Source organism: Oceanobacillus sp. B139/18, assembly GCF_055524595.1.
Window position 1 is genome coordinate 403,699 of sequence record NZ_JBVFXI010000003.1, and the last position, 57,671, is coordinate 461,369.

51 protein-coding genes (2 of these 51 only partly in view) are annotated in these 57,671 nt (G+C 41.2%); 14 read left to right on the plus strand and 37 right to left on the minus strand.

Annotation, left to right across the window (positions count from 1 at the left end):
* The 3 genes from yhbH to ACZSMY_RS12320 all read right to left on the minus strand — a co-directional run.
* On the minus strand, positions 1-136 hold the start of the coding sequence (gene yhbH / locus ACZSMY_RS12310; protein WP_139089015.1) for a sporulation protein YhbH. Its footprint begins 1,031 nt before the window's first position; only the first 136 of its 1,167 coding nucleotides appear in the window; the start codon lies at positions 134-136; its stop codon lies beyond the left edge, outside the window.
* A gap of 239 nt (positions 137-375) precedes the next feature.
* Positions 376-2,271 (minus strand): PrkA family serine protein kinase, encoded by a 1,896-nt coding sequence (locus ACZSMY_RS12315; RefSeq protein ID WP_256705028.1) that lies wholly within the window; start codon positions 2,269-2,271, stop codon positions 376-378.
* A 153-nt stretch (positions 2,272-2,424) separates the two neighbouring features.
* Positions 2,425-2,865, minus strand: coding sequence for a hypothetical protein (locus tag ACZSMY_RS12320; protein WP_042529985.1), 441 nt, complete (start codon positions 2,863-2,865; stop codon positions 2,425-2,427).
* Between the two features lie 556 nt (positions 2,866-3,421).
* Here ACZSMY_RS12320 and ACZSMY_RS12325 point away from each other — a divergent pair.
* Positions 3,422-4,222 carry a Cof-type HAD-IIB family hydrolase gene (locus ACZSMY_RS12325; protein WP_465147827.1) on the plus strand — a complete coding sequence of 267 codons (801 nt, stop codon included), beginning with the start codon at positions 3,422-3,424 and terminating at the stop codon, positions 4,220-4,222.
* Between the two features lie 420 nt (positions 4,223-4,642).
* The gene (locus tag ACZSMY_RS12330) at positions 4,643-6,694 is read left to right on the plus strand and encodes a catalase (protein ID WP_455725957.1); all 2,052 of its coding nucleotides are present in this window, start codon (positions 4,643-4,645) and stop codon (positions 6,692-6,694) included.
* A gap of 74 nt (positions 6,695-6,768) precedes the next feature.
* Here the strand turns inward: ACZSMY_RS12330 and ACZSMY_RS12335 are convergent, their stop codons facing one another.
* From ACZSMY_RS12335 to ACZSMY_RS12390, 12 genes are all read right to left on the minus strand, one after another.
* Positions 6,769-7,599 carry an aldo/keto reductase gene (locus ACZSMY_RS12335; protein ID WP_042529979.1) on the minus strand — a complete coding sequence of 277 codons (831 nt, stop codon included), beginning with the start codon at positions 7,597-7,599 and terminating at the stop codon, positions 6,769-6,771.
* Positions 7,600-7,715: 116 nt separating this feature from the next.
* Positions 7,716-8,660 (minus strand): MBL fold metallo-hydrolase, encoded by a 945-nt coding sequence (locus ACZSMY_RS12340; protein WP_193065284.1) that lies wholly within the window; start codon positions 8,658-8,660, stop codon positions 7,716-7,718.
* A 30-nt stretch (positions 8,661-8,690) separates the two neighbouring features.
* Positions 8,691-9,467, minus strand: a complete 777-nt coding sequence (locus ACZSMY_RS12345) for an enoyl-CoA hydratase/isomerase family protein (protein ID WP_042529975.1) — start codon at positions 9,465-9,467, stop codon at positions 8,691-8,693.
* Positions 9,468-9,488: 21 nt separating this feature from the next.
* The gene (locus tag ACZSMY_RS12350; RefSeq protein ID WP_368900917.1) at positions 9,489-10,445 is read right to left on the minus strand and encodes an NAD(P)H-dependent flavin oxidoreductase; all 957 of its coding nucleotides are present in this window, start codon (positions 10,443-10,445) and stop codon (positions 9,489-9,491) included.
* 70 nt (positions 10,446-10,515) lie between these two features.
* Positions 10,516-12,138: a long-chain fatty acid--CoA ligase gene (locus ACZSMY_RS12355; protein ID WP_341173236.1), complete on the minus strand. Its 1,623-nt coding sequence runs from the start codon at positions 12,136-12,138 to the stop codon at positions 10,516-10,518.
* Positions 12,139-12,152: 14 nt separating this feature from the next.
* Positions 12,153-13,310: a thiolase family protein gene (locus ACZSMY_RS12360; protein WP_341173237.1), complete on the minus strand. Its 1,158-nt coding sequence runs from the start codon at positions 13,308-13,310 to the stop codon at positions 12,153-12,155.
* Between the two features lie 241 nt (positions 13,311-13,551).
* A complete protein-coding gene (locus tag ACZSMY_RS12365) occupies positions 13,552-14,970 on the minus strand; it encodes a hypothetical protein (RefSeq protein WP_193065287.1) in 1,419 nt (472 codons plus the stop codon).
* A gap of 82 nt (positions 14,971-15,052) precedes the next feature.
* On the minus strand, positions 15,053-16,012 hold the full coding sequence (locus ACZSMY_RS12370; RefSeq protein ID WP_042529965.1) for a 5-oxoprolinase subunit C family protein: 960 nt from the start codon (positions 16,010-16,012) through the stop codon (positions 15,053-15,055).
* The gene (locus tag ACZSMY_RS12375) at positions 16,009-16,158 is read right to left on the minus strand and encodes a hypothetical protein (RefSeq protein ID WP_175297004.1); all 150 of its coding nucleotides are present in this window, start codon (positions 16,156-16,158) and stop codon (positions 16,009-16,011) included. The genes ACZSMY_RS12370 and ACZSMY_RS12375 overlap by 4 nt, the downstream gene beginning before the upstream one ends.
* Positions 16,155-16,886, minus strand: coding sequence for a 5-oxoprolinase subunit PxpB (gene pxpB, locus ACZSMY_RS12380; RefSeq protein ID WP_042529963.1), 732 nt, complete (start codon positions 16,884-16,886; stop codon positions 16,155-16,157). The genes ACZSMY_RS12375 and pxpB overlap by 4 nt, the downstream gene beginning before the upstream one ends.
* 166 nt (positions 16,887-17,052) lie before the next feature.
* The gene (locus ACZSMY_RS12385) at positions 17,053-18,495 is read right to left on the minus strand and encodes a glycoside hydrolase family 1 protein (protein WP_465147828.1); all 1,443 of its coding nucleotides are present in this window, start codon (positions 18,493-18,495) and stop codon (positions 17,053-17,055) included.
* A 36-nt stretch (positions 18,496-18,531) separates the two neighbouring features.
* Entirely contained in the window at positions 18,532-19,371 is an 840-nt protein-coding gene (locus ACZSMY_RS12390; RefSeq protein WP_193065289.1) for a histidine phosphatase family protein, read from the minus strand.
* An 849-nt stretch (positions 19,372-20,220) separates the two neighbouring features.
* Between ACZSMY_RS12390 and ACZSMY_RS12395 the strand changes: the two genes are divergently transcribed.
* Complete coding sequence (locus ACZSMY_RS12395; RefSeq protein ID WP_139089013.1) at positions 20,221-20,475, plus strand: hypothetical protein; 255 nt, start codon at positions 20,221-20,223, stop codon at positions 20,473-20,475.
* Positions 20,476-20,505: 30 nt separating this feature from the next.
* Here ACZSMY_RS12395 and ACZSMY_RS12400 read toward each other — a convergent pair whose 3' ends face one another.
* From ACZSMY_RS12400 to ACZSMY_RS12410, 3 genes are all read right to left on the minus strand, one after another.
* Entirely contained in the window at positions 20,506-21,324 is an 819-nt protein-coding gene (locus ACZSMY_RS12400) for a purine-nucleoside phosphorylase (RefSeq protein WP_042529956.1), read from the minus strand.
* A 295-nt stretch (positions 21,325-21,619) separates the two neighbouring features.
* Complete coding sequence (locus ACZSMY_RS12405) at positions 21,620-22,783, minus strand: toxic anion resistance protein (RefSeq protein WP_042529954.1); 1,164 nt, start codon at positions 22,781-22,783, stop codon at positions 21,620-21,622.
* A 12-nt stretch (positions 22,784-22,795) separates the two neighbouring features.
* Positions 22,796-23,419: a 5-bromo-4-chloroindolyl phosphate hydrolysis family protein gene (locus tag ACZSMY_RS12410; protein ID WP_193065495.1), complete on the minus strand. Its 624-nt coding sequence runs from the start codon at positions 23,417-23,419 to the stop codon at positions 22,796-22,798.
* A gap of 307 nt (positions 23,420-23,726) precedes the next feature.
* On the opposite strand from ACZSMY_RS12410, the gene coaW reads away from it, so the two are divergent.
* Genes coaW through ACZSMY_RS12425 form a run of 3 tightly spaced genes read left to right on the plus strand, consistent with a single transcriptional unit; the run spans position 23,727 to position 25,969 of the window.
* Positions 23,727-24,518, plus strand: a complete 792-nt coding sequence (coaW, locus tag ACZSMY_RS12415) for a type II pantothenate kinase (RefSeq protein ID WP_193065494.1) — start codon at positions 23,727-23,729, stop codon at positions 24,516-24,518.
* A gap of 30 nt (positions 24,519-24,548) precedes the next feature.
* Complete coding sequence (locus ACZSMY_RS12420; protein ID WP_226895260.1) at positions 24,549-25,688, plus strand: MBL fold metallo-hydrolase; 1,140 nt, start codon at positions 24,549-24,551, stop codon at positions 25,686-25,688.
* Positions 25,689-25,702: 14 nt separating this feature from the next.
* Positions 25,703-25,969 (plus strand): DUF3006 domain-containing protein, encoded by a 267-nt coding sequence (locus ACZSMY_RS12425; protein ID WP_042529946.1) that lies wholly within the window; start codon positions 25,703-25,705, stop codon positions 25,967-25,969.
* A gap of 208 nt (positions 25,970-26,177) precedes the next feature.
* Here the strand turns inward: ACZSMY_RS12425 and pdxT are convergent, their stop codons facing one another.
* Both pdxT and pdxS read right to left on the minus strand, forming a co-directional pair.
* Positions 26,178-26,780 (minus strand): pyridoxal 5'-phosphate synthase glutaminase subunit PdxT, encoded by a 603-nt coding sequence (gene pdxT / locus ACZSMY_RS12430; RefSeq protein ID WP_042529944.1) that lies wholly within the window; start codon positions 26,778-26,780, stop codon positions 26,178-26,180.
* A gap of 22 nt (positions 26,781-26,802) precedes the next feature.
* Positions 26,803-27,693 carry a pyridoxal 5'-phosphate synthase lyase subunit PdxS gene (gene pdxS, locus ACZSMY_RS12435; protein WP_193065493.1) on the minus strand — a complete coding sequence of 297 codons (891 nt, stop codon included), beginning with the start codon at positions 27,691-27,693 and terminating at the stop codon, positions 26,803-26,805.
* A gap of 116 nt (positions 27,694-27,809) precedes the next feature.
* Between pdxS and pdxR the strand changes: the two genes are divergently transcribed.
* Both pdxR and ACZSMY_RS12445 read left to right on the plus strand, forming a co-directional pair.
* On the plus strand, positions 27,810-29,207 hold the full coding sequence (pdxR, locus tag ACZSMY_RS12440) for a MocR-like pyridoxine biosynthesis transcription factor PdxR (protein WP_465147829.1): 1,398 nt from the start codon (positions 27,810-27,812) through the stop codon (positions 29,205-29,207).
* 385 nt (positions 29,208-29,592) lie between these two features.
* Positions 29,593-31,008, plus strand: a complete 1,416-nt coding sequence (locus ACZSMY_RS12445; protein WP_193065491.1) for an alanine/glycine:cation symporter family protein — start codon at positions 29,593-29,595, stop codon at positions 31,006-31,008.
* Positions 31,009-32,231: 1,223 nt separating this feature from the next.
* On the opposite strand, the gene purU is transcribed toward ACZSMY_RS12445, so the two are convergent.
* Together purU and ACZSMY_RS12455 are read right to left on the minus strand one after the other, a co-directional pair.
* Positions 32,232-33,131, minus strand: a complete 900-nt coding sequence (purU, locus tag ACZSMY_RS12450) for a formyltetrahydrofolate deformylase (protein WP_419880333.1) — start codon at positions 33,129-33,131, stop codon at positions 32,232-32,234.
* A 117-nt stretch (positions 33,132-33,248) separates the two neighbouring features.
* Complete coding sequence (locus tag ACZSMY_RS12455; protein WP_455725962.1) at positions 33,249-35,156, minus strand: zinc ribbon domain-containing protein; 1,908 nt, start codon at positions 35,154-35,156, stop codon at positions 33,249-33,251.
* Positions 35,157-35,441: 285 nt separating this feature from the next.
* On the opposite strand from ACZSMY_RS12455, the gene ACZSMY_RS12460 reads away from it, so the two are divergent.
* Positions 35,442-35,912 (plus strand): Hsp20/alpha crystallin family protein, encoded by a 471-nt coding sequence (locus tag ACZSMY_RS12460; RefSeq protein WP_193064841.1) that lies wholly within the window; start codon positions 35,442-35,444, stop codon positions 35,910-35,912.
* A gap of 170 nt (positions 35,913-36,082) precedes the next feature.
* Here ACZSMY_RS12460 and ACZSMY_RS12465 read toward each other — a convergent pair whose 3' ends face one another.
* The 11 genes from ACZSMY_RS12465 to ACZSMY_RS12515 form a co-directional block, all read right to left on the minus strand.
* Positions 36,083-37,045 carry a Gfo/Idh/MocA family protein gene (locus ACZSMY_RS12465; RefSeq protein WP_042529929.1) on the minus strand — a complete coding sequence of 321 codons (963 nt, stop codon included), beginning with the start codon at positions 37,043-37,045 and terminating at the stop codon, positions 36,083-36,085.
* Between the two features lie 196 nt (positions 37,046-37,241).
* Positions 37,242-37,856, minus strand: coding sequence for a 3-hexulose-6-phosphate synthase (gene hxlA, locus ACZSMY_RS12470; RefSeq protein ID WP_368900923.1), 615 nt, complete (start codon positions 37,854-37,856; stop codon positions 37,242-37,244).
* 12 nt (positions 37,857-37,868) lie between these two features.
* Positions 37,869-38,819 carry a sugar kinase gene (locus ACZSMY_RS12475; RefSeq protein WP_193064843.1) on the minus strand — a complete coding sequence of 317 codons (951 nt, stop codon included), beginning with the start codon at positions 38,817-38,819 and terminating at the stop codon, positions 37,869-37,871.
* A gap of 23 nt (positions 38,820-38,842) precedes the next feature.
* Positions 38,843-39,517, minus strand: coding sequence for a ribose 5-phosphate isomerase A (gene rpiA / locus ACZSMY_RS12480; RefSeq protein WP_368900924.1), 675 nt, complete (start codon positions 39,515-39,517; stop codon positions 38,843-38,845).
* A gap of 31 nt (positions 39,518-39,548) precedes the next feature.
* A complete protein-coding gene (locus tag ACZSMY_RS12485; protein ID WP_193064845.1) occupies positions 39,549-40,835 on the minus strand; it encodes a TRAP transporter large permease in 1,287 nt (428 codons plus the stop codon).
* Entirely contained in the window at positions 40,835-41,320 is a 486-nt protein-coding gene (locus ACZSMY_RS12490) for a TRAP transporter small permease (protein WP_193064846.1), read from the minus strand. The genes ACZSMY_RS12485 and ACZSMY_RS12490 overlap by 1 nt, the downstream gene beginning before the upstream one ends.
* A 12-nt stretch (positions 41,321-41,332) precedes the next feature.
* Complete coding sequence (locus tag ACZSMY_RS12495) at positions 41,333-42,367, minus strand: TRAP transporter substrate-binding protein (protein WP_439957398.1); 1,035 nt, start codon at positions 42,365-42,367, stop codon at positions 41,333-41,335.
* Between the two features lie 138 nt (positions 42,368-42,505).
* Entirely contained in the window at positions 42,506-43,141 is a 636-nt protein-coding gene (locus ACZSMY_RS12500; RefSeq protein WP_465147830.1) for a bifunctional 4-hydroxy-2-oxoglutarate aldolase/2-dehydro-3-deoxy-phosphogluconate aldolase, read from the minus strand.
* An 11-nt stretch (positions 43,142-43,152) separates the two neighbouring features.
* A complete protein-coding gene (gene hxlB / locus ACZSMY_RS12505) occupies positions 43,153-43,710 on the minus strand; it encodes a 6-phospho-3-hexuloisomerase (protein WP_193064849.1) in 558 nt (185 codons plus the stop codon).
* A 14-nt stretch (positions 43,711-43,724) separates the two neighbouring features.
* Positions 43,725-44,738: a LacI family DNA-binding transcriptional regulator gene (locus ACZSMY_RS12510; protein ID WP_319022573.1), complete on the minus strand. Its 1,014-nt coding sequence runs from the start codon at positions 44,736-44,738 to the stop codon at positions 43,725-43,727.
* Between the two features lie 154 nt (positions 44,739-44,892).
* Positions 44,893-45,153 carry a hypothetical protein gene (locus ACZSMY_RS12515; protein WP_465147831.1) on the minus strand — a complete coding sequence of 87 codons (261 nt, stop codon included), beginning with the start codon at positions 45,151-45,153 and terminating at the stop codon, positions 44,893-44,895.
* A gap of 174 nt (positions 45,154-45,327) precedes the next feature.
* Between ACZSMY_RS12515 and ppx the strand changes: the two genes are divergently transcribed.
* The 4 genes from ppx to ACZSMY_RS12535 all read left to right on the plus strand — a co-directional run bounded on the left by ppx (position 45,328) and on the right by ACZSMY_RS12535 (position 52,958).
* Positions 45,328-46,854, plus strand: coding sequence for an exopolyphosphatase (gene ppx, locus ACZSMY_RS12520; RefSeq protein WP_465147832.1), 1,527 nt, complete (start codon positions 45,328-45,330; stop codon positions 46,852-46,854).
* A 230-nt stretch (positions 46,855-47,084) separates the two neighbouring features.
* Positions 47,085-49,160, plus strand: a complete 2,076-nt coding sequence (locus ACZSMY_RS12525; protein ID WP_465147833.1) for an RNA degradosome polyphosphate kinase — start codon at positions 47,085-47,087, stop codon at positions 49,158-49,160.
* A 200-nt stretch (positions 49,161-49,360) separates the two neighbouring features.
* A complete protein-coding gene (menC, locus tag ACZSMY_RS12530; protein WP_193064852.1) occupies positions 49,361-50,467 on the plus strand; it encodes an o-succinylbenzoate synthase in 1,107 nt (368 codons plus the stop codon).
* A 1,096-nt stretch (positions 50,468-51,563) separates the two neighbouring features.
* Positions 51,564-52,958: an L-cystine transporter gene (locus tag ACZSMY_RS12535; RefSeq protein WP_465147834.1), complete on the plus strand. Its 1,395-nt coding sequence runs from the start codon at positions 51,564-51,566 to the stop codon at positions 52,956-52,958.
* A gap of 59 nt (positions 52,959-53,017) precedes the next feature.
* Here the strand turns inward: ACZSMY_RS12535 and ACZSMY_RS12540 are convergent, their stop codons facing one another.
* The 3 genes from ACZSMY_RS12540 to ACZSMY_RS12550 form a co-directional block, all read right to left on the minus strand.
* Positions 53,018-53,782 (minus strand): SDR family NAD(P)-dependent oxidoreductase, encoded by a 765-nt coding sequence (locus ACZSMY_RS12540; protein ID WP_042529916.1) that lies wholly within the window; start codon positions 53,780-53,782, stop codon positions 53,018-53,020.
* Between the two features lie 98 nt (positions 53,783-53,880).
* The gene (locus tag ACZSMY_RS12545; protein ID WP_042529914.1) at positions 53,881-54,243 is read right to left on the minus strand and encodes a fluoride efflux transporter FluC; all 363 of its coding nucleotides are present in this window, start codon (positions 54,241-54,243) and stop codon (positions 53,881-53,883) included.
* A 24-nt stretch (positions 54,244-54,267) separates the two neighbouring features.
* Positions 54,268-54,639 (minus strand): fluoride efflux transporter FluC, encoded by a 372-nt coding sequence (locus tag ACZSMY_RS12550; protein ID WP_193064854.1) that lies wholly within the window; start codon positions 54,637-54,639, stop codon positions 54,268-54,270.
* A 189-nt stretch (positions 54,640-54,828) separates the two neighbouring features.
* On the opposite strand from ACZSMY_RS12550, the gene ACZSMY_RS12555 reads away from it, so the two are divergent.
* Complete coding sequence (locus ACZSMY_RS12555) at positions 54,829-55,554, plus strand: DUF3784 domain-containing protein (protein WP_455725967.1); 726 nt, start codon at positions 54,829-54,831, stop codon at positions 55,552-55,554.
* Between the two features lie 221 nt (positions 55,555-55,775).
* Here ACZSMY_RS12555 and ACZSMY_RS12560 read toward each other — a convergent pair whose 3' ends face one another.
* Positions 55,776-57,671: the 3' portion of a cell envelope integrity protein TolA gene (locus ACZSMY_RS12560; RefSeq protein ID WP_465147835.1), read on the minus strand. Its footprint extends 1,602 nt past the window's final position; 1,896 of the gene's 3,498 nt are visible here — the last part of the coding sequence; its start codon lies off the right edge, out of view — the gene reads right to left on this strand; it ends in the stop codon at positions 55,776-55,778.

The window sequence follows — 57,671 nt, forward strand, 5'->3', positions numbered from 1 at the left end:
TGACCAGGTCAGGCAGGTTTTTCTTGATGGCATCTTTTATTTTCTCATTATGGCGCTGCTGATCCTGATAACCCTTTCGATGGAGAGACCAGTTTTCTTGGGAGACGACGAAATTATGCTCTTGCTCATTGGACACTCGAATCCTCTCCTTATATTTGAATTGTTTCCAATCATCAGTTTATGGTACAAACAGTTTTAGAAACATGCTTTATCTATTGTATGCAAGAGGGGATAAGTTATTGCAGACGGATTAAAAGAATTTGAGGTTTTTAGAAAAGCTTATTTCCTTTTATCAGGTAAGTTAAAAAGTGGCATCCATGTTCATCTGGATACCACTTTTCATTTTTCTAAGATGAAATAAATATAAACACTGCTTTATCGATTCAGTAAACTTCCTACATAACGCAGCAGTTCATTCGCAGACACCGAATTATACCCATGCTCATCAATCAGACGGGCAATCACTTCATTAATCTTTTTCAGCTGCGATTCATTCGGTGTTTTCGATGAGGTTGTAATTTTCACAACGTCTTTCAAATCAGCAAATAATTTCTTTTGAATCGCTTCACGCAAACGCTCATGCGATTGATAATCAAATCGCTTTCCTTTACGCGCATAAGCAGATAAACGGATTAAGATTTCTTCCCGGAAGCCTTTTTTTGCATTTTCCGAGATGCCAATCTGCTCCTCAATCGAACGCATCAGCTTTTCATCTGGATTCATTTCTTCTCCAGTGAGCGGATCACGTAATTTATTCTGGTTACAATACGCCTCAACATTATCCAGATAGTTATCCATTAAGGTCTTCGCTGATTCTTCATACGAATAAACGAATGCTTTCTGTACTTCTTTTTTCGCAATCTCATCATATTCTTTCCGGGCAATCGAAATATAGTTTAAATATTTATCCAGATCATCCTTGGAAATAGACGGATGCTGGTTTAATCCCTCCTTCAGCGAACGTAATACATCCAGTGCGTTGATAGAAGGGATTTCTTTACGGATAATCGTGGAGGAAATACGGTTGATGACATAGCGCGGATCGATCCCAGCCATTCCCTCATCCGTATACTCATTTGAAAGTTCCTCTATATCAATCTGATTATATCCTTCCACACTTTCCCCGTCATAGAGCCGCATCTTCTTCACAACATCGATTCCCTGTTTTTTCGATTCTTTCAATCGGGTCAAAATGGAGAATATCGCCGCAGCCCGTAAAGCATGGGGAGCTACATGAACATCCGCAATATCACTTTCCTGAATCATTTTCTTATAGATTCGTTCTTCTTCACTGACCTTTAAATTATATGGAATCGGCATCACAATCATTCTGGAATGAAGTGCCTCATTCTTTTTATTGGAAATAAATGATTTATATTCTGATTCGTTCGTATGCGCTATAATCAGCTCATCTGCGGATATCAAAGCAAATCTCCCGGCTTTAAAATTTCCTTCCTGCGTCAGTGAAAGCAAGTGCCACAAGAATTTTTCATCACTTTTTAAAATCTCCTGAAACTCCATCATTCCGCGGTTGGCTTTATTTAACTCTCCATCGAACCGGTAAGCACGCGGATCAGATTCAGATCCAAACTCAGCAATCGTGGAAAAATCAATGCTGCCGGTTAAATCGGCAATATCCTGTGATTTCGGATCAGACGGGCTGAATGTCCCGATTCCTACCCTTTTATCCTCTGAGAAAAAGATTCGCTGTACCTTAACATCTTCAATCCTGCCGCCGTATTCCTTTTCTAAACGCATGGTATTCAATGGAGATAGGCTGCCTTCCACTCGTATACCATATTCTTCATGGAAATCTTCCCGCAAATGCTGTGGGATTAAGTGAAGAGGATCTTCATGCATTGGACAGTTTTTAATGGCATATACAGCCCCTTCATCGGTACGTGAATACTGCTCCAAGCCACGCTTCAGCAAACTGACAATAGTCGATTTTCCACCGCTGACCGGTCCCATTAACAGCAAAATTCGTTTTCTGACGTCCAGCCTTCTTGCTGCCGGATGAAAATACTCTTCTACTAAGCTTTCAATTGCTGATTCCAGACCAAAAATAGCTGATCCAAAAAACTCATACATTTTATGGTTATCTCTCTCCGTGACCCCTGCACTCTTGATCATATTATACACCCGGGAATGTGCAGTCTGTGCGATTGTCGGGTTTTCTTTCACCAGCTCTAAGTATTCCGCAAACGTGCCTTCCCATACCAGCTGTTTTTCTGCTTCTCTATCGTTTTTTACTTTATTTAAAATATCCATCGCAGGCTCCCTCCATCTTACAACGATTTCTATATCCTATGCAGTGGAAGTGTAAAACATGCTCTATGGAAATATTTTAGAAAAACATTCAGAGTTCATTTTTAAACGGATGTTTAAAAGTCCAATAACAAAACACGGCGGGGTGCCGTGTTTTTACTCAAGAACATTTTCATTATATGTATCAAAGTCATACCTTTCCCCTTGAATTATCGTATACCGGGTACTCCCCCGCTCCACTGTCCAGACTACTACCTCCCGTTCATCTGTCTGTGCGGTAACCACTGATAAATCCGGATTATCAGCTAATCCGGTCGATTCGATGTAATCGTCCTGCAGCTCTTTCTCGCGGATAAGCGTAATATTCATCATATTGACCCCGTACATGGTCCGGGCATCTTCTGCTAATTCATTCGTTAATTCATCAATTGGATGCTCTTCTAAATACTCCTCTGAAAAGTAGGAAGCTACATTTTCTTCTTCCTCCATAATCGCAGCTTGATACATATCATTGACTACCCGGGCACTATTCGGACTTAAACAGCCTGCCAGGAACAAAGGAATACATATCATCATTAGTAATACCAGGCGTTTCATATGAATTAACTCCTTATTTTTGTCTCTAACAAAATTTTTTATAATTAAAACATTATAACAAGTTACTTTTTTTGATGGGACTTCTAATCGCAGCAACGGTTTTAATAGACCGAGTAATCGCAGGTCTCCATGTTATCAGGTTAATATAATGAATTAAAAATTAGTATGGGTGGTGATAACACTATCTAGCGAAGGAAAAACACGGAGACTCCTGGTCGGCTAAGAACGGTCACGTCCTGTGACCAACGACCGACACTAGGACGTCCTGTCCGTCGTGGGAAAGCGCAGTGGGAAGACCCCGCAGGGAAAAAGGGCTCTTCTTTTTACCGAGGAGGCTGAGCTCAAGCCCACGGAAAGCGGAGTGTTTTTCCGCAGCGACTGCTAGAAAGTAAAATATTGATTTCAACTCACTCACCTTGATTGTAAGCGATTCACATATATTTGTGAAGAATAATCTTAAGCGATAATTTTAATTATTATAATAGTCAACAGTTGAATCTATACAGCAGTTCCATCATAATAGAAAGCGTATAATGAAGGTGAAATGAGGGATAAAATGGTACCAGATAAAAGTATTCTGTTTTTTGATATTGATGGGACATTATTGACAGAAGAGGAAAGAATCCTGCCTGAATCAACGAAGAAAGCCATTTTCAAGCTGAAGGAACTTGGTCATGAGGTTGCCATCGCAACAGGCCGGGCCAAATTCTTATTTGATGATTTACGAGACGAATTAGGTATTGACACTTACATAAGCTATAACGGGCAATATGTGGTGTGCCGCGGGGAAGTTGTCTATGCGAACACAATCAATCCAGAGACGTTAGAGGAATTAACCGCATTTGCTTTAAAAAATAACCATCCTGTTGTCTATATGAATGATAAAAAAATGACAACTAATGTGCCGAATGACCATCCATATATAGAAGAAAGCATTGCAACATTAAAGGTAGATGCTTATCCAGAACAGGAAGAGCATAATACGGCCCGGCAGAGTGACATTTATCAGAGCCTCCTTTTCAACACAGAAGGCGAAGAAAAGATTTATCAGGATACATTCACAAACTTAGATTTTGTCCGGTGGCATCCAAAATCGCTAGATGTCCTTCCAAAAGGCGGATCAAAAGCATTAGGTATTAAAAAACTGCTTGAGTATCTCGATTTTCCGTCAGAAAGACAATACGCCTTCGGAGACGGTTTAAATGATATAGAAATGCTGCAGCTCGTTCCTAACAGTGTCGCCATGGGAAATGCCCTGCCGGAAGTAAAGGAAGCAGCTGCATTTGTTACGAAGGATGTAAGTGATGATGGCATTTCATACGCATTACAGCACCATGGACTGCTTCCGAAAGACTAAGATTCAGCCAAACATCATCATTCCCTTTACAACGGAGTAAAGAGCCTATCCCCCCCGGGACGGCTCTTTTTTATCTGTTATCAGGCAAGACAATGTTAACACAGATAAATCTTTAAATATTAAGATTTTTTATTTTTTTTGATTCGCCCTCCAGCCATTTAGCTCGGGAAATCAGTCCCCACAACCCCAACACTGCCAATATAATAAACATAACGAGATTCATCCAGCCCATATGCCTTCCCCTCTCTCATGTCTGTCTTATTCTAATAATATTATATAACGCTAAACAATCAAACAAATTTTTTAAAAGATAATATGAACTCAGAAAACCTCCATTCTTCTCCTCTGGTCATATTTACCACTTCCAGCGAATATCCTTTTATTACTGTGAAAAAAATTCATTTAAAAGGAGGATAAGACATGACAGACCACAAGAATCGGGAGCCGGAAGAAAATAAAAAAATCAGACAGCTGGAGAAATTTTATAGAGATAATGAAGGGAAACCAATGACGACGGATGAAGCGGTTAAAATTTCGGATGATGAAAATACGCTAAGCGCCGGAGACCGCGGACCGCAGCTATTAGAGGATTTTATATATCGGGAAAAACTCTCCCACTTTGATAGAGAACGAATCCCAGAACGAAATGTTCACGCACGCGGATATGGAGCGCATGGCGTGTTTGAATGCTATGCATCACAATCTGATTTAACAGAGGCACATTTCTTACAAGATGCGGGCAGAAAAACACCTGTGTTTGTCCGTTTTTCACAGGTTGCCGGTTCCAGAGGTGCTAATGAAACACTCCGGGATGTGCGCGGCTTTGCCACCAAATTTTATACGGAGGAAGGAAACTTTGATTTAGTCGGCAATAATATCCCAATCTTTTTTATTCAGGATGGCATTAAATTTCCCGATTTGATTCATGCGCTAAAACCAGAACCAAATAATGAAATCCCTCAAGGCCAGACAGCACATGATACATTTTGGGATTTTATCGGAAGTAATGAAGAATCTGCCGCCATGATGATGTGGATTATGTCTGACCGCACCATCCCCCGCAGTTTTCGAACCATGCAGGGCTTTGGTGTGCATACATTCCGACTCGTAAATAAAGAAGGTGTATCGCATTTTTGTAAATTTCATTGGCAGCCAGTTCTAGGCGTTCATTCTCTGATTTGGGATGAAGCACAGAAAATCGGCGGTGCTGATCCGGATTTTCACCGGCGGGACTTATGGGAGAATATCGAGAAAGGTAATTTCCCCGAATACGAGCTTGGCATTCAAGTGATTCGAGAGGATCAGGAGTTTGATTTTGACTTCGATATTCTAGATTCTACCAAGCTGTGGCCGGAGGAGCTTATTCCCCTGAAGAAAATCGGGAAAATGACTTTAAACAAAAATGTCGAGAATGTATTTGCAGAGACAGAACAGGTTGCGCTTCATCCGGGAAATATTGTTCGCGGAATTGACTTTACAAATGATCCGCTGCTGCAAGGCAGACTGTTCTCCTATGCAGATACACAATTTTACCGTGTGGGCACTAATTTCAAACAAATTCCAATCAATCGCCCTATTCGCACAGCACATAATAACCATCGTGATGGTGCAGCACGTTATGTGATTGATAAAGGACAGGTTGCCTACCATCAAAATTATCTGGCGAATAATACACCTTATCCTGTGCCGGGTGATAAAGGCGGATTTGTCACCTACCCTTCTCTGGTCGAAGGAAAAAAGGTACGTCAGACAGCACCCAGTTTTGAGGATCATTTTTCTCAAGGACGACTTTTTTGGAACAGCATGAGTGATGTGGAAAAAAGCCATATCCTGCAGGCATTCAGTTTCGAGCTTGGAAAAGTGAAGAATCCGGAAGTACGGAAGCGCGCGGTTCGTCTGATTGCCCATATCAGCAGACCGCTGGCTGTTTCGGTTGCCGAGGAGGTTGGCGTGCCAGCTCCGCCGGAAGCTATTCCAGAATCCGATGTGACCGCTTCCTCGCCGGCTTTAAGTATGCAAAATACAGTGTTTCGTACGGATACCTTAAAGGTCGGGGTGATTATTGATGAACAATATGACAGTAATGCTTTAAAAAACGCGATGGCGTCGTGGGAAAAAGCAGGATTAGAGCCTGTTTTTGTAAGCAGAAGGCTCGGAACATTGGAAGGAACAAACGGGGATAGCCTTTCCGTTGATGAAACATTTTTAACCGGATCGCCGCTTCTGTATGATGGTTTATTTGTTATAGGCGGCCCATACGCTACCAGGGATTTTCATTTTATGACAAATCAATTTATTGTGGATCAGTTTAACCATTATAAGCCTATTGGCGGTATTGACGAAGGAGCAAAGTGGATAGAAGAAATTCATCTTCAAAATCGCCCCGGCGTCTTGACAAGCAGAGCCCCGACTGACGGCTTCTATAAAGCCTTTGTCAATGCAATGGCGAAACAGCGTTTTTGGGATCGATAAGAAAAAATGCGCCGCGCAGAATGTTTTTCAGCGCAGCGCATTTTTTACAGTTCTCTCTGACGGAAGCCCGAGAGTTATTTATCATATTCGTCTGGATTGGAACCAGAACGGCTATTTTCATTCAACGCATCGATCTGTTTCATTTCCTCATCCGTTAATTCAAAATCAAAAATATCCGCATTGGAAATGATGCGTTCCGGGGTAATTGATTTTGGAATGGTAACAACTTGATGCTGGACATCCCATCTTAAGATGATCTGCGCCGCATTCTTCCCGTATTTCTCTCCAATCGTAACAAGCGCTGGATGATTTAGCAGCTCTCCCCGTTTCAGCGGAGACCAGGCTTCCAGCTGGATGCCATGTCTTTCACAAAAAGCGCGCAAGCCTTCCTGCGTTAGATGCGGATGAAATTCCACTTGATCAACTGCCGGAACAACTTCTGCTTCTGCTAAAAGCCGCTCTAAATGCTGGATATGAAAATTACTCACACCAATGGCACGAACGCGTCCATCATGATAAAGCTTTTCCATTGCCTTCCACGTATCTATAAACGTTTCTTTTACAGGCCAATGAATCAGATATAAATCCAAATAATCGGTATCTAATTTTTCAAGACTTCTTTCAAATGCTTCTAATGTAGACGCATAGCCCTGCTCATCATTCCAGACTTTTGATGTCAGAAAAATATCCTTTCTCAGTATACCAGACTCCTTGATACCCTGCCCGACACTGGCTTCATTCTGGTAAAAAGAAGCGGTATCAATACTGCGATAACCATGCTCCAGCGCAGTTTTCACTGCGGCCACTGCTGTCTGTCCTTCTTCTACTTTATAGACTCCCAGTCCAAACGCAGGCATATCTACGCCATTATTTAATGTGACTGTACCCTGAAGGTGATTACTCATATCAGACATCCATCCTTTCTTATCTTTTCTATCATCTTATAACAATCAATCACGTAAAAGAAAGAAAAAGGAACTAGCAGATAATGCCGCCACTCTAAAATGGGCGGCATTGTCTGCTAGTTCGTTACATGATACATATACACACCATCTGTCAACTCGCGCGTACACTCCCCAGCCAGACGCAAATATTCTAAATGGGCGACCGTTTCACCTACTGCAAACCGCGTATCGTGAACAGCCAGCTTTTTCGGAAACAGCTTTTCCATTGTTTCATAAACCGTTAAGCCGGTTTTCAGCATTTCCTTTAGGCTGTTCAATCTTTCTTTATGATGGGTCTCTATTTCCTGAATTCGCTTGGATGCATTTTGGAACGGGTCGCCATGGGATGGAATAACCCATTCGACGTCCAGTTTCTTAATTTTCTCCAAGGAATTCAAATAATTTTCTAATGGGTTTGGGTCCCCGTGAAACCAATAGGAAATATTCGGAGTAATCCTCGGAAGAACATGATCCGTTGACAGCAGCACATTCTTTTCCTGATTATAAAAGGTGACTAAACCGTCTGAATGACCTGGTGTATGTATAATCTCATAGACATATTTCCCAAATTGAATCGTTTCCCCTTCCTTTAAAATGTTTTCCACCTTTGGATAAGGGGTTACTAATGGTGCAAATGCAGCAGTATTCTGCGTCAAAGCCCTGCTTTTCTCCTCGGGAATGCCCGCCCGATAATAATTCTCCCATAACTTTTCTAAAAAGGGCTGCTCCCAGGCCTGCAGCGCCGCCTGTAAATCAATTTCAGACATCCAAACGCGCGCATTGGTTCGTTCCTGCAGTTTCCCTGCATAACCAAAATGGTCTGGATGGTAATGAGAAACAATAATGTCCGTAATTTGTTTCCCTTCTATTTCCTTTTCCCATATTTTCTCCGTAGTTGTATTATGCAGACCTGTATCTAAAATCTTATAGCCGTCCGCTTCCTCAGCAATAAAACAATGGACATGATTTAAGCGGAACGGCAATGCTAAAGTAATCCGCTTTATCCCTAATTTATCTAACATCGGCGTCACTTCTTTCTAAACAATCCGCTTTTATTTTCCTTTAAAACTCGGTTTTCTTTTGTCAAAAAATGATTGAATCCCTTCTTTATTATCCTCTGTCTGCAGCAATAAGGTCTGGATAGCCGTTTCCTGCAGATCATTTGTACCGCTGCTCCATTCATCTGCATAGTTGACCATATGCTTTACAAATTTATTAGCAAGCGGCGGCCCGTTAACAATAAAGCCGGCATAATCAATGGCTGCTTCTACAACCTCGTCCTCTGTTACGCGATTAACAATGCCGCGCCGATATGCTTCTTCTGCTGAAACAGGTCTTCCTGAAGAAATCCATTCCTTCGCTACGGCACTTGGCAGGTTATCTGTCAGTTTTTTTACTAAGCCTAAATCCGGTATAATGCCTACATCGGTAAAACTGCATAGAAAGGCTGCATCCTTTTTAGCTACGACAAAATCTGCTGCAACGGCAATACTGAAGCCTGCTCCTGCGGCAAAGCCATGGACTGCGCTGATAACATATTTATCAAGATCCCGTATCGTCTGAATAATCTCTAATGCCTGCTTCATATATTCCATTATTTTCGCGCTGTTATCCAATGTATGAAGCACTTCCAAATCGCCGCCGGCTGAAAATATTTTTCCCTCTCCGCTGATGATGACAGCTTTGATATCCGAATCTTTTTCTGCGTCCGTCAGCGCTTCCACCAAGCCTCTCGCCATTACAATCGACAGGGCATTGCGTTTCTCCGGCCGGTTCATCTTTATCAAAGCAATCGCATCTTTCTTTTCGTATTTCACTGCATCTGTCATTGCCTTCTCTCCCTTTTTAAATCAAGTCAGCTGGTGTTGTTTTTTTGCTTGTGTATATGCTGTTTTTAATTCATCTACAGCTCCCTGCAGCGTCTGTATTTTCGTTGTTCCGCCAACTCCCTGGCCAGCGCCCCAAATATCCTTCCACGCTTTAGCTGAGGAGTCCGACAGCTTTTTAAAATCAAGCCCGGCCTTTTCCGGTAAATTCTTTGGATCCAATCCAGCTTTGACAATACTGGGGATCAAGTAATTAGCAGGTATCCCGCTAAACGCAGGCGTATAGATAATATCCGCAGCCGCAGATTGAATAATCGATTCCTGGTAATCCGCACTTGCTCCGCTTTCCGCTGTCGCAATAAAATGGGTGCCAATATAGGCAAAATCAGCTCCTAGAAGCTCTGCGGCCAATATTTGCTCTCCTTTTGTAATGGTGCCCGCTAAAGCAACGGGGCCATTAAAAAAGCTGCGTACTTCCTCGATAAATGCAAAAGGATTTAGCGTTCCAGCATGCCCGCCAGCCCCGCTTGCTACTAAGATCAGCCCGTCACTGCCCTTTTCCAATGCCTTTTCAGCAAATTTCACATCCACCACATCGGATAAAACAAGACCTCCATAGCTATGAACAATCTTTACAACCGGAGATGGATCTCCTAACGATGTAATAACGATTGGCGGCTGATGCTTCTCGATCAGCTCCAAATCCTCGTAAAATCGTTTGTTGGAGGAGTGACTGATGAAGTTGACGCCCCAGGGTGCCATCGCTGCCTCTGGATTTGCTGCTTCTTTTTCCTGTAATCTCTCATTGATTTCAGCCATCCAGCTGTCTAAAACATCCTTCGTGCGGGCATTCAGAGCCGGAAATGTTCCAATGATTCCTGCTTCACATGCCCCGACAACCATGTTTGGGTTAGAAATTAAAAACATCGGAGCCATGATAACCGGCAGCTCCATTTTTTTCTTTATATCAGTCAATTGCATTTAACCAGCTCCTTTTCCATTAGAAAACACGGAAGCGCCGCTCCGCGCTTCCTGTTGAAAAAATTTGATATTATGAAGATGAATCAGATAAGGAAAGCATTTCTTCCACTTGATCCCGCAATGCCCGTTTCAAGAATTTCCCTACCGATGTTTTTGGGATTTCTTCCATAAATAGAACGCGGTCAGGAATCCAGTACTTTGCAAATTGTGGTGTTAAAAATTCTTTCACTTCTTCTTCCGTTAATGTTTTCTTCTCTTTTAATACCACGCATGCTACCGGACGCTCCTGCCACTTTGGATCCGGAACAGCAATCACCGAGGCTTCAAATACCGCTTCATGCGCCATTAATGCATTTTCGATATCGACCGAGGAAATCCACTCCCCGCCGCTTTTGATCATATCCTTGGTACGGTCCACGATTTTCACGGAGCCCTCTTCATCGATATTGACCACATCGCCTGTGTGAAGCCAGCCGTCCCGGAAGGATTCCTCACTGCGGTCATTTTTATAATATGCATCGGCAATCCACGGCCCTCTGACAAGCAATTCGCCTATTGTGTTTCCATCATGCGGGATATCGCCATGTTCATTGATTCCTCTAATTTCAATTCCCGGCACGACCATGCCTTGACGGGAGCGTAATTCCAGACGCTCCTCTTCATCCAGCTCCTGCTGATAGCTTTTTAAACGGGCCAGTGTCACAATCGGAGAGGTTTCTGTCATTCCATATGCATGAACAAAAGGAATATGATAGGTTGATTCAAATGTGCGGATCATCCCTTTTGGAGCAGCTGAGCCGCCGCAAAGAATACAGCGCAGACTGCTTGTATCGTAATCTCCCTGCTCCAGTGCCTGCAGAAAGCCCATCCAAATCGTCGGTACACCGGCTGCCATCGTCACTTTATAATCCTCAACCAGTTCTGCTAAAATCTGCGGTGTCGGCATCGGTCCCGGCAGCACCTGGGTTGTTCCAAACCATAATGCAGCAAATGGCATCCCCCACGCATTTACATGAAACATTGGAACAATAGGCATCGCAATATCTTCCTCTGATAAGCCTACGGTGTCCTTTAATCCCAGAGCCAGGCTATGTAAATAAATCCCGCGGTGAGAATAAGCAACACCCTTTGGCCTGCCCGTTGTTCCAGAGGTATAACATAAACCGGCAATTGTATTTTCATCAATAGCATCATCAAGCTCTGTGTCCGGGTCTGCTTCTTCAAGCAATGATTCATAGGATGCCATATTTGTTAGGCTTGTTTCAGGCAGCTCCTCCTTATCCGTCATCACAATAATTTTTTCTATATCCGTAATTTGGTCTTTCACGCGCTCGATCAATGGAAATAAATCCTCATCCACCAATAAGACTTTATCCTCTGCATGATTGATAATATAGGCTAAATCGTCTGGTGAAACACGGATATTGATTGTATGCAGTACGGCTCCCATCGTCGGAATCGCAAAGTAAGCCTCCAGATGACGGTGATGGTTCCAGGCTATTGTGCCGACTCTGTCCCCTTTTCCCACGCCTAAGCTTTTTAAAGCACCTGCCAGCCGGTGAATCCGTTCGGTTATTTTACTGTACGGAATGGTATGAACTCCGCTCAGCGTACGCGAAATAACTGTTTTATCAGCAAAGTATTTCTCCGCATGCTTCACCATAGTCGTTAAATTTAATTGGGTTTGCATCATTTTAAAATTCCTCCCTATTCCCCTGTCCATCGTTCCAAAATTGTCGCATTAGCCATTCCCAGCCCTTCACACATCGTCTGCAGACCAAAACGCGCTTCGAGCCGCTCCATGGTATGCATCATCGTTACCATCAATCTGGCTCCGCTTGCGCCTAAAGGATGCCCTAAGGCAATAGCTCCCCCGTCAATATTGACTTTTTCTTCATCTGCCCCTAATTCCTTCATCCACATTAAAGGAATGGATGCAAAGGCTTCATTCACTTCAAAAACATCGATATCTTCCATCGATAAACCAGCTTTTTTAAGAACCTTTTTAGTAGCTTCGATTGGACCTGTCAACATCTCTGTCGGATCAGAACCAATCACACTGCGGGTAAGAATACGAAAACGCGGAGTAAAGCCAAGCTCTTTGGCTTTATCAGCAGACATGATTAAAAGTGCTGCTGCACCGTCACTCATCTGACTGGCATTTCCCGCTGTGATTCCGCTCTCCTCTGTAAATAAATCAGGCAATGCATTCAGTTTCTCCATCGAGGTATCTCTTCTCGGCCCTTCATCTTGACAAAATTGAGCAGTGGTTCCATCCGCGCGCTTGACGGAAATAGGCATCATTTGTTGTCGAAAAAAGCCTTTTCCCTGCGCTTGTATCGCACGCTGATGACTCTTGAATGAATAATCATTCATTTTTTGGCGAGAAATCCCCCATTTTTCAGCAATATGAGCGGCTGCGACTCCTTGATGCACCATATCATAGTTATCTAGTAAAGCACGATTCCACTTTACACCCTGCTGGTTGTTTCCCATTGGCACACGTGACATACTTTCCACCCCGGCTGCTACCACAATATCCATATCCCCGCTCAAGATGGCCTGTGCAGCAAAATGTATGGCCTGCTGACCCGATCCGCATTGACGGTCAATCGTTGTTCCAGGAACACTGACCGGATAGCCGGCAATAAGCGCTGCCTGCCTGGCCACATCCACTGCCTGTTCTCCTGTCTGCGTGACGCATCCCATAATAACATCGTCAATGGCTGCTGCATCCAGATTGGTTCGTCTAACTAATTCCTTTAAAGGCGCTGCAGCTAATTCTTCTGCCCTTATCTCACTCAAAAAACCATTTCGTTTACCAATAGGTGTACGTACTGCCTCTACAATCACCGCATCCCGCATCGATACTCCTCCTTTTTCATTTGGAAAGGATATGAATCTATTATCATTTACAGCAAATCGATTTCCGGTGAACCCTATCAATATCCCTTATCAGTTATTAAATAAAAATGTAAAACAACCAAATAAAGTAAACGCTTTCAACATTCATTTTATGTTGTTCAAAAATGAATGTCAAGAGGGAAACAAGCAGGGTATGGCCTCCTAAGCCCATTTCCCCCAATCATTCCCTGCTCTATAAACATTATCCGGCCATATATGCCATTAGTTGAATATATGTCATCACCAAAGCATATAGCACCACAGCAAACACACCGTTAAACTGAAAACCATTTTTAAAGCCGCTCAAACCATTGGAGCCGCTTAAGACAATGATTGGCATAATCACCGGTGATAATAAAATTGATATTGAGCTTCCCAGCGTCACTGAAAGCACAATCAGCTCTGGAGGATACGGCAGGTGGATAGTCTGCAAAATACCAGCTACCAATACCATTACTGTCAACGGACCGAGACCGGCAAAGCCTAAGATAATTACCATAAACGGCAGCAGGTATAATAGATTGATAAATGGAGCGACTGCTTCTAAGGCATAGAGACTGTCGACAACCCAGCCGGCAAAGCCTGTTTTAGTCAATCCTGCAATCAGCATTCCTGCCCCAACCATCACGCATAGCTGATACGACTTGCCCGCCATCTCTTCTTTTACATAAAGTGCTGCAATATATGTTAATTTATATAAACGCTTCTTCACTAGATAATAGCTAAGTATCCATACGAGGATGGTTAAAGGGATCAGGACAAGCAATTCCATGTTCACCCAAGCGCTCAGGATAAAGATGGAACCGAAAAGAGAGAGAAAGAGAATCATAAATTCACGGACGATCCGCTTTGTCTCCCGTTTATTTCTCGTATGCTGCATAATCTCATCAATTTCATGCTGGAGGCCTCTTGTAAAGTTAACATGATACTTTTTATTCTCCAGCGGGAAGAACAAAATCGCAACGATGGTTCCTAATGCAGCTACCCCCAGCCCTTGCAGAATTGATTTCCATAAGGAAGCCTCCATTGCTTCCACCACATAGGCAAAGCTCGGAATACTGACTACCCACAGAACCGATAACGCAAACCCGCGCAGTATCGCTGTTCCTTTATATCTCTCCCACGCCTCACCCTTTTCGTCCTTTAAGATCATCGATACAAATTGATACAGCATAGGAATCGCGCCAAATAAGAGAAAATATGCGATTACTTGTGTAAAGGAAACCATTCCAAAATAAAATTTCTTACTCGTATCCACAAAATCATGCGCATAGCTGATGGCAGATTCTAAAAATGCTTCTTCCCGCAATACCCAGCTGACCATAGGGATGATAACTAATAATCCGACCATATTCCGCATCTGCAAAAGCCCTTCCCGCATTCCCGAAAGAAAAGAGGTGTCTACAGATAGAAAGATGATTACTCCAGTTAAAAACAAGCCTAATGGCATTTTCAAATGCAGCGGCCCGTAAAATAATGTTCCAAAGAAAATAATTCCAAACCCAAACCATACTAACAGTGTTAACAGCAGATGAACCTGCAAAAAATACGTGACAAAATGGATCATCGTAAAACCAATGATACAAATGACTAACGCCGGACTGACGAATTGTTTACTCATTATTGACTAGCTCCTATACGTTCGTGTTCTCTTTACTTTACCATGGAATCACCTTGTGTTAAAGCTCCCTTCAAATCAGCAATCACTCCTCTGACCGGACAGCTGTCCGGAGTATTTTAAAATAACGCTGCTGCGCCAGATAATCTGCGTGGGCTCTTTCTAAAGGAACCGATAAAAACCGCACCTCTGCCCCAATCTTCTTTTGCACCAGCTGAGGAATATCTGCGGCGATGACCGTAGCAATACGTGCGTATCCTCCTGTTGTCTGCCGGTCCGCTAAAAGCACGATCGGCTGACCATTTGCCGGCACCTGAATGGTACCGGGAAGCACAGCATCCGAAATAATGTCCGCTTTATCCACATGAGACAAAGCCTTCCCTTCTAAACGATAACCCATGCGATTGGACTGTTCAGTAATACGATAGCTTTCCTGAAGAAATTGCTGATAGATTGTGTCTGAAAAAGCAGATATATCCGGCCCGGTAATGACTCTGATTGGACGGTGCTGTTCATAATTTGGTATATCTGTCTTTTTTAAATACCTGCCTGCCCGGATGGATTTCAGATTTTTATCCTCTGCAGATAGGCGGTCTCCTTTTTGCAAGATTCTTCCCTCTATCCCGCCAAGATTGGCTTGCGCATAGGTAGACTTGCTCCCCATTACTGTTTCGGCATAAAATCCGCCGCTTACTGCCAGATAAGCATAGGTTCCATGAACCGGCTTGCCAAATGACAGAATCTGCCCTGTATAAACGCGGAAGGATTTCCATGGACAGACAGGCTCTCCGTCAACAGCTGCTGACAAATCTGCGCCGCCGACAGCAATGACCGCATCCTGTAAAAACTTCAATCGGGGGCCCATCAACATGATTTCCAACGTTGCTGCTTCCTCCGGATTGCCGACGAGCAGATTTGCAATGCGATGGGCAAAGGTGTCCATTGCTCCTGCCGTCGGAATACCGTATTTTTGATAGCCAATCCTTCCAGTGTCTTGGATACTGGTCGATAATCCAGGTTTCATGACTTCCAAGATTTCTTTCAACGTGAATCACCTGCCGTAACTACCTTCGAATACAGAGCACCATGCGATTTCACATGTCTGCACTGACTCCTGCAGCGTGCCGCAAATTCATTCATTGCGCCAAAGCTCTTTTTTGGATTCCCATTCAAAACGATATGCAAATTCATGATTGCTCCTCCTTTTCTTGGTTTATCTGAGGCTGGTAGCTTCCGTTTTCTACTGCTTCTTCTATTTTATAATAGGTTTGCAGATCAATTGCTTCAAACTGGAGCAGATCTCCGGATTGGATAAGGATTTTTTTCTCCCCCTTCGCATCATAAAGATGTACAGGAGTTTTGCCGATAATTCTCCAGCCTCCAGGGGATTCCAGCGGGTAAATCCCTGTCTGTTTATCCGCAATACCTACTGCCCCCTGCTCCACCATTTTTCTTGGATTATCCAGCCTTGGTACGGCAAGCTTTTCAGATAAACCGCCTAAATAAGGAAAGCCAGGCATAAAGCCCATCATATACACATAATAAAGCGGCTCCGTATGCAGACGAATCACTTCTTGAATGGAAAGTTTAGAGCGGGCAGCAACATCTTCCATATCTAAGGCAACCTCCTTGTCATAGCATACTGGAATCGTAATCTTTCTGGCTGCAGGAGGAGCTGTTTCCTCCATTATTTTTTGTAAATGGATAAGCTTTTTTTCAAGCTCTCTATAAGTGATTTCACTCGGATTATAATAAATCGTGATGGCAGTATATGCAGGAATCCATTCCGATACTCCCTGTATTGGATATTTTTCTAAGAGAGCGCCAAAGCGATGCACTGCGTTATTTACTTGTCTGTCAATGGCATTGCCAAAGGGAATTCGTACACCGCGGTCTCCGTATAGTTGAATAGGATACATGATTTATCACCTGCCTTTTTTGTTCTGAACTTTCTGTATTCATATTGTACACCTATTTTTTAGCAGAAACGAATGATTTGAACACGCAAAATCCAAAAAAGCGGCTCTACATTCAAACAATGAAAGTAAAGCCGCTTTTCCTATGTTAGTTTTAAATTATTTCTTTTTACTGGTTTGCTAAGTTTGCACCATTAGCAGCGATGGTATCTTTATACCAGTAAAATGATTTTTTGCGTTTTCGTTCCAGTGTGCCGCTGCCGTCATCATGCTTGTCCACATAGATAAAACCATAGCGTTTCGACATCTCCCCGGTGGAGGCACTTACTAGATCAATGCATCCCCAGCTCGTATATCCCATTAAATCCACACCATCTTCTACAGCTTCAAGCATTTGTTTCATATGCTCCCGCAGGTAGTCGATACGATAATCATCTTGAATCGAACCGTCCTCTTCCACTTTGTCATAGGCACCTAAACCATTTTCTACAATAAATAATGGCATCTGATACCTGCTGTATAGCCGGTTGAGGGAAATGCGTAAACCAACCGGGTCAATTTCCCAGCCCCAATCACTAGCTTTCAAAAATGGATTTTTAACGCCGCCAAGCAGAATATTTCCATCTGCCTGCCCGCCATTCACATCCACTTTCTTTTCTGTCTTGGACATGTAATAACTGAAGCTGATGTAATCCACTGTTCCTTCCTTGATAATATCCAAGTCGCCATCCTCTATCTCCAATTCAATGTTATGCTCCCGGAAATACCGCTGGATATAAGCTGGATATTCTCCTCTTACTTGTACATCTGTACAAAAATAATTAAAGCGTTCATCCTTCTCCAATGCATCCATGACATTTTCCGGGTTGCTGTCATAGACATAGAATGGAGCGTAAATAATCATACATCCAATCTGGGCTTTCGGCATGATTTCATGGCATCGTTTCACTGCTTTCGCGCTCGCAACAAATTGATGATGGAATGCCTGGAATGTCGGTTGATAACGATCTTCCTCTTTTTTAATCGCAAACCCTAATCCCATGATTGGCATCATTAATCCGCTGTTGATTTCATTAAAGGTCATCCAGTATTTCACTTTCCCCTGATAACGGGTAAAAATAGCTTCCGTATATCTTTCAAAGAAAGTAATAGCTTCCCGATTTCTCCAGCCGCCGTACTCCTTCACTAAGTGCAGAGGCATTTCATAATGGGAAATGGTGACGACCGGCTCGATATCATATTTTAACAGCTCATCAATGACCTTATCGTAGAAAGCCAGTCCTTCCTCATTTGGCTCCAATTCATCGCCATTCGGGAAAATCCGTGACCAGGCAATAGATAAGCGGAATGCTTTAAAGCCCATCTCTGCAAATAATGCAATATCTTCTTTGTAACGATGATAGAAATCGATTGCTTCATGATTCGGATAGCTTTTTCCTTCTTCTATTTCAAACTGAAATCCCGGATTACGCAGCACCTGTAATCTTTCTTTTCCGCCAGGCAGCACATCGGCTATATTTAATCCTTTATTTCCTTCGTGAAATCCGCCTTCTAATTGGTTGGCTGCTGTTGCGCCGCCCCATAAAAATCCTTCTGGAAAAGCTTTTGCCATGTTACTCTCCTCCTTGAGTCATTATTATTCTTCCTCTTACTTCTTTCCTTCTTCAACATAACTCATATCATTGACAGAATCTAGCTGAAACTCTCCGTTCTGATACGTTATAACGGATACACTTGCATTATCAAGACCGCCTTCTGGCACCTCATAATCATCAAAATACGTATCCAGCAAAGCAGATATACTTAACCCGTGAGAGACAAGTAAAACATTTCCTGACCCCTCTTGCCCTTGTTCTGCTTCTACTAACTCATCCAGGCCCTCTGTCAGCCGTGCTGTAATGGTATCATAATCCTCTGCAGGCCAATTAAGTCCCTCTTCATCTCTTCCTTCGTCAAGCTCTGCTACACTGTTTGAAAACGTTTCTGGTTCGAGATTTTCTAAAAATTCCTCCAGTGTAATTCCTTGCAAATCTGCAATATCCTGCCACATTGTCTCGTTTAGATCTCCTTCATATGTTCCGAAGTTAAATTCACGAAAACGTTCATCTGTATTTAAATCAAGTTCCGAAGATGTTTCGTTTTCTTCCATAATGATTTCTGCTGTTTGAATAGCCCTTCCGCTGTCACTGCTGTAGGCATTTTGGAAATCAATATCTTTTAAACCGATTCCTGCTTGTGTGACGACCTCTTCACCTGCCGGAGTCAATACAGCATCAGACCAGCCCTGCACACGATCGGTTGTATTTAACATTGTTTTCCCGTGACGGACAATGTAGATAGTTAATTCATCATTTGATTCTGCTTCTACGACTTCCTTTTCACTCCCCTCTGTATCTCCGTCATTATTTTCCTCTGCTTCAGAACTGCTGCAAGCTGCCAGTACGAATACAAAACATAGTGCTGCCATGACTCCCCATATCTTTTTCATATCTTTTCTCCTCCAAAATAGATTTATTCTTTATTTTATAAGTCACTTTTTGCCCAACTGTAATATTGATACTGTTATATGCCATGCTCCTGCTACATTTTCCTTCCACCTCCTTTCAGCTTTTTTAGAAATAAAAAACCTGAATTATTTTGATCACACTTCACGTGCATTCAAAACAATCCAGGTTATGCCCAATAAGGTAACATTCCATTTTGCCAATATTCAATCTATATTTAGGTTAGAATAAAAAATAAATTATGTCAACGGTTCCATTTCCCTAATTATGAGGACCCTCTATACCTAAAGAAATGTCATGAGGCCGGTTTTTTTCAAACGCCAGCTATGCTTATTCTTCTTTCAAAAAAGAAAACCTGAACAAATTAAACAGATAGAGCGCACTCTATGCCGTTTAACTCATTCAGGTTTTGCCTGCCTCACAGTAACAATCCTTTATCACCTTCATTATATATAAGAACGCTTTCAAAATCAATAGCTAAGAAAAATCAAGAATACCGCTTGGTCTTTAAAACATCAGTGTTCTCGCCGAAGAGATGTCCGCTGCGGGAAGTCGCTTTCCGCGGGCAACGCTTCAGTCTCCTCGGAAGAAAACCGCTTCCTGCGGGGTCTTCACCTGTTGCTTTTCCCGCAGGAGTCGACTTCCCTCCGCTCCCATCTAAGAAGAATTATGTTTTATTTACTTTTTTACAAAGAAATAACACAAATTCTAGCGACGCTTTTGGATAGGACAAGCAATGTTGTCAGGTTAATGAATTTTCTTAAATATTATACAGATAGTAATAAAACCTATCTAGCGGAGGAAAAACACGGAGACTCCTATGGGAAAGCGCAATGGTCTTCGGTGGGGCGAGTAATCGCAGGCCCAGGGTGAAGACCCCGCAGAAAAAAAGCGAACTTCTTTTTTTCGAGGAGGCTGAGCGCAAGCCCATGGAAAGCGTAGTGTTTTTCCGCAGCGGTCGCATTAACCTGACAACATTGAAGATTACTCCCTTAATGAAACTCATTGTAGCGGCTATATTCAACATTTTTTATATACTTTCTTATTCTTTAAAAAGAAACTTCATCCTGCATCTTGGTGCTGAATGAAGTCTCCGTTATGCCATATAACTGCTGTGCTTACATCTGATGAATGACTTCTTTAACGAGTTTCACAAATTTACTGCGCGATTGTGCAGCAACCTCAATCACTTCATCATGACTCAGCGGCTGATCTAATATACCGCTTGCCATATTGGTTAAGCAGGAAATACCTAATACCTTCATTCCGCCATGGACGGCAACAAGCGCTTCAGGAACGGTGGACATGCCGGCTGCATCTCCTCCAAGCACGCGAATCATGCGAATTTCTGCCGGTGTTTCATAAGCTGGTCCGCTCCACCAGGTATATACACCCTCCTGCAAATTAATCTGATTTTCTTTGGCAATATTTTTAGCCAAATCGCGAAGTTCACGGTTATATATTTGGGAAGAATCCGGAAAACGAGTTCCCAGGTCATCATTATTTGGGCCAATTAATGGGTTCGTTCCAACTAAGTTAATATGATCTGTAATCAGCATTAAATCACCAGGGTTAAAATCTTTATTTACTGCTCCGCTTGCGTTGGTAACAATCAGTTTATCCGCACCAAGCGCCTGTATAACACGTACTGGAAAAGTCACTTCATCCAAGGAATAGCCTTCATAATAATGGTAACGCCCTTTCATCGCTACGATACGCTTGCCATGCAATGTACCGATAACAAGCTGATTGGCATGTCCAACAGCTGCGGATTTAGTGAAATGCGGGATTTCTTCATACGGAACGACAACTGCGTCTTCTAATTCATCTGCCAAGCCGCCTAATCCGGAACCAAGAATAATACCGATTTCTGGGGTCATATCTGTTTTACTTTGAATAAACTCTCTTGCTTCTTTTATTTGCTGTGTCTGATGCATTTATGATTTCCTCCTTAAAGTAGCTTTATTTTTTAGCTTCCCGATGACAGTCTGTTAAAAACGCCAGCGTCTTTAAACGGTGTACACTTCTATCTTATCTTACAGTTCGATATAAAATCAATTTGTCAGTGCAGTAATCTATGTTAAGCGATTAAAAATAAGGTGTCAATTAGGAACCAAAAGCGCTTGGTATAAGACGTGGACTGCGTCAACTTATCACAAATACCGCCATCATACATCATCCTTTTCTGCCATCCAAATAAAAAAACCAGGCGCTTCACCTGGTTTTCTGTCTTTATTCTTTAAATTCCAGCATTTTATTTTTTAATTCCTCTTCCATGCCGATTAATTCTTTTTCTGCCTCATTACGCTTTTTACGTCCATCTGATTGAATTTGCAGTGTTTCTTCAATGGTAGACATTAATTTTTCCTGCGTCTGCTTCAATGTATCAATATCGACAAGGCCTCGTTCATTTTCCTTGGCTGTCTCCACCGTATTCTCTTTCAGCATATCCGCATTTTTTAATAATAAATCGTTTGTTGTTTGCGATACCTGTTTCTGTGCTTCCATCGCATGACGCTGTCTTAATAGGGTCAAGGCAATGGCCACCTGATTTTTCCATAGTGGAATCGCAGTTAAAACAGAGGATTGTATTTTTTCGACAAGTGCCTGATTCGTATTTTGGATAAGACGGATCTGCGGAGCACTTTGCATTGTAATTTGACGGCTTAACCGGAGATCATGCGTCCGTTTTTCCAGCCGGTCCACAAATTGAAGCATATCATTTACTTCCTGAACATCCATCTGACTTCCGCTTGTTTCTGCTTTTTGGCGAAGCTGCGGGATAATCTCATTATTGATTTCCTCCACCTTTAATTCGCCGGCAGCAATATAAATATTTAAAGCATCGTAATAATCCCGGTTGGTAGAAAATAATTTATCAAGCATTTCATTGTCCGACAAGAGTAAATCTTTATTTCGGTCCAGACGCACACTGATACGATCAATCTGGGAGCTTGTCTTTTGATAACGGGATAATACCTCATTCACAGATTTCGACAGTTTTCCAAACAAACGTGATAAGAAGCCTGTTTTCTCCTCCTGCAGTTCAGAAGGGTCAATATCCTCCAGCTTTTTCATCAGCTCATTTAGAATCGAACCAATTTGGCTGACATCCTGCTTTTGAACATGCTCCAGCATCTCATGTGAAAATTGATGTAATTTTGCTTGTGCCTCTACACCATATTTCACTAAAGACTGTTGGTTGGTTGTATCGATTTGCTGCTTTAACTGCTCTGCTTTTTTACGATGCTCGCCGGGAAGTCTGTCAACCAGTCTTGGCGCCTCCGAGCTTTCCATATTTTGTTCGGAAATATCCGTTGAAACCTCTGTTCGTTCTCCAAACGGATCATTTAATAAATCATTTATCGAATCATTAGTTTGGTCTTTTGCAGTCATGTAGAATCCTCCTTATTTTTTAGATCGGCGCAGCGTCTTTTTGGCTACATCCAGCTCAAAATCCAATGTTTCTAGATCATCCCTCAGCATCACTTGCAGATCCTTTTTAATCGTGGGGCTAAAGGCGGTAAGCGTCTGCCTGGTTTCCTTTAATGATTTTTGCATCTCGATAGATGGAGAAGGCTGGCTGGAAAGATACGCATAACGCTCTGATAATTCGACAAGCGAGTCTAAATGATTATAGAAGAAACGCTCTGCCTGGTAAAATCGTACCGGTTCTTTTCTTGCGTTGTTATATATTTTTTGAGCCGTTCTTACAATCGTTAAATTCTCCCGCGCATGCTGGAAAGACCTTACTTTGAATAAAGCTTTCTGCATACGTGTGATTTTTCCTCTTGCCTCTTTTAAATTGGCATCAATAAATTTATATTCTTTTTTAGTCAATCCCTGACTTTTAACAAATCGATAATCCATAATCTGTTTTGTGGCTGCATAGGTCAATACGCCTCCAATTGCAGCAAAAAGACTGGTCAACAGGACAGTCTGTCCATATATAAAAAAGCTAACAAGCCATATAGCTGTCAGGCTGACAGCACCAACAAAGCTCTGCATTAAAAATTGCATAATTGCTCGCATATGCTCACTCCTACGTGATTAATCATTCTATCCTAAGTATAATCGTCTATACTCTTACTCTTATTATACTATTACGAACGAGGCTTTTAAAAGTTTCAATTTCTTTTTATTTAAAACCCGTTACATAAATTATTTTCTCATATCTCACCTGCAGTAAGAAATCTTTAACAGCAGCTTTCTCTTCTTCCTCTTAAAGAGACCCCTGTTTAATTTATCTTTATATTAAAAAATATGATAATATAAGAATAAATGTTCTTATATTTGCCGCACCGAAATTAGCAGACTTACATTCATGGAGGGATTTTTAATGAAACGAATTGGTATTGATGCAGGCGGATCTTTAATAAAAATTGCCTATGAAGAGAGAGGCAGGCTTCGATTAAAAACTTTTCCTGCCAAGCAAACCCATGAGGTCATTTCCTGGTTGAAGTTGACTGCACCGGAAGCAGCGCTACAGGTGACAGGCGGAAGAGCTGAACAGATTAAAGCCGACAACCAATCTATTTCTATTTTTAAGGAATTCACATGTGTAATAGAGGGAACAAAGTACTTATTATCGGAAGAAAAAAAGCTTCCGGATACGGATTATCTTTTAGTGAATATCGGCACAGGAACTTCTTTTTTCCACAAACAGAAACGCTTATCAGGAACAGGAGTCGGCGGCGGGTTGTTTACAGGCCTCGGAGCAATTATTGCGGGTACTTCTGATTATCATTCACTGGTAGATCTGGCCTCTAAAGGAGACAGGACCTGCAGTGATTTGATGGTCTCAGATATTTATCAATCCAGCTATTCGCCTGTCGAGGCTTCTTTGACCGCTGCTAATTTTGGAAAAGACCAGCTGGATCAATCCGTTTCAGCTGAGGACCAGCTGGCCGCATTAACCCAGCTTATTGGCGAGACGATTGTACTGCTTTCCAGCTTAACGGCAAACTCATTAGCTACAAAAGAAATCGTCATGATCGGCGGTGCATTGACCGGAAATCCGCTTTTAAAGCAAGTGATAGGCTCTTTTGAAAGTATGTTTGATTACAATTTAACCTTTTTAGAAAAAGGAGGCCATGCCGGTGCTGTCGGTGCATTATATTACGATGAATAAAAAGAATGACAGGAACAAGGAGAATTCATTTTGAAAAACATTATTTATTTCAGCTTTATAATTATCTTTGCATTGGCAGGCTGTAACGCAGACACAGATACAGCTGCACAATCAAACAGCGTGGACGGAGATTTTCAAGCACATTTTATCGATGTCGGGCAAGGCGATTCCACCTTATTCACTTTCGACGACGGAGAGGAGGAAACGGCAATCCTGTTTGATACGGGGGACTGGCAGGGTAATGAAGTGGTTCCTTACTTAGAGGCACAGGGAATCTCAGCAATTGATCTTGTCATTATCAGCCATCCGGATGCAGATCATATCGGTCAGCTTTCCAAAGTCCTGGATCATTTTGCTGTCGATGAAGTTTGGATGTCCGGAAATGAAAGCACCTCCAATACATACCAAACTGCGATGGAAAAAATCCTATCTCAGGATATCAATTATCATGAACCGCGGACCGGCGAGGAGTATGAACTTGGCCCGATTGACTTGGAAGTGCTGTACCCTGAGGACATTTCCGGAAAAGCGAATGAAGAGTCGGTCAGTATTCGTTTAGCCTATGATCAGGTTTCCTTTGTTTTGACTGGAGATGCCGGAGTGAAGGAAGAAAAGGAAATGATAGAAGCTTCTTCGCTTAACAGCACCTTCTTACATTTAGGGCACCATGGCTCCAATACATCCACTGATCCCGCCTTTTTAGATGCTGTCGATCCGCAAGCTGCCATTTATAGCGCTGGAGAAGATAATTCATACGGGCATCCAAGTACAGAGGTTATTGATTTATTAGATGAAGAAAACATTGACTGGTACGGAACCGATGTTGATGGAAACATTGTTGTTACGACAGATGGATCATCCTATTCGATTGAAACCGAGATGGGCGAGGATATTACTGTTTCCAAACCAGATGCAGCCGAGGAGAAGAATCAGGATGCTTCCGAAGACGCTTCTGCTTCAAATGAAGAAAACGAGGATGGCAGCTGTATTAATATCAATAACGCATCCCAAGAGGAATTAACCGGGATTATTCATATCGGTGACGAACGTGCCAATCAAATAATAAATAAACGCCCGTTCGATACGTTCGAGGAGCTGGAGGAAATTGACGGAATCGGTCCGAGCAGAATCGCAGATATGGAAGCCGAGGGTCTAATTTGTGACTTTTAAAGGAGGGATATAGCATGAAAGGAATTATCGACCGGTTTGAAGGCGAATCGGCTGTTATTTTAGTGGAAGCGGAGAATCGGGAATTACTTGTTCCAAAGAAAGAGCTCCCGAGTGACTGTAAAGTGAAATCAGCGGTAATTGTAGAAGAATCCGCAGGAAAGCAAAACCCAGTAATTCAGCTTGATCCGGAAACAGATCAGAAGAAAAAACAAGTGTCCAGTAACCTGCGGGAAGCTCTATTAAATCGAAAAAAGAATAGTAAACTGAAAAAAAAGAAATAGTTTACCTCCTTTCTTCTTTCCAGCCAAGAGAAACCTCATTAAGGATAAGAAAAACTTGCTGCATCATTCCCTTTAAAACGCGAAAAAGAGCTGGTTCACGTATCAGCTCTTTTTCTATGTTTCACCATAAGAACATGCAAAACTCGTATACACTTACCTGATTAGTCAATGCTAGTTTCTTGCTGCTATTCTATTGTAAAACTTTTTGCTATACCGTTAATACCGGCTTCTCCTCCACCAGCGAAAGAAATAATTCCAGAAAGCGATTATCATCGGTCAGCTCCGGATGAAAAGCCGCTACAATTAAATTTTCTTCTTTTGCAGCCACAATTTTATCATCATAGGCAGCTAAAACTTCCACACGCTCTCCTGCCGATTCAATATATGGGGCACGTATAAACACGGCTGGATACGGCTCCTTCATTCCGTTCACATCCAGATTTGCTTCAAAACTGTCCCGCTGTCTTCCAAAACCATTCCGTTTAACTTGTACATCCATCAGACCTAAATGCACACTCTGCTCTGCATCCACCTGACCCTTGCCAAGCAAAACGAGACCGGCACAGGTTCCAAAAATCGGCTTCTTGGATTGGGCAAATTGTTTTACAGCATCCACAAGATTATTTTTCTTCATCAAGCGCCAAATTGCTGTGCTTTCCCCTCCCGGAATAATTAAAGCATCCACCGTTTCAAGCAGCTCCCTATTTTTAATCAGAATCGGCTCATGTCCTGCTTGTTGCAAATGACTCGCATGCTCTTCTGTCGCTCCCTGCATGCCAAGAATTCCGATTCGATATTTTTGTTCACTCATCGTATCCGCTCCTTTCAGCGACTTAGAAACTCCGATCCTGCATTCTATCCTCTGCTCTTAACGTTTTCATATCGATACCCTTCATTGCTTCTCCCAAGTCTTTAGAAAGCTCGCCAATTTTTTGGTAGTCTTGATAATACGTTGTTGCTTCAACAATAGAACGTGCAAATTTTTCCGGATTTTTTGATTTAAAGATACCAGATCCGACAAAGACCCCGTCTGCTCCAAGCTCCATCATCAATGCAGCATCTGCCGGAGTTGCCACCCCGCCTGCAGCAAAGTTCACCACTGGCAGCCTGCCTGTTTCCTTCACCTGCAGCAGCACTTCAAATGGTGCTCCAAGATTTTTAGCTTCTGTCATCAGCTCATCCGCGTTCATATGTACAATTCTTCTTACCTGTGATTGCACTTCGCGTAAATGGCGTACTGCTTCCACGATATTTCCTGTTCCAGGCTCTCCTTTTGTCCGAAGCATCGACGCGCCTTCTCCAATCCGGCGGGCTGCTTCTCCTAAATCACGGCATCCGCATACAAATGGAACAGTGAATGGCTTTTTATCTAAGTGGAATAAATCATCCGCCGGCGTCAGCACTTCACTTTCGTCAATATAATCCACCCCAAGTGATTCTAAAACACGTGCTTCGACAATATGGCCGATACGCACCTTTGCCATTACTGGAATGGATACAGCTTCCATTACTTCTTCTACAATACTGACATCTGCCATTCTCGCTACACCGCCTGCAGCACGAATATCAGACGGGACTTTCTCCAATGCCATGACAGCAACAGCGCCCGCTTCTTCTGCTATTTTTGCCTGTTCTTTATTAACAACATCCATAATGACGCCGCCTTTTTGCATTTGCGCCATTCCTCTTTTTACACGCTCTGTACCTGTTACTCGATCTGCCATTTTATTTCCTCCTAGATTTTTGATTGATTTTTTATTATTATAAAAATAATATGATATGAATGAAAGTGCCAATTTTTCATCATTTAATGAGGTCAGTTTTCCAGAGGAGAGAGAAGATGGATTTATTATCTGTTCATTTAGAAAAAACAAACAATAGCCCATTATACGAACAGCTTTATGAGTTTATTAAACAGGAAATTGTACAGGAGCGGCTTCCCTATGGCCAAAAACTGCCTTCCAAACGAAAGCTCGCCAATCATTTGGAAGTAAGTCAGAATACAGTGGAAACTGCTTTTGAACAGCTTGTTGCAGAAGGTTATATTGCATCACAGCCCAGAAAAGGATTCTATGTACTGGCCCATGGCGATTTAGAATTTGTAGAGCATTCGGGGAAAAAGGAGATTGCTGATGCGGGGAAAGAACCATCCGTTTTATTTGATTTTTCTCCCAATAAAATTGATACGGAGGCATTTCCCTTTTCTGCATGGAGAAAATTAAACCGTCAAGTGATTGATGAATCTCATCATGATTTACTGCTGCTTGGCGATGGGCAAGGCGATAAAGAGCTGCGCGAAGCTATTGCCCACTATGTCTATCACGCACGGGGAATTGACTGTGACCCGGACATGATTGTCGTGGGAGCAGGAATTGAAGTTTTAATGCAGCAGCTGCTTTCCCTGCTCCCCGGATCTACCATATTCGGCATTGAAGACCCCGGCTATCAGTTAATGGTAAAGTTAATAACACACTTTGGCTTTTTAGGACGAGCCTTAGATATGAACGAAGAAGGCGTGTCCATTGAAGCAGTTCGCCTCTTAGAGCCTGATTACATCTATGTCACTCCGTCCAACCATTTTCCATATGGAACAGTGACCTCCATCAACCGGCGCAATCAGCTGTTACAGTGGGCAAATGAAACAGCGGACCGGTATATTATAGAAGATGATTATGACAGTGAGTTTCGTTATACAGGGAAAACGATCCCTCCTATGAAAAAAATGGATTTCAATGACCGGGTTATCTACCTTGGTTCGTTTTCCAAATCATTGATTCCTTCCCTGCGAATCAGCTATATGATCCTGCCCAAAGCATTACTGGAGCAGTATCGGAACAGGCTTACTTTTCACCATTCTACAGTTTCGCGAATGGATCAGCATGTGCTGGCGCATTTTATTCAGGAGGGTTATTTTGAAAAGCATTTGAATCGAATGCGGAAAATATATAGAAAGAAATTTGAACTGGTCCATCAATTATTTGAACCGTATAAACCATCTATACAGCTTCTTGGAGAACAATCAGGACTCCATGTCGTCTGTGAGGTGCGAAATGGTCTGACAGAAGAAGAGATACTTCGAAGAGCGGAGCAGAAAGGTATCAAAATCTATCCGATTTCCTATTACGCTTCAAAAAATGCCGTTTTCCCTTATCCGCAATTTGTGATCGGCTTCGCAGGTATCGCAGAGGAAAAGCTCAAAAAAGCAGTACAATCGATTATCGATATTTGTCAGAAGTGAGTTTATCTCAAGCTGACTTGCTGCAGGATGGCATAGGGATTGTAAAACGCCCGCTGAATAAAGTTGCACTTTATGCTATAATAAATTATTCTCTGCAAAATGACGCAGCCTTCCAATAAAGGATTTTTATGGTTTCTGACCGTAATGGGATGCTGCCTGCTAATTTGGTTTGCTCGGCAATGACACAGGGTATTTATCATTACACCCAATTTATCAGCAGAGTATCGTTTCATCTGTAATCCAGTAAATGATTGCTTTTAACAGCAAGTGCTATTCATCAGGTCTGGTTTAAGCTTCGTTTTTATTTTATTCATCGCTTCTTGGATTTACTGGCATTTTAAAGCAGCAAAGGAATATATTTATTTTAATAAAAAGGAGGATTTTTATGGGTATTTTGGAATCGATTATCGGCCATATCAATGATTTTCTTTGGTCGTATATTTTAATTATTGTCTTAATAGGTTTAGGTCTTTATTTTACAATTCGGACCGGATTCGTCCAGTTTCGCCTGCTTCCGGAAATGTTCCGTGCTGTAGCAGATAAACAATCCTATGATGCATCTGGCAAGAAAGGGACCAGCTCCTTCCAGGCATTTGCAATCAGTGCCGCTTCCCGCGTCGGTACAGGAAATATGGCCGGCGTTGCATCAGCAGTTGCGCTTGGCGGACCGGGCGCATTATTCTGGATGTGGCTGATTGCGCTACTTGGCGCCGCCTCCGGATTTGTTGAAAGTACTCTAGCACAGCTCTATAAAGAGAAAGATAGCAATCAGTATCGCGGCGGTCCCGCTTATTATATTGAAAAGGGAATGAAAAAACGCTGGCTTGGTATTGTATTTGCCATCATGATTACTTTTACTTACGGATTGGTCTTTAACTCCGTTCAATCCAATACCATCAGCATTGCGTTCAGTTCACAGTTTGATATAAACCCTGTCTGGATTGCGGCTGTTTTGACTATTTTTGTAGCCATCGTTATCTTTGGCGGTTTGAAAAGTATTGCGAATGTTTCTCAAATTATTGTTCCTTTTATGGCAATTATTTATATCGGCTTAGCGCTTGTTGTCTTAGCTATGAATATTACCGTTATTCCAGATATGTTTGTACTTATTTTTGAAAATGCATTTGGAATCCGCGAGGTTGCTGGCGGCGGCTTTGGCGCAGCCATTATGCTGGGAATCAAACGCGGACTATTTTCTAACGAAGCAGGAATGGGTGCTGCCCCCAATGCAGCAGCAACTGCAGAAGTAAGCCACCCGGTCAAGCAGGGGCTCGTTCAGGCCTTAGGTGTTTTCTTTGATACCATCTTAGTTTGTTCGGCTACCGGATTGATTATTTTATCCGCCGGCGGCTTTGCAGGCAGTGAAGAAGACGGGATTGCGCTGACACAGACAGCCTTCACCCAAATGCTGGGAGATTGGGCAGGCGTGTTTATCGCCATCGCTATTTTTCTATTTGCCTTCAGCTCGATTCTTGGAAATTATTATTATGGCGAGAACAACCTGGCTTATATTAAAGACTCTAAGACCATCCTGTTTATTTATCGCATAGCAGCGCTTGTAATGGTTGTATTCGGTACATTGGCTTCCTTCGGCTTAGTCTGGTCTTTAGCTGATGTCACCATGGCCTTGCTTGCACTGATTAACCTTTATGCTATTTCTGTCTTATTTAAGAAAGCCAATATTTTATTAAAGGATTATATGAGGCAGCGGAAAGAAGGAAAAGACCCTGTCTTCTATAAAGATACTCTGGACGATCAGACCGGCATCGAGTGCTGGGAACGGGAAACCGAGAAACAATAATCATTTCCAAAGAAAAAGAAACCATAGCTGCTTTTGCCGGCTATGGTTTTTCTATGGATATAAGCAGAAATCAACATAACTTCAGAAGCGATTTTGCTTAAGCAAAGTTACCTCGTGTTTATAGCTTTCGTCTCCCGGGAAAATGGATAATATATAAATTGAAGTAAGAAATTACACTTTATTTTTCTTATAAAAATGACGAAATAATGATTGAAAACAGTAACTAGCGGAAGAAAAACACGGAGGCTCCTGTGGGAAAGCGCGGAGGGAAGACCCCGCAGAAAAAAAAGCGAACTTCTTTTTTTCGAGGAGGCTGAGCTCAAGCCCACGGAAAACGTAGTGTTTTTCTGTAGCGGTAGCTATTAATTTCAATTTATATAGCTATTATTTTTTTGTGATTAGGGCATATGTTGGATACAAGAAATCCCGGATTAATGAAGATTCAATCTATGGAATGCTTCATTTGATTGGACGTTTCCATATTTAGAAACCATCCGTAATACGAGGGGGGGTATTGTGAATAATAAAAACAGAAGATTTTTAATTATTTCTTTATGCATCAATACGATCCTGACAATCACAGCATTAGCGGGATTGGTTTACCTTCTTTTCATACGTAATCAAGCTGCTGATACAAGCTCGTCTTCTCTCTTGTTTATCTCATTTTTCATCATCCTGTTAGGTTTTGGTATCAGATTAATATTTAATATCATTTCGCTTTCTAAAATAAAAAATCAGAAAAATCATTGACTAATAAACTCAACTTTCACACATTAAAAAGTAACTTCATTTCCATGCTGCCTGGATTGGTTGTTCAGGCGAAAGCTGTTATTTCGTCCAACTCATCAAAATGTTATTCCTTTCATTCGCTGCAGAATCCTATCAGAGCGCAGGCCGACCACGTAGACTCCTATGGGAACAGGGCGAGCTGAAGATCCACTTGAAAAGCGGTTTTCTTTTCAAGTTAGCTGAAGCCGTCCCCATGGCAGACTAAGACCGCAACGTCCTGGGGTTGCGATTACTCACCCCATCGAAAAGAGTTGTTGCAACGTCTGCACTAGTACGTCCTGGGACTGCGATTACTCGTCCCATCGAAAACATTTGTACGTCGGAAAGCGGAGTGGTTGGCCGGAGCGGAGCTATGCACCATCACCTATTCCAAAAAGGGAGTATAATAAAAAAGGGAGCGCCGCAAAAACAATCTGCAGCATTCCCTTTTCGCTTTATTCAAATACAATGGTTTTATTTCCGTGCACAATAATTCGATCTTCTAAATGCCATTTAACAGCCTGCGCCAATACCCTGCGCTCAATGGATTGTCCAATCTTTTTTAAGTCCTCCACATTATGCTCATGGCTGACTGGCTCTGTTCCTTGTTCAATAATTGGTCCTTCATCTAAATCGTTGGTTACATAATGCGAAGTTGCACCAATCATTTTTACCCCTCGTTCAAAGGCACGTTCATACGGTTTTGCTCCGATAAATGCCGGCAGGAAAGAGTGATGGATATTAATGATTCTATCTTTAAATACTTCCACAAATGTCGGGGAAAGAATTTGCATGTAGCGTGCCAATACAATCAAATCAATATCGTAATCCTCTAAGATTTCCTTTTGCTTCGCTTCTATCTCCGGTTTGGTTTCTTTTGTAACAGGCAGATGATAAAAATCAATCCCTAATGCTTCTACCATTTTACGGGAATTTTCATGATTGCTGATAACCACTGGAATATTTGCCATTAAATCGCCGCTTTGCCATTCCCATAACAGCTCTAGTAAACAATGCGACTCTTTTGAAACAAAAATCGCGATATTTTTCAACTCATGAACGAGACTTAGCCGCCAGTCCATTTGAAAACGATCGGCAATCTCCTGAAATTCCTGCTTCAGTTTTTCCACGTCTGTCCCGGTCTGGTATTCAAAATCAAGGCGCATAAAGAATTCGCCGCCTTTTGGATCTTGGGTATATTGATTAGATGTGACAATATTTGCCTGCTGGTTCCATAAAAATGTAGAGATTGCAGACACAATTCCCGGCTGATCTGGACATTTAATCATTAATCTTGCTCTATTTTCATAACGGTCTTTATAAAAATCTGTCCGTTTATCTGTATACATATTCACTGTCTAATTTCCTCGCTTTATTTATATTCGTAAACTATAGATTATCGGAAAAGTGGGCGTCTGGTCAAGTGTTTTATCAGAAAGATACAGCCAAAGGTTCCCCTCTGGCTGTAACGGTTATTCTAAATTCGTCAGCTGATATCCGTCAGCTGTTAACTCCACCGTATACGTCCACTGATAATCTTCTGTTTCTGTCTCATCGCTTGCATACATCAATTCAATTGTTTCACTTGTTGTTACTTCCCATGTTTCTGAATCAATCTCTTCCACATCTTCTACAGACATTGATACGATTTCTTGTGTTAATCCACTATCATATAAGCGTTCCACTAAGTCTTGCTGCATCGTATCTAATTCACTGCCAGTAGCAATATAATCTTCTACTATGCTATAGTCACCAGTATTAATAGCCCAGATTAAATTATCAACATAATTTTCAACTACTGCTTCTATTTCTGTAAGTTCCTCATCCTCCGAATTGCCATTCTCATCACTATTTTCGTCGGCTTCATCTTCGTCCTCTAAAACAACACCTTCATATTCCTCGCCAGATGCTTCAAAAAACTCATAATTGATATCTCTCGGGTAAAAAGCTTCTGTGAAATCTTGAATATCCCATTTACCGCCATCTGTACCGTATTGAATAGTAAAAATGGTCTCTATATTTATTTCTTCATACTCTGAATCTGGATCATAGGTTCCTGTCATATTCAGCTGAACAGGAAGTTCGAATTCCGGGTTGTCTGATGAATCACCCTCTACATATTCCGAATCCTCAAAGGCAATCCCGATTTCATCCAATCTGCCGCTGAATCCATTATCATTAAAATACGTAAAAAGTTCATCCTCTAACGTTTCACTTAATTCATCTGAAATATTTTCAATCACGGATGCATCCAGCTGGGCTGTTGCTTCTACATAATTTTCACTAAAGTTTGTGATGACTTCTTTGATTTCTTCTTCTGCCCCATCAGTGAATAACTCGGTAATATACACATCGTGTTCCCTATCTGTAATCGCAATTGGTTCAATTTCAATATCTCCCCAATCTGTTTTGACAACACCAGTCAATTCCATGGAACCGTCAAGTAAAAGCGGTCCGGCTGTCACATAACCACTATCTGTATTCGTTTCAAGGGGTTCTTCATTAATCATCCATTCCATCGAGTTATATGGTAAATCACTCTCGAACATTTCATAAAAAGTGACTTCCCCCACCTCTAGTTCCGACTCATAGCTGTTATACGTATCCATTAACCGTATGTTCTGACTTTTTGCAGCTTCTCCGTAATCTGTTTCAAAACTGCTTGCCGCTTCATAAATACCGGGAGCTAATGGACCATATTCAATATAATCCGAAGACGCATCAGCCTCTTCAAACCCGCCGCCATTAAATGTTGTTGTCACCCCTTCTACATTAGAATAGACAGTAACATACTGCGGCTCGGCTGCTACATCATATTGCGTGAAAAACAAGAATGCTTTTTCATTGGATTCTTCCATATCAAAAACAGGAAGTTCTTCAAATAGCACTTCGGAATCCCCGTCACTGATAAAAGCGAATTCCTCCTCTTCCCTCATCGCAGCCACAGCATTGGCCTCCTCAGCAGAAAGCTCCTTGCCGTCCACTGTCATCACCTTTTGAATCGTTTCAGTATCTCCCTCAGCCATCGCACTTGCAAAACGATTTGCCGTGTTTTCCTCGGAATAATACATATTTCCCCAAATACCTAAACCAATGACACATAATGCAATAACGCCAAGTATTCCTGTCAATATCTTTTTCTTTTTTGTCATTGGCTTCTTTTCTTTATTCACCTGCCGCGTCTGCTGCTCGCTTCGTGTCTGATTTTCTTCCTTGCCAGCTTGCTCTACCGGTGCTTTTTTCTCTGCAGCTTCTTTTTCCGTTTCTGACGCTATGGCTTTATGCTTCGGCACCTCGCTGCTTACCTTTGTTCCGCAATGCTTACAAAATTGCGCTCCGTCCCCAATTGGCTTTCCACATTCTTTACAAAATTTAGTCAATCTTTTCTCTCCCTCTTTTTCGTAGCATGCACGCCCATTGCTTTTCCTTATATATAATGGAAAAACAAACGCTTCCTCTCGTTTTTTAACAATGCCTATGTACAGGAAACAGAAAATTACAACATTATTTTCTGCACTCTTTTCTTATATGTCATATGCGCACAGCTTCTGCACTGCCTGCATACAATATTCTTATCACGTCACAACCATAGGCTGATTCCATAATAGATACAGCTCCCGCCTCGTGTAAGAAATAACCAAAAGTTATCGTTAGGAGGTTTTTTGATGGATCCCGATAAGCATGATTCTCGTTCTGATAAGAAAAAAGTTTTCCCTGAAAATTGGAATATTGATTTTGCCCCCTTTCAAGAGTTCGTCGATCGAATGGATAATCTATTTTCCCGTTCTTTTAAATCATTCCAGGGCCAGATACTTAATGATTTTCCCGCAGAAATAATAGAGGAAAAAAATCACGTTTATGTAAAAGCAGAAGTTCCTGGATACCGCCGGCAGGATATTCAAATTGAAATCATAGGAAATCAAATAAAAATAATATTAAATAAGGACGAAAGCCTATCCGTACAGACAGAAAAAGAAAACGTAAATAAAAAATCCACCGAGCGGAAAGAACGCATTATTACACTCCCTTTTAATATACCAAAAAAAAGCATCACGGCAACCCTTGAGAATGGAATTTTAATCATAAAAATCCCAAATCAATCCATATCTCCCCATATAATAGATATTGAAGACTAATAAGCAGCTGATAAAGCTATACAACGGCCTGCAGGCAAATTCGCAGCAAGCCTGAATTCTGCGAATTAATTCTCCAATAAAAATCGCCGTATGACAGTTTTCATACAGCGATTTTTTTATTCTTTTATCATGAAAAAAAGCAAAAAGCTCCCATTAAATGAAGTTCCGTTTTATAATCCGACCTGACTCCGTGCATCCTCTAACACTTCAGCGGCTGCAATCGTATGATCGATTAATTCCTCAAATACTTTCTCATCATGATTTTTGATAATTTTATTGATATGAATAAATTCATAGGAAAGTCTTGCCCGGTCCTGTTTTACAGAGATGTCCTTTGTTTTTCCATCAATCGTGATTTTGACATTTCTTGCACCATTTGCGCCAGGCTTGATATACATATAGCCTTCTTCTCCCTGAATCGAGACAAAATTTTCACCAGTGGTGTCCTTCGATCCAACACAGCTTGCTTGAAAACCTGGATAGGAAAGTAAAGCGATACCGGAAGTATCTATGCCATTTTCATACAAATTCGCTTTATAAGTAACCTCTTCCGGCTTGCCAAATAAACGCAATACAAAATGGAGATTATAGATATTGATATCCGCCAATGCACCGCCTGCAAATGCAGGATTAAACATATTGGTCACCTCTCCAGCTTTTAATTGATCATAGCGGCTGGAGTATTGGCTGTAATTACATTGAATCAGCCGGATAGGTCCTAATCGTTCAATATGCTTGGACAGCTCTAGAAAGTTAGGTAAAAACAAAGTAGGAATCGCTTCAAAAACAAACACTTGATTTTGTATCGCTGCCTCCTTCAGTTCCTTCGCTTCCTTGGCCGTCGGGGTGAACGGCTTTTCACAAATAACATGCTTTTTATTTTCTATCGCTTGAAGCGCCTGCTGTTTATGCAGTTGATTAGGGGAAGCAATATATACGGTATCCATCTCTTCATCAGCAAAAAATTCTTCCAAAGATGTATAAGTTTTCGGGATTTGAAACTCGTCGGCTAATCCATCCGCTGTTTCTTGTTTTCTGGAATATGCAGCAACACAGTTTACTTCTTCAACCGGTTCTATTGCCCGCAGCATCTCCTGAACAATCTTACCTGATCCAATTGTGCCTAATTTCATACTAACCAACCTTTCCTGTGGTTTAATAACTTTTCACTTCAATATTTGTAATCCGAGCTATTTTTTACATTATACTAAAAATCATTCGAATTTAAAAAATAGCAGCCTTTTCCGTCTAAGAAAAATCGGCAGAATATTGCTTAATTAATAGAATAACACAAGTTTCTGCAACCTGTGTTATTCTCGGTAAAATATTTTACATAAAAGTTTTTAATTTACCTGCTATTTTCTTTGGGTTTTCTTGCCCAGTTATCGTGCTGCCAATAATAATAATATCAGGATGGTTTGCCACAATGTCTGGCATTAAATCCTCGTTAATCCCGCCAGCAACAGCTACTGCTAAGCCTGTTTCTTCTGTTAATTTGAATAAATCTTTATGAAAAGCCCCATTACTTTGCTGATCTTTCCCCACATGAAGACTTACCAGTTCTGCCCCTAATGAAGCTAATTCTTCTACACGTTGTTTGGATTGAATTCCAAGTAAATCAATCATTATTTGTCCGCCTCGTTTATCAGCTTCCTTCAGTGCCTCTCTAATGGATGCATCAGCTGAAAAAGCCATCACTGTCGTTATATCTGCCCCTGCTTCCAGGGCTTGTTTCACTTCATGTTTTGCTGCATCACAGGTTTTCATATCTGCCAGAATTATTTTATATGGAAAAAGCTCACGCATTTCACGGATAATGGACATACCATATTCTTTAATAATCCCTGTACCAATTTCAATAATATCAACATATTCTTCAGTATCCTCTGCCAGTTGAATACATCTATCCTTTGATAATCTATCCAATGCTAATTGTAGTCTCACTGTCTGTCCTCCTTAACGTTCAATACGTTCTACTTCTCCCAGTTTCTCTTGAACATCTTCATAGTATGGAAGTCCCTCGTTATCTCCAGCAATACTAACAACTATGGAACCGATAGTATTAGCAAAGTGCAGACTGCGCTCTAAATTCCAGCCATTTAAAAAACCATAAAGAAATCCAGCATCAAATCCATCCCCCGCACCGACTGTATCCACAACTTTAGAAGCTTTCACAGGATCCGCTTTTATTGTCTTTCCTTGATGGTAACCAACTGAGCCAAGCTCACCGCGTTTAATTATAATAGTTGGAATATTAAATTCCTTTGTTTTCTCAATAATTGCTTCTGGTTCACTCTCCCCAATAATAATATCCATTTCGTCTTCCCCAGTAAGCAAAATATCCACATGTGGAAGAATAGTTAATAATACTTTTCTTGCCTCTTCTTTTGTCCACATCTTAAGACGGATATTGGGGTCAAAAGAAATTTTCACACCATGCTTTTTGGCAAGACGAATGGATTCCATCATGACTTCTAAATTGTTTCCGCCAATTGCTGGGAAAATACCTGTCAAATGCAGTATACGTGTATTTTTAATATATGACTCATTTAATCCTTCTGGTTTCATTGTTGATGTAGGTGACTTATCACGGTAAAAAAAGACTTTTACACTGCCGTCCTCCATAATTTCTTTAAAATTTAATGAAGTAGGATAATCGTCTACCAATTTCACTTCTTTTACATCAATTCCTTCGCCTCTTGCAAAGGTAAGGATGGTCTTACCAAACTCATCATTTCCCAATCGACTGATATATCCTGTATTTAGACCAAGCCTGGAACAGCCGACCACAACGTTAAGCTCCGCGCCTCCAATATGCTTTTTAAATCCATTTACAAATTTCATCGGGCCTGTCGCATCTGGATTAAAAACAATCATTGCCTCTCCCATCGTAATAATATCTTTCATTCTATTCCCTCCAAAATTCATTTCTATCGTTTAATTGATCGTAATTTTCCATTTTCTGAAATAATCACTTCATCCGCCATATTTGCAAATATTCCTGTTTCTACTACACCAAGCAGCGATTTTATTTCCTTATGCACTTTTTCTGGCGCATCAATCTTTTCGAATTGACAGTCAATAATATAATTGCCGTTATCTGAAACAAATTGCTTTTCATTCCGATAGCGCAAAGTTGTTTGGCATCCTAGTTTTTGGAGCCTTTTCTCAGTTAGTTCCCAGCCAAAGGGCACTACTTCTACAGGTAAAGGAAATGCTCCTAATCTTTTAACCAGTTTATCTGCTTCTGCAATAACAATAAAATAATCCGCAATATTATCTACCATCTTTTCGCGAAAAAGTGAACCTCCGCCTCCTTTAGACAGATGAAGTTGCTTATCTACCTCATCTGCTCCATCAATAGCAAGGTCTATATGACCATTCTCAGCAAAATTTGTCAATGGAATTCCAAGTTCAATTGCTAATTTCTCCGACTTTTTAGAAGAAGGAATACCTTTTACCTGAATTCCTTCTTCTTCTATTCGCTTAGCAAGTTTTTTTAACATATAATTTACCGTTGAACCAGACCCTATTCCAAGTATCATTCCATCTTTTACTCTTTCGGCTGCATTCTCTGCAGCATACTGTTTATCTGATGTTTCCATTTTCAAACTTCCTTTCTTTTAAAGTCTTCCTTTAAAATAAAGCAGGGTTGATTAATTTAGGAATATAGAATGTAATATCCGGGAATAAAGCAACAAATAAGAGAACGATTAAGATAATTGCAATATATGGAATTACCGCTACAAAAGATCGTTCTATCGACATATTTCCTATCTTTGCTGCAAGTAATAAACAGAGCCCATATGGAGGTGTAATTAAGCCAATCGCAAGTGTAATAATTACAATTAACCCTAGATGCACCGGATCTATTCCAAATTCTAAAGCAGTAGGCAATATAATAGGTACAAACAAAATCATCGCTGGAATCGCATCCATGAATGTTCCTATAAACAAGAAAAATGCAATAATAACAAGGATAAATAACCAGCTTGCACCAATATTATTATCGAAAAACTCCTGTGCTGCTGTTCCCAGCTGGTAATAGCTCATCAACTCTCCAAGCGCACTGGCAGCTGCAAGTGCAAATAAAGATAAAGAACTAAGCGCTAAAGTATCGAATAAAATCTTTGGAAAATCTTTTATTTTTAATGTTTTATAATAGAACATACATACGATTGCTGTATATATAGATGCTACTGCTGCAGCTTCTGTAGCAGTAAAAAAACCAGATATAATACCTCCAATAATGATAACAGGTGTCAACAAAGCTGGAAATGCATCAAAAAATAACTTAAGCAGTTTTTTCATTTCAACGCGTTTATCTCTAGGATAGTTCCGTTTAACAGCTATCACGTAAATTAAAATCATCATACCTAAGCCAATTAAAATTCCCGGTATAATTCCTCCCAGAAACAAAGCACCAACTGAAGCATTTGTCAGTCCTGCAAAAATAATCATAGGAATACTCGGAGGTATGACTACTCCTACCGTGGAAGATGCAGCAGTAACGCCTACAGAGGTCTCTTTATCATAACCTTTACGAAGCATGCTGGGAATAAGAATTTTACCCACACCTGCTGTATCTGCCTGAGATGCGCCAGATACGCCTGCAAACATCATCGATACAAGAATATTTGCATGTGCCAAACCACCGCGAATCGGTCCAACGATTGCTAATGCAAAGTCAATCAGCTTTTCAGAAATTTTCCCTGAATTCATTAAATTTGCTGCCAAAATAAATAATGGAACAGCTAATAATACGAACGAATCAAGACCATTCACCATCGACATAGCTACCGTTGCTTCTGGTGTATAAGGAATACTCAAAATACCAATGAGAGCAACAATTCCAATTACAAAAGCTATTGGTACACCGATAAGCATTAACAGTAAAAATAAACCAACAAGTAGAAATCCCATTATCCATGGACCTCCTTTGCATTTAGTTTCTGTACATGTTGTATCATATGTGACAGTGTATAAATCAGCATCGTACCTGCCATGATTGGTATGGCAATCCAAATATAACCCATTTTCATATCTGGCAAGGTTGACCATGTATAATTCCAAAACTCGTTAACCACTTGTAAACCTAATAAAAAGACACAAACATTAAAGATAATTAAAACACTATCGTTAAAAAGACTTAAATAAATTCTTTTTTTCCCTTGAAATTTTCGCTGCAGGTAATCAAAATTAAAATGCTCCCGGCGATTAACCATAACAGCAGCCCCCATAAATACTGCCCAAATAAAGGAATAATTTGCTGCTTCTTCCGTCCAAATAATTGATATACCTAAATGCCTAGTCAAGATTTGTAAAACAATGACAAAAAAGAAAACACATAGAAAAAGGACTCCAATAATAATCTGTACTTTTTCCAACGCTTGTATAAATTTCTTCATATGACTTCCCCCTTACTCTTCTGCCAGAGTGCGGATTTCCTCAAGCATTTTTTCTACTTCAATTTCTTCTGCAAATTCATCTAAAATAGGTTGAGCAGCAATAATAAAAGGCTTCCGATCTACTTCATTCACTTCAGCTCCATCTTCAATTGCCTGCTGTTTATAATCTTCATCCTGTTCTAATGTCACTTCACGTTCTGTTTCGACAGAAGCTTCTGCCGCATCTAAAATAATTTGCTGCTGATTTGCACTTAAATTATCAAACTTCTCTCCATTCATTAGAAGAAAACGTGTTGTATAATCATGCGCCGTCTCACTGATATACTTTCCATTTGGTGTAGTATGGTGAGATTGCTGTACAAAGAAAGGGTATGCGTTTTCAGAAGAATCTACCACATCCTGCTGTAAACCTTGATATAATTCTCCCCACGAGATACCAGATGGAATAGCACCCACTTGTGTCCAGAAGTCAGATACTATTCCCGATGTCTGTGTTCGAAATGATAACCCTTTCATATCTTCCACTGTTTCAACTGGTTTTTTCCCATAGTAATGTCTTGTCCCTGCTGACCAATAACCTAAAAGCTTAAACGAGTTATCCGATTTTTTATTTATAATTTGTGCCATTTCTTCTCCTACTTCTCCATCTACCGTACGAAGCCAATGGTCATAATCCGTAAATAAGTATGGAGCAGAGAATAAATCAACCTCTCGAATGCCTGTCTGTGTCATAAACCCGGGTGACACAACGACAACATCAGCAGCCCCCAGCTGAATTTTTTCAACCAGTTCAGATTCCTCTGTTCCAATCGTTCCAGCATGAACCTCCACTTCTATCTTGCCGTCTGACTCTTCTTCTACTACTTCTTTAAATTTCAAAAGTCCAGCTTGGTAAGGATTATCTGGTGACGTCTGGTTGTGTGCTGCAATAATCTTCAGCGTACCGTCTTCCTCAACCTCGAACTCATCATTCCCACACGCCGCTAAAAAAAGGCAGCATACAGCAAACATAATGAAAATGAAAGCGTATTTATTACATTTCATCATTTATAACCTCCCTTATATATTGCAAAATAAGACGCATTAAAGTGCGTTTGAACGTCTTCTTAAAGGATTAAAAAATTGCTTGCAGAAACGAACGCTTATCAAGATGATGCCCTTCGTTTCTGCAATTTATTTTTCTATTTATCTATTCTTCCTTGCTAATTCTATAAATTCCTTTGCACGAGCTGTTAGTTCTTTATAATCTGTTTCTGTTTTTAGTTTTGAAGCATCCACTAAATTACTGCCAAGCCCTACTGCTGCACTGCCATTATCTAGATATTCTCTCAAATTTTCCTTGGTAATTCCCCCCGTTACCATCGCTGTTACATGAGGAAGCGGACCGCGGATATTTTTAATATACTTTGGACCTACTGCATCAGCAGGGAATACCTTTACCATGCGGGCGCCATGCTCATATGCTGTTGTTATTTCAGTAGGTGTTAATACACCTGGAATATGTTCTATTCCATAGCGCTGACAAAGCTGCAATGTTTCTAGATTCCATGTCGGCGCAACAACAAACGCAGCTCCTGCTAAAATAACAGAACGCGCTGTCTCTGGGTCCAGTACAGTACCAGCACCAACTTTAATCGATTCATCTACATTTGCGACTGCTTTTTTAATAATCGCATTCACATTTGTTGTTTCCGCAGTAATTTCTACATGATGAATTCCGCCTTCTGCCAAAGCTTCCAGAATTCCTACAATATTTTTTTCACTAGATTTGCGAATAACAGCTACCACTTTCTCTTTTTTGATTCCTTCAATAATAGTCATTTCAAAGTCTCCTATTCTAAATTAGTATGTTTTTGATTCAGACTTGCTTCACTGCGATTTTCTGGATATGCCTTCAATAAGTAAACAACCATACTATCTAAGACAAGATGCGCAGACTGGTCAAACTGACTTCCTAGCGGCTGAATGGTTTTTGGTTCTGCTTCTAACCGTTTTTTTGTAGCGGCTGGAATACAGACAATCAAATTGCTGTATTCGCCAATTGCTGATTGTGGATTTGTTGTAACCAATGCAACGGACGCTTCAATTTCTTTTGCTTTTTTCGCATAATGTAAAAGAGATGCTGTTCCGCCAGAACCGGATATTAATAATAATAAGTCGCCTGATTCCAGACTTGGTGTAATTGTTTCTCCTACTACAAATACCGGATAGCCGCTGTGCATCAAACGCATTGCAAACATTTTCCCCGCAAGACCAGACCTGCCTGTTCCCCCAATAAATATTCGATTTGCTTTTTGAATTTTCTCCGCCAGTTCTACCGTTTGATTTGCATCAACCTGTGACAATACTTCCTGCATCTCTCCAGCTACTGTTTCCAATATATCTTTCATATAGAGTATCCTCCTTAACAAGATTTTCTTCGTACTAGAATCGGCTTGAATCGCACCGTTTCCGAATGCTTATCAGTTTTTTCTTTTAAAATGACTTCAAATAAGTTTTCAGCTGCTTTTTTTCCCATATCAAAAGCAGGCTGAGAAATTGTTGTAAGTGGCGGATTATAGAAGTCCGCGAAAGATACATCATCCACATTAATGATTGCTACATCATCTGGTATCCTCATATTTCTCTTATTTAAAAATGAGAGTATCTCATGCAGCACACGATCATTAATGGCAAAAATAGCATCTGGATGTTTGTCCTTTTGAAACAATGCATCTAGCTTTTCATATATCGTACTGATCTTCCCGGTAATTAAAGAAATTTTTGGACTGTCTTTGCCTTTCTGCTGAATAAATTTTTGAAAAGCATTTACACGCTCCACTCTTGGTGTTACCTGTTCAAGTAAAGGCGGACTTATCATTGCGATATGCTTATAACCACCCTCCAATAAAGTATCGGCAGCTAGTCTTGACGCTTCCTCATTGTCCAAAAGTATCGTATCTACCTTCAATTCTTTTACAATTCGGTCCATAAACACTAATGGATACTCCTCGTCCAAAAGCTGTTGATATAGCTCTACATTACCGCCAGTAGGAAAAGCAATAATTCCATCCACCTGTTTAGCCTTTAGCATTTCAATATATTTTTTTTCTTTCTCAGGTTGATCATCTGCATTGCATACAATCACATGGAATCCTTTGTCATGACAAAAATCCTCAATTGCTCGTATTACCTGTGTTGAAAATACATGAAGAATATTTGCTACAATAACACCTATGGTCGTTGAGGATTTCTGCTTTAGGCTGCGAGCCACCATATTTGGGTAATAACCTAAATCCTTCACAGACTGTTCAATTTTGATACGTGTCTCTTTGCTCATATAATCGAAACGACCATTCAAATATTGAGAAATTGTACTTTTGGACACTCCTGCATGCTTAGCAACATCTGCCATTGTTATTGTTTTCATCTGCTTCACCTGTTTAACTCATAATTAATAAATCGGTTTAGTAAATCGATTTAGGTGTAGTATAAATCAATAGAAAGCGTTTTACAAGTCTTTTTTTTAATTGCTACCATGCTAAAAGGCAAGCAACAAAATACTTTGCTTACCTTTCTTAAAAATAATATTACTAATAAGGATAATACCCATACGGCGGATAAGGATAATATGGCGGCGGTCCTCCTATGTCATCTAGCAGTAACCCTGTCGCCAATCCTCCTAAAAATGGCACGCCAAATCCAAATACAGGATTTCCATAAAATGGTCTTGGATGGTGATATGGCCTTCTGACTTCTTGATAATTGAATTGGTTATTTAATCCGGCAGGGTTATAAAAGTTATATGGATACATTCCCTGCTGATTTTCTGCAGGTACATTGAATTCATTCATTCCATTGCCCTCCTTCCATTGCTTCCTACCAAGATATGCATCTACCCAGGGAAGTGATAATTGAAGGCTTTTTCTTATTTTTGTTCCTGCCGCAGCGCAGCAATGCCAGCTTATTTCTCTGCAAATGTGTTAAACTAAAAGAAAAATCAGACAAAACAACAGGAGGCGAAAGAAATGAAGAAGCAACATTATGCAATCATCGATATTGGCTCCAATACCATGCGTTTAGTCATTTATGAAAAAACAAAGGGGAACCGGCTGAAAGAAATAGAAAACGTGAAAGCCTCCTCCAGGCTGCGTACCTTTTTAGAAGAGGATAATACCTTAAACCAGGCCGGGATTGACCGTTTAATTGATACATTGAAAAGCTTTCAGGAAGTGCTGGATACCTATACCTTACAGGACACCATCTGTGCGGCTACAGCAGCTGTCCGGCAAGCGGAGAATAAAAAAGAAATTGAAACCCAAATCGTCGAACGTACAGGATTAAATATCCGCATTGTAAGTGAACAGGAAGAAGCCTACTATGGCTATTTAGCAGTTATCCATTCTACCTCTCTCACAGAAGGAGTTACCGTAGATATCGGCGGCGGAAGTACAGAGGTTACTTATTTTGAGGGCCGGGAACTCAAGGAGTCACACAGTTTTCCTTTTGGTGCGCTTACCTTAAAGGATTTCTTCCACAAGTCCATTCCGACAACCGAAGAGCTCTCCAAGCTGCGCCACTATCTAAAGGATCAATTCGCAACACTTCCATGGCTTGCAGATAAAGAGGTCAAATTGGTTGCCATCGGCGGAAGTGCGCGTAACCTGGCTCAGGTCCATCAAAATCTGGAGTCTTATCCGCTAGCAGGTCTGCATGAGTATCAAATGTTCCAAAAGGATATTATGGAAGTAAGCAATCATTTAACTTCTCTGAAACCGGCTAAATTAGCAAAAGTAGAAGGACTTTCTAAAGACAGGGCGGACATTATTATTCCTGCGATTGAAGTTTTTCACTGCCTCTATCAGACTGTTCAGGCAGAGAGCTTGATCCTAAGCCGGAAAGGACTTCGGGATGGCGTATTGTATGAACATTTAGCAAAGCAATTCGATTCCTCCCTCTTTCCAAATGTATTAGAGGAAAGCATCCAGGAGCTCGTTAATGATTATGATCTGGATCGTAAACATATCAGCCATGTCCAAAACCTGACCGAGCAAATATTTGATTTTTGCAAAGAAAATGGACTGATCCATCTGGACAAACAGGACCGGCAGCTGTTGAAAATGGCGAGCTTTTTATTTAATCTCGGAGAATATATTGATTCCGAGTCAAGCCCGCAGCATACCTTCTACCTTCTGGCTAACCGTACCATTGATGGATTAGAGCACCGGGAACGTCTGAAGCTTGCACTGGTTGCTTCGTTTAAAAATAAGACCGTCTTCAAGCAATTTATTCAGCCCTATAAATCATGGTTCCTAAAGGAAGAGCGCCAGAAATTATTAGATTTGGGATCTTTATTAAAATTCACTTATTGCTTAGATGCGACCAAAAGGCAGATTGTCGAAAAAATAGAGTTTACATCAAAGAAAAAGACCCTCATTATTCGTATATATACGAAAGGCAATGCCATGCCGGAAGAATACCAGGCAGAAAAACAGAAAAAGCATCTGGAAAAAGCAATTGGAAAAGAAGTAAATCTGGAATTTATTGATTTGTAAAGACAAAAATAAGCGTGCAGGAGAAAGCTGTTACGACCCCTCCTGCCAAACAAATTATTCACACAAACTTTACACCTCTTTAACATACTTTATGCGGAAAAGGATTATGATATATATAGGACGCTATAACGAGTGTTCAAAAAGGATTCAAACCAGAAGCAAAAAAGCCCGATTCGCAGCTTATCATTTGGGAACTTTTTGAATATCTTCTTAAAAAGGGATGGTGTGATATGGACAAACAAATAAAAAACGTCAATTCATCAGCCTCCTACAATAACAGGGAGCTGAGCTGGCTCTCATTTAATAGACGTGTATTAGAAGAAGCAGACGATGTAAGCAACCCGTTGCTCGAACGGCTGCGGTTCTTATCCATTTTTTCATCCAACTTAGATGAATTCTTTATGGTCCGGGTAGCCGGATTAAAGGATCAGGTAAAAGCAGGATTTAACCGGCCGGATGACAAATCAAACCTGACTCCAAAGCAGCAGCTCTCTTCTATCGCATCCTTAAATCATGACTTGGTAGAGCAGCAGTATCACCTGTTTAAACAGGTACAGGAGGAATTAGAAACACAGCAGATTCGTCTTTTTCAAATGTCGGAATTATCTGCAGAAGCATTATATATACTGGAGCAATATTTCGATGAACAAATTTATCCGATTCTTACACCGATGGCCATCGATGCCTATCGCGCTTTTCCAATGCTGTTAAATAAATCGTTAAATCTTGCTATTCAGCTGGAAGACGAGTATGAACAAGAACAGCATCAGAAAAAAACAGCGATTGTCCAAGTACCTGCATTGTTAGACCGGTTTATCCAGATTGATGATGCGCATCACTATGTGTTGTTAGAAGATGTCATTCGGTTTTTTATCCATAAACTTTTTAAGGGATATCGGGTAATCTCAACAAGCACTTTTCGTATTACCCGCAATGCAGATATGAATATCCATGAGGACAGCGCGCATGATTTATTAAAGGAAATTGAAAAAGAGCTGAAGAAGCGCAAATTTGGAGAGGCTGTCCGTTTAGAGATGAATGCCATGGAGCAGGACCCTTCTATTACTTCTTTCCTGCTGCATGAGCTGGAAATTCATGAAAAGGATTTGTACATTGTAGATGGACCGCTCGATTTAACGTGTTTAAATGACTTTTATGATCAAGTAAAGCATGACTTTGAGTATCTTATTTATGAAACATTTATCCCGCAGCCGGCACAGGATATCCATGAGGATGAAACGGTATTGGAAGCTGTCAGAAAAAGAGACCTCTTTCTTCATCATCCATATGAATCCTTTGAACCGATTGTTGATTTAATGCGTGAAGCTGCGGATGATCCGGAAGTGCTGGCAATTAAGCAGACACTCTATCGTGTCAGCGGGGATTCACCGATTATCGCCAGTTTAAAGCGTGCAGCGGAAAATGGAAAACAAGTAACCGTTCTGGTGGAATTAAAAGCACGATTCGATGAGGCGAATAATGTAGAGTGGGCAAAACAGCTGGAAATCGCCGGCTGTCATGTTATTTACGGAATGATTTCATTGAAAACCCACAGTAAAATCACGCTGATTGTCCGAAAGCATGAAAATCGGATTGAACGGGTCGTCCACCTTGGTACGGGAAATTATAATGATCAGACAGCTAAATTTTACACAGACATGTCTTTTTTAACGACCAAGCGCAAATATGGCATCGATGCCACCAATTTCTTCAATTATTTGAGCGGTTATACAGAAAAGCCTGATTTTCATCATTTATCCATGGCACCATTTGATATTCGCAATGACCTAATTCAGCTTATCGATCAGGAAATCACGTTTCACAAGGAATATAACAATGGACGGATTATTGCCAAAATGAATTCGCTGACAGATAAACCTTTAATCAAAAAGCTTTACGAAGCTTCTCAAGCCGGCGTGCAAGTGGATTTGATTGTCCGCGGTATCTGCTGTCTGCGCCCGGGCATTCCAGGTGTTAGCGAGAACATTCGCGTGCTGAGCATTGTCGGGCGATTTTTGGAACATAGCCGCATCTATCTTTTCCATCATAATGGCGACATCAATATTTTTCTGTCCTCCGCAGATTTGATGACGCGAAATATGATTAAACGGGTAGAGCTGATGTTTCCAATCTTTGACCCCCGGATAAAAAATCGTATTCATGATATCCTCGACATCATGCTCCGTGACTCTAAAAAAGCACGACAGCAGGCAAATGACGGCACTTATTCGCATGTTCCGCCGGATGATGAAGCTTTGAATAGCCAATTAAAATTATTTGAACAGGCGATGGATGTATTTGCTTAAAAGTAGAAAACAAAGGCTGGGAGCTGACAGCCTTTGTTTTTTTATCTAAAATTCATCTCCTGTCTTGCAGAAATGAAGCTTCCCTCAGCATCCATATTGCTATTGAGAACAAACTTCCATATACTAGAACATAAGAAGATGTTGAACTTTTACAATAGGTATCTTTCCTATTTACTAACAAATTACGAGGAGTCTTGGAAATGAAAATTACAGAAATAACAATGCATCGGATGAATATGCGAATGAAAAATCCGTTCACGACAAGCTTTGGTACAGAACAGGATCGTGAATTTATTATTTTAGAGGCAAAAGATGCGGATGGAACCATTGGCTGGGGAGAATGCGTTACCTCGGAGTCTCCTCTTTATATTGAAGAATTCACAAAAGCTGCCTGGGTAATGCTCGAAGAATATTTAATTCCTCTTACTCTCGGCCGTGAAATCAGCCATCCCGATGAGCTGACAGAGTTATTCGAGCCGTTTAAGCGCAATAACTTAGCAAAAGCAGCGATTGATGCAGCTGCCTGGGATATTTATGCTAAACAGCAGGGTCTTTCTCTGGCAGAGGCTATCGGCGGATGCAGAACAGAAATTGAAGTCGGGGTCAGCCTAGGCATTGAAGATGATATGGAGCGCCTGCTTACCAACATTAAAGAAAAAACAGCAGAAGGCTATAAGCGAATCAAAGTGAAAATCAAACCTGGCAAAGACGTAGAAGTTGTTAAGGAAATCCGCGAGCATTTCCCTGATATTCCGCTGATGGTTGATGCGAACTCTGCTTACACACTAGATGATGTGGAAACATTAAAGCAGCTGGATCCGTATAACCTGATGATGATTGAACAGCCGTTAACCGCCGGCGATTTAATTGATCATGCGGAGCTGCAAAAGCATATCAAAACACCGATTTGTCTGGATGAAAGCATTCATTCCTATGATGATGCGAGACAAGCTATTCAATTGGGAAGCGGTAAAATCATTAATATGAAAGTCGGCCGTGTCGGCGGGATTACAACAATGAAACGAATTCATGAGCTGTGTAAAGAAGCAAATGTGCCAATGTGGTGCGGCGGCATGCTTGAGTCAGGTGTAGGCCGTGCGCATAATATCGCGATTACCTCCCTCCCGGCATTTACATTACCTGGAGACACTGCAGCCTCCTCCCGCTATTGGGAAGAAGATATCATTGACCCAGAAGTATTTGTCAAAGACGGAATCGTACAAGTCCCTGCTCCCCCGGGTATCGGATATGAAGTTAACCGTGAGAAATTGGCAAAATACACGGTTCAGAAAGAAACATTTAAATAATCAACTCCATCTTGAGAAGAGACATTTAGACAGTATCCATTTCTGTCTGGATGCCTCTTCTCTTTTTCTTATTTAAAATCAATTATGTTATTTCAAAGTTCGTACATACTAAGCAGAGGAATTATTTTTTTATAAAACGAAACGGACCGTTACTGTCTGATTTCCCGTTTTAAAATGACGTATTTTCTTGATTTCTTGTAATAGAAGACTTACATTACAGCCTGCCGCACAGCGATAAAGAATAGCCATTTCCCTTTAGCGTGCATAGAATATAAAGTCCTAGGAAATCACTTGGTTTTAAATAGCTATCTTTCCTTGAAAAAATGATTTTGAGTTGGGTATTTTCTTACTCATCTCACAGTAAAATATTTTTCTCTACTCATGATAAGCACAGTGTCCTTTCAGAACAGCGGCTATCTAAGGGTTTTTTAACAGATTAAAAACATAACAAATTAGAAAAACCAAGAACACCGCTTGGTCTTTAAATCACCTGTTGCTTTTCTCGCAGGAGTCGACAACATCCGCTCCCATCTAAGTAGAATTATGTTTTATTTGCTTTTTTACAAGGAAATAACGCAAATTCTAGCGACGGTTTTGATGGGGCGAGTAATCGCAGTCCCAGTCCCAGAAGAAATACACGGAGACTCCTGGTCGGCTAAGAACGGTCACGTCCTGTGACCAACGACCGACACTAGGACGTCCTGTCCGTCGTGGGAATGCGCAATGGTCTTCGGTGGGGCGAGTAATCGCAGTCCCAGTGGGAAGACCCCGCAGGAAAAAAGTGTACTTCTTTTTTTCTACCCGCGGGGCATAAGTGCGACTTTGCTTCTGTCTGCGCCTGACGGCTTGCCAATCAAAGGAGATGAGCTCGGGGCCCACGGAAAGCGGAGTGTATTTCTGGGGTTGCGATTACTCACCCCATGAAACCCGTTGGAGCGACTATATTCAGCATTTTTTATATACTTTCCTATTCTTCAAAATAAAAACACATCCAAAGCAACTATCTTGAAATCAAAATAGAATCGTTGTATAGTTTAATCCGTACTATTTTTGTTGGATTTCCGAAGAACATTTTATCAAAGGAGGATAATACCAAATGGATAATTGGTTTATATTATTAAATATTGTTATTTTACTTGCATTAATCGGTTTACTAATCTATATGCAGAAAAAGCATGTTTCCTTTGCCAAACGTGTATTTACAGGTATGGGGATTGGTATCGTTTTAGGAGCTCTCTTCCAGATTATCTATGGAGAAGGGTCAGATATTCTTACAGGAACGCTCGATTGGTACGGCATTGTCGGCAGCGGATATATTCGCTTCTTAATGCTGATCGTGGTTCCGCTCGTTATGGTTTCGATTATTCGTGCCATTATTAACTTGAATGAGACAAAGCAGCTTGGAAAAATGGCCGCATGGGTGATTGGCGTACTTATTTCGACAACACTTGTTGCAGCAACACTCGGTGTTGCAACCTCTCTTGTTTTTGATTTGAATGCAGAACAAATCGAAGCGGGTCATGAAGAAACAGAACGCGGCGCTTCGATGGAAGAAAATTTTGAATCCATGGAAGAGGAAACAACACCGCAGCGGATCATTAACTTTATCCCGAACAATATCTTCTTAGATATGACTGGGGAACGTTCTACATCTGTTATTGCCGTCGTTATTTTCTCTGTTCTCGTCGGAATAGCCACACTTGGGGTGAGCAGGAAACAGCCGGAACAGGCAGAACGGTTTACACGAATGGTGAATGCCGTATTTGCCATTGTCATGCGGCTTGTAACGCTTATTTTACGTTTAACTCCATTTGGGGTATTAGCACTGATGACGAATATGGTTGCCACGACAAACTTTGCAGGGATTGTTCAGCTTGGTAAATTTGTGATTGCATCCTATGTCGCGTTGATTGTTATGGTTCTTATTCACATGCTCATCATCAGCGGATTCAAATTAAATCCGATTACGTTTATGAAAAAAGTGTTCCCGGTGCTCGGATTTGCCTTTACTTCCCGTTCCAGTGCAGGAGCGATTCCGTTGAATATTACTGCACAGAAGGAAGCACTGGGCGTGGATGACGGAGCTGCGAATATGTCCGCATCCTTTGGCGCAACCATGGGGCAAAATGCTTGTGCAGGTATTTATCCTGCGATGCTGGCCGTTATGATTGCTCCAACTGTTGGTATTGATCCAACATCACTTGACTTTATTGTACAGCTTGTCTTAATTACAGCAATCAGCTCCTTTGGAGTCGCTGGAGTCGGCGGCGGAGCAACATTTGCAGCAATTATTGTTCTGTCCTCTATGGGACTGCCAATCGCACTCGCTGGTCTGCTGATTACCGTTGAGCCGCTTATTGATATGGGCCGTACCGCAGTCAATGTCAACGGCAGCATGGTTTCAGGTACTGTCACTTCCAAAGTGCTCGGCAACCTGGATGAGAAGAAATTTAATAATAAAGATGCCGTAGTAGAAAACACTGGCATTTAAGTCTTTAAAAAAGCAGTTATCTCACATACCCGAGATAACTGCTTTTTTATTAGGATAATTTAATCCGCCTGCATTCCGCCATCTACATTATACAATGCGCCATGTACAAACGACGCTTCATCCGATGCCAGGAACCGGACAATCTGGGCAACCTCATCCGGCGCGCCAAATCTTCCGACCGGAATCCCCTGTTTTAAAGCTTCTCCTGATTTCTCCGGCTCGCCAGGCGTTAAATTATTTTGAATATCTTGAAGCATCTGTGTATCAATAGCAGCAGGAGCTACCGCATTCACACGAATCCCTAACGGAGCTGTTTCTAATGCTGCCGTCTTCGTTATTCCTGCAACCGCATGCTTGGAGGCTATATAACCGACCATTCCCGCTGAACCGATATAGGCAGCATTAGATGCTGTATTAATCACTCGTCCATGCCCCTGTTTTTTCATTTGTTGAAGCACATGTTTTAAGCCTAAAAACACCCCGGTAACATTAATCGACATAATCTGTTCAAAGGTATCCTTATCCAAATCAGTAATTTCCGCAACAGGACCATTAATTCCTGCATTATTAAAGAAAACATCGATGCGGCCAAATTGATCAACCGTTTCCTGAACATATTTCTTTACGTCTTCTTCCTTCGTTACATCGGCTTGAATAATGCCCACATTTTCCGGATTATCCGTGAGAGATTCCTTTGCTTTTGCTAAGGATGATTCATTAATATCAACCAAAACAACCTTTGCACCTTCGTTTAAAAACAATTTTGCAGCTGCTTGACCAATTCCGCCGGCTCCACCAGTGATTAATACCACCTTATCTCGCATATAACACCTCTCCTTTATAGTATCTTCTTTTCCTATTTTACGTAACCGCTTACAAAACTACAAATAATTGGCTTTCTATCGAGGTGGCGGTTTCTTTTTTAAGAAAAAATGAAAACACTATGTATTCCCGCCCAAGCTGCAGCAATACTTAATAAAGCAGATGTGCTAATGTACCAGAAAGCTGCCAGCCACTTGTTATCCAGCAGCAGATCAATTACTTCCTTCCCGAAAGTAGAAAAGGTCGTATATCCGCCACAAAAGCCGACTCCTAACAGCAGCCACAGCTCGAATGGCAAATCAAGCCCATATAGCACTCCCAGTAAAAGAGAGCCAGACACATTAATGATCCAGGTCGCAACTGGAAAGATAATGCCTTTTTCTGCCTTTAACGGCTTCATATATTCACTGATGATGTAACGCAATAATGCACCAACGGCACCGCCTGCCCCTACAAAAAACATAAGAATGACGCCTCCTTCTGTTTGTTATACTTTCCTGATTCGTGCATAGACAACACGCGCTGTCCAAACTCCTGCCCCGGCAAAAATGACTCCCACAACCGCGCTTATCCCAATATAAAGCAGAGCCATGGGCAAGGTTAACAGCAATGCATCTAATGCAAAGGCAGAAAATGTTGTAAATGCGCCTAGAAACCCGGTGCCAAACGTCAACGCCCATATGTGGCGGTCATGTCTGGAAAGCGAAACAAGCGTCAGTAAAAAGCCTAACAAGAAGCAGCCAATGATATTTACCGATATCGTTGCCATTGGAAAAGTCATATCACCAAGCCATAGACTGACGCCATAGCGGGCGATCGCTCCCAAAAAAGCCCCTATCATCACAAATAGATAATTCATCGAACCACCAGACCTTTATCCGTACATTATTAATAATGTATAATTTAATCCTATCCAGCCGATAAAGCAAGTATTTCGGGATAAAACAAGCTTGTTTGTCATAGAAATTCCTGATTTTTCGTATTCGCTGAAACCTTCTCTCCCTTATTTCGTAGTTATAGTGCAGAAAGAATTTGGAGGGGAAAACGAATGGAATACAGCTACGTTATTCAAATCTTTTTAATCCTTATGTTTTTCTTTTTCAGTTACCTTATTTTAATACGCAAAAACTATTATCTAATCAGCGGATTTAATACAAGTACGCCTGAGGAGCAGCGGAAAATGATTCAAGCAGGTTATCCGCGTGCTGTCGGCAAGATGACCCTGCATATAGCCATTATTTTAAGCCTTGGCTTCCTGCTCCAGCTCTTGCATGTTCCTTATGCAATTGAGGCCTCTTATGTTGTGATGCTTATCGTTTTATTTATTGAATCTTTTTGGATGACGAAAAAGGTAAAAAAGAAATCTCGAAGGATAAACAAAACGGTGTTAGGCCTCTCCCTCATATTAGTTATTGTTGTTTTCACCATCCCTTTTATGCCAAATAAACTGGAAATAAACGAAGACTCCTTTGAAATGACAGGTTTATATGGAGAAGCATGGGCTTTTTCTGACATCGAAGATATCTCCCTCTACGACGAACTTCCTGAAACCACGATACGCACAAACGGCATTTCCTTGTTTGGCAAACATCTTGGGAATTATCGCATCGAGGAATGGGGATCCGGGAAACTATTTATCCGTTCCAATGAGGCCCCATTTATTGTTGTTCATACCGGGGACAGCTTTGTTATTATAAATACGGGGCAGGCAGATAAAACTAGAGAGCAGTATCAGCAGCTGGAACAGGCGCATCAGCAATATAATAATGATTAGAAAAAGCTGTCCAGCGCGGGCAGCTTTTTTTAATCACTATTATTTATTTCAAAAATGCAGGTTTTTTCATATGCCGGATCAGGGTATTTATAAAGACCTTCTCCAGATTCAATCCCAAATTTCCCTGAAAGCAATTATTTTATAAGCAAGCTTATCCCTCCCTATAAAAAATAAAGCAGTTTGGAGCTGCTTTATAATTCAGCCTCCCCAAACTGCTTTCATTAATTCCATTCTTTAAACCGAGCAATCATTTGCTTCAGCTTTTTCTCCAGCTTTCCTTCCCCATCACGCTGTTTCTTCCATTCATTATAGCTGGCGATGCTGATAAATAATATTCCGGCAATCAGAAGATACGCCCACCAAGGGAGATTGCCCCAATAAGGCCGTGTCTGATAAATCACATTAAACAAGAGGGTTCCGATTCCGACAAAGAAATAGGATTTTAATTGATAACGCATCCCTGCGAGTAAGGAAAGAATTGACAACACTCCGATAATCAATGCATCCATTATCGTAGCACTCTGAATCGCATCCGCAATCAGGTACACCGTAACCAGAATCAACAGCACGGTCTGAATATGCCGCATCACCGATTCGTAATCATTCCATGTTTTCTTAGACAAAATAATTGCCAAAGCAAGAACCGGCAGCGCATGAAGCTCCGCATAAAACACTTCTGGAATAGCATTAATATAATAATCAAGCACCAGATAATAAGGCGGTAAACAAGCCACGCCGCCAAGGCTGATACATATTTTCTGCAGCATCTGATTCCCTACACGATCCTGCTGCAGGAAAAACCAGGAAGCGAACAAAACAAGCGGAATAACAGTCAGCCAAATCGTATCCAGCTCATTTGCCCAGTTTAATGCAAAAACGAGATAGGCAACTGCCATCAGAGAATACCAGTCTACAGCCCGCAGACTTCCCTCAGTAGTAACATACAGTTTTGAAAATAAATATCTCCCGGCAGCTGTTAATATGCCAAATCCAATGGTATACATCAGCCATAAATGAATCGTTTCCTCAAATACCGCTTGTATTTGCCATAAATAGATGGAGAAAAATAAAGGCACCACAAGGTATAATGTCCATTTTCGCATATGCAGAAAATATACATTCACTATAATCAGTCCGGTAAAGATGAGAAGCTGCCAAAACACCTCTACTGCAAATAAAAACACGCCCATACCTAAAACCAGATTCATAAACGGAATGAGAAAATATTCTATCCGCCGCTTCCACACCGCTGATACTGCTGCCCAGATTGCAATCATAATGATTCCTGCAGCAAGCCAAGCATAAACAAATGAAATAGCTGCCATCCATTCATAATGAGAGATGAAGGATACCACTGCTCCAAGCAGCATCAGTAACCCAGCATATAAAGCCGTTTTTATTTCCCATTCTTTTTCCTTTGTCAGTGCCGTATTGGTATAGATTGCCAGTGGAACCAGCCAGACTGCCGGATAAAGGATAGGACGTGCTACACTGTCCCCTGCTATGATGAGCACAAGGAACAAGAGCACCGCGTGCGCAAAATAGAAGAAATACGGCTTTAAGCCGGCATCCCATTTTCCTAAATAACGTTCCACCGCTAAGAATACAATGGGCAGGCCAAGCATAAACCAGACAAATCCATCCAACGTATCAATTGAAAATGTGCGCAGTAGCGATACATAAAATCCTAAACTTACCGCCGCAACCAGACTCCAAAACACAGGCTTTCCAGTAAAACGAACCAGCCAGTAGACGACACCGATTCCTATCAACAGAATGGCAGGTCTTACAAATATTTCATCTCCGGTAAATCCAACAAACAGCAGAAGCATAGCTAATAGATAGCTTCCCTGACCCGTATAGAACGTTGTCCGGGTCAATTCCTGCTGCTTTCTCTGCTTCCAGATAAGGCTGATTCCAAGCAGAACGACACCGGCGCCCGCCAGTTGAAAAGGAATATCCAGCTGACTGCGGTAAACATAGGATGCTTCCACAAATTCAAAATAAAGGATGTACATGGCCAACAGCCAATTAATTGGAACAGCCCAGGAAGCAACTTGTTTCTCCAACGTTTTTTTCGATACCACAGTCATATAGTAAGCAACGACGCCTAGCAA

Bases quoted from the DNA above. Each gene is read 5' to 3' on its own strand.
- ACZSMY_RS12405 (WP_042529954.1), bottom strand. From the start codon at position 22,783: ATGACTGCAAAAGACCAAACTAATGATTCGATAAATGATTTATTAAAT.
- ACZSMY_RS12335 (WP_042529979.1), bottom strand. From the start codon at position 7,599: ATGAGTAATCACCTTCAGGGTACAGTCACATTAAATAATGGCGTAGAT.
- ACZSMY_RS12445 (WP_193065491.1), top strand. From the start codon at position 29,593: ATGGGTATTTTGGAATCGATTATCGGCCATATCAATGATTTTCTTTGG.
- pdxR (WP_465147829.1), top strand. From the start codon at position 27,810: ATGGATTTATTATCTGTTCATTTAGAAAAAACAAACAATAGCCCATTA.
- ACZSMY_RS12390 (WP_193065289.1), bottom strand. From the start codon at position 19,371: ATGAAAAAGATATGGGGAGTCATGGCAGCACTATGTTTTGTATTCGTA.
- ACZSMY_RS12410 (WP_193065495.1), bottom strand. From the start codon at position 23,419: ATGCGAGCAATTATGCAATTTTTAATGCAGAGCTTTGTTGGTGCTGTC.
- pxpB (WP_042529963.1), bottom strand. From the start codon at position 16,886: ATGTATCCTATTCAACTATACGGAGACCGCGGTGTACGAATTCCCTTT.
- ACZSMY_RS12360 (WP_341173237.1), bottom strand. From the start codon at position 13,310: ATGCGGGATGCGGTGATTGTAGAGGCAGTACGTACACCTATTGGTAAA.
- ACZSMY_RS12540 (WP_042529916.1), bottom strand. From the start codon at position 53,782: ATGCGAGATAAGGTGGTATTAATCACTGGTGGAGCCGGCGGAATTGGT.
- pdxS (WP_193065493.1), bottom strand. From the start codon at position 27,693: ATGGCAGATCGAGTAACAGGTACAGAGCGTGTAAAAAGAGGAATGGCG.
- ACZSMY_RS12550 (WP_193064854.1), bottom strand. From the start codon at position 54,639: ATGAATTATCTATTTGTGATGATAGGGGCTTTTTTGGGAGCGATCGCC.
- ACZSMY_RS12515 (WP_465147831.1), bottom strand. From the start codon at position 45,153: ATGAATGAATTCAATGTACCTGCAGAAAATCAGCAGGGAATGTATCCA.
- ACZSMY_RS12555 (WP_455725967.1), top strand. From the start codon at position 54,829: ATGGAATACAGCTACGTTATTCAAATCTTTTTAATCCTTATGTTTTTC.
- ACZSMY_RS12465 (WP_042529929.1), bottom strand. From the start codon at position 37,045: ATGAAATTAGGCACAATTGGATCAGGTAAGATTGTTCAGGAGATGCTG.
- ACZSMY_RS12365 (WP_193065287.1), bottom strand. From the start codon at position 14,970: ATGAGTAAACAATTCGTCAGTCCGGCGTTAGTCATTTGTATCATTGGT.
- ACZSMY_RS12385 (WP_465147828.1), bottom strand. From the start codon at position 18,495: ATGGCAAAAGCTTTTCCAGAAGGATTTTTATGGGGCGGCGCAACAGCA.
- ACZSMY_RS12345 (WP_042529975.1), bottom strand. From the start codon at position 9,467: ATGACAGATGCAGTGAAATACGAAAAGAAAGATGCGATTGCTTTGATA.
- ACZSMY_RS12350 (WP_368900917.1), bottom strand. From the start codon at position 10,445: ATGCAATTGACTGATATAAAGAAAAAAATGGAGCTGCCGGTTATCATG.
- ACZSMY_RS12460 (WP_193064841.1), top strand. From the start codon at position 35,442: ATGGATCCCGATAAGCATGATTCTCGTTCTGATAAGAAAAAAGTTTTC.
- coaW (WP_193065494.1), top strand. From the start codon at position 23,727: ATGAAACGAATTGGTATTGATGCAGGCGGATCTTTAATAAAAATTGCC.
- ACZSMY_RS12475 (WP_193064843.1), bottom strand. From the start codon at position 38,819: ATGAAAGATATTATTACGATGGGAGAGGCAATGATTGTTTTTAATCCA.
- ACZSMY_RS12355 (WP_341173236.1), bottom strand. From the start codon at position 12,138: ATGATGCAAACCCAATTAAATTTAACGACTATGGTGAAGCATGCGGAG.
- hxlB (WP_193064849.1), bottom strand. From the start codon at position 43,710: ATGAAAGATATATTGGAAACAGTAGCTGGAGAGATGCAGGAAGTATTG.
- ACZSMY_RS12490 (WP_193064846.1), bottom strand. From the start codon at position 41,320: ATGAAGAAATTTATACAAGCGTTGGAAAAAGTACAGATTATTATTGGA.
- ACZSMY_RS12485 (WP_193064845.1), bottom strand. From the start codon at position 40,835: ATGGGATTTCTACTTGTTGGTTTATTTTTACTGTTAATGCTTATCGGT.
- pdxT (WP_042529944.1), bottom strand. From the start codon at position 26,780: ATGAGTGAACAAAAATATCGAATCGGAATTCTTGGCATGCAGGGAGCG.
- ACZSMY_RS12315 (WP_256705028.1), bottom strand. From the start codon at position 2,271: ATGGATATTTTAAATAAAGTAAAAAACGATAGAGAAGCAGAAAAACAG.
- ACZSMY_RS12535 (WP_465147834.1), top strand. From the start codon at position 51,564: ATGGATAATTGGTTTATATTATTAAATATTGTTATTTTACTTGCATTA.
- rpiA (WP_368900924.1), bottom strand. From the start codon at position 39,517: ATGGAAACATCAGATAAACAGTATGCTGCAGAGAATGCAGCCGAAAGA.
- ACZSMY_RS12525 (WP_465147833.1), top strand. From the start codon at position 47,085: ATGGACAAACAAATAAAAAACGTCAATTCATCAGCCTCCTACAATAAC.
- ACZSMY_RS12500 (WP_465147830.1), bottom strand. From the start codon at position 43,141: ATGACTATTATTGAAGGAATCAAAAAAGAGAAAGTGGTAGCTGTTATT.
- ACZSMY_RS12340 (WP_193065284.1), bottom strand. From the start codon at position 8,660: ATGTTAGATAAATTAGGGATAAAGCGGATTACTTTAGCATTGCCGTTC.
- ACZSMY_RS12320 (WP_042529985.1), bottom strand. From the start codon at position 2,865: ATGAAACGCCTGGTATTACTAATGATGATATGTATTCCTTTGTTCCTG.
- ppx (WP_465147832.1), top strand. From the start codon at position 45,328: ATGAAGAAGCAACATTATGCAATCATCGATATTGGCTCCAATACCATG.
- ACZSMY_RS12330 (WP_455725957.1), top strand. From the start codon at position 4,643: ATGACAGACCACAAGAATCGGGAGCCGGAAGAAAATAAAAAAATCAGA.
- ACZSMY_RS12325 (WP_465147827.1), top strand. From the start codon at position 3,422: ATGGTACCAGATAAAAGTATTCTGTTTTTTGATATTGATGGGACATTA.
- ACZSMY_RS12395 (WP_139089013.1), top strand. From the start codon at position 20,221: ATGGTCTTCGGTGGGGCGAGTAATCGCAGGCCCAGGGTGAAGACCCCG.
- ACZSMY_RS12425 (WP_042529946.1), top strand. From the start codon at position 25,703: ATGAAAGGAATTATCGACCGGTTTGAAGGCGAATCGGCTGTTATTTTA.
- ACZSMY_RS12495 (WP_439957398.1), bottom strand. From the start codon at position 42,367: ATGATGAAATGTAATAAATACGCTTTCATTTTCATTATGTTTGCTGTA.
- ACZSMY_RS12545 (WP_042529914.1), bottom strand. From the start codon at position 54,243: ATGTTTTTTGTAGGGGCAGGCGGTGCCGTTGGTGCATTATTGCGTTAC.
- ACZSMY_RS12400 (WP_042529956.1), bottom strand. From the start codon at position 21,324: ATGCATCAGACACAGCAAATAAAAGAAGCAAGAGAGTTTATTCAAAGT.
- ACZSMY_RS12375 (WP_175297004.1), bottom strand. From the start codon at position 16,158: ATGAATTTGCATATCGTTTTGAATGGGAATCCAAAAAAGAGCTTTGGC.
- menC (WP_193064852.1), top strand. From the start codon at position 49,361: ATGAAAATTACAGAAATAACAATGCATCGGATGAATATGCGAATGAAA.